At 41.1% G+C, this 51961-nt stretch carries 28 protein-coding genes and 1 pseudogene (1 of these 29 running past the window's edge); 14 read left to right on the plus strand and 15 right to left on the minus strand.

Translation table 11 applies throughout. From position 1 onward, the window contains the following. The 7 genes and pseudogenes from RMX98_RS18150 to RMX98_RS18180 form a co-directional block, all read right to left on the minus strand. A pseudogene (locus RMX98_RS18150) lies at positions 1 to 589 on the minus strand (type I polyketide synthase); its annotated part reaches 2114 nt to the left of the window's first position; the annotation flags it as partial. A 41-nt stretch (positions 590 to 630) separates the two neighbouring features. Then, a complete protein-coding gene (locus RMX98_RS18155; protein ID WP_322680057.1) occupies positions 631 to 3831 on the minus strand; it encodes an amino acid adenylation domain-containing protein in 3201 nt (1066 codons plus the stop codon). A gap of 50 nt (positions 3832 to 3881) precedes the next feature. Further along, a complete protein-coding gene (locus tag RMX98_RS18160) occupies positions 3882 to 4640 on the minus strand; it encodes a class I SAM-dependent methyltransferase (RefSeq protein WP_322680058.1) in 759 nt (252 codons plus the stop codon). A gap of 167 nt (positions 4641 to 4807) precedes the next feature. Further along, positions 4808 to 13822: a non-ribosomal peptide synthetase gene (locus RMX98_RS18165; protein WP_322680059.1), complete on the minus strand. Its 9015-nt coding sequence runs from the start codon at positions 13820 to 13822 to the stop codon at positions 4808 to 4810. Positions 13823 to 13844: 22 nt separating this feature from the next. Next, positions 13845 to 14894 (minus strand): TauD/TfdA family dioxygenase, encoded by a 1050-nt coding sequence (locus RMX98_RS18170; RefSeq protein WP_322680060.1) that lies wholly within the window; start codon positions 14892 to 14894, stop codon positions 13845 to 13847. A gap of 9 nt (positions 14895 to 14903) precedes the next feature. Beyond that, complete coding sequence (locus tag RMX98_RS18175) at positions 14904 to 15824, minus strand: hypothetical protein (protein ID WP_322680061.1); 921 nt, start codon at positions 15822 to 15824, stop codon at positions 14904 to 14906. A gap of 96 nt (positions 15825 to 15920) precedes the next feature. After that, on the minus strand, positions 15921 to 19346 hold the full coding sequence (locus RMX98_RS18180; RefSeq protein ID WP_322680062.1) for a condensation domain-containing protein: 3426 nt from the start codon (positions 19344 to 19346) through the stop codon (positions 15921 to 15923). A gap of 427 nt (positions 19347 to 19773) precedes the next feature. Here RMX98_RS18180 and RMX98_RS18185 point away from each other — a divergent pair, with 427 nt between their 5' ends. From RMX98_RS18185 to RMX98_RS18225, 9 genes are all read left to right on the plus strand, one after another. Then, positions 19774 to 22779, plus strand: coding sequence for a TonB-dependent siderophore receptor (locus tag RMX98_RS18185; protein WP_322680063.1), 3006 nt, complete (start codon positions 19774 to 19776; stop codon positions 22777 to 22779). Positions 22780 to 23002: 223 nt separating this feature from the next. Further along, positions 23003 to 23959, plus strand: a complete 957-nt coding sequence (locus tag RMX98_RS18190) for a sucrase ferredoxin (protein ID WP_322680064.1) — start codon at positions 23003 to 23005, stop codon at positions 23957 to 23959. Positions 23960 to 23974: 15 nt separating this feature from the next. Beyond that, positions 23975 to 24958 carry an iron-siderophore ABC transporter substrate-binding protein gene (locus RMX98_RS18195; RefSeq protein ID WP_322680065.1) on the plus strand — a complete coding sequence of 328 codons (984 nt, stop codon included), beginning with the start codon at positions 23975 to 23977 and terminating at the stop codon, positions 24956 to 24958. Between the two features lie 37 nt (positions 24959 to 24995). Next, on the plus strand, positions 24996 to 26297 hold the full coding sequence (locus RMX98_RS18200; RefSeq protein ID WP_322680066.1) for an MFS transporter: 1302 nt from the start codon (positions 24996 to 24998) through the stop codon (positions 26295 to 26297). 34 nt (positions 26298 to 26331) lie between these two features. Beyond that, positions 26332 to 28458, plus strand: a complete 2127-nt coding sequence (locus RMX98_RS18205) for an acylase (protein ID WP_322680067.1) — start codon at positions 26332 to 26334, stop codon at positions 28456 to 28458. A 167-nt stretch (positions 28459 to 28625) separates the two neighbouring features. Beyond that, positions 28626 to 29657: an iron ABC transporter permease gene (locus RMX98_RS18210; RefSeq protein ID WP_322680068.1), complete on the plus strand. Its 1032-nt coding sequence runs from the start codon at positions 28626 to 28628 to the stop codon at positions 29655 to 29657. Then, positions 29654 to 30706 (plus strand): iron ABC transporter permease, encoded by a 1053-nt coding sequence (locus tag RMX98_RS18215; protein WP_322680069.1) that lies wholly within the window; start codon positions 29654 to 29656, stop codon positions 30704 to 30706. The genes RMX98_RS18210 and RMX98_RS18215 overlap by 4 nt, the downstream gene beginning before the upstream one ends. 115 nt (positions 30707 to 30821) lie before the next feature. Beyond that, entirely contained in the window at positions 30822 to 31643 is an 822-nt protein-coding gene (locus tag RMX98_RS18220; RefSeq protein ID WP_322680070.1) for an ABC transporter ATP-binding protein, read from the plus strand. Positions 31644 to 31823: 180 nt separating this feature from the next. Beyond that, a complete protein-coding gene (locus RMX98_RS18225; RefSeq protein WP_322680071.1) occupies positions 31824 to 34088 on the plus strand; it encodes a cation:proton antiporter in 2265 nt (754 codons plus the stop codon). Positions 34089 to 34297: 209 nt separating this feature from the next. Here the strand turns inward: RMX98_RS18225 and RMX98_RS18230 are convergent, their stop codons facing one another. From RMX98_RS18230 to RMX98_RS18250, 5 genes are all read right to left on the minus strand, one after another. Further along, the gene (locus tag RMX98_RS18230; RefSeq protein ID WP_322680139.1) at positions 34298 to 35734 is read right to left on the minus strand and encodes a TolC family protein; all 1437 of its coding nucleotides are present in this window, start codon (positions 35732 to 35734) and stop codon (positions 34298 to 34300) included. A gap of 118 nt (positions 35735 to 35852) precedes the next feature. After that, positions 35853 to 36524: an ABC transporter ATP-binding protein gene (locus RMX98_RS18235; protein ID WP_322680072.1), complete on the minus strand. Its 672-nt coding sequence runs from the start codon at positions 36522 to 36524 to the stop codon at positions 35853 to 35855. A 23-nt stretch (positions 36525 to 36547) separates the two neighbouring features. Next, positions 36548 to 37828 carry an ABC transporter permease gene (locus RMX98_RS18240; RefSeq protein WP_409881341.1) on the minus strand — a complete coding sequence of 427 codons (1281 nt, stop codon included), beginning with the start codon at positions 37826 to 37828 and terminating at the stop codon, positions 36548 to 36550. A gap of 247 nt (positions 37829 to 38075) precedes the next feature. Further along, positions 38076 to 39653 (minus strand): efflux RND transporter periplasmic adaptor subunit, encoded by a 1578-nt coding sequence (locus tag RMX98_RS18245; protein ID WP_322680073.1) that lies wholly within the window; start codon positions 39651 to 39653, stop codon positions 38076 to 38078. 362 nt (positions 39654 to 40015) lie between these two features. Further along, positions 40016 to 40573: a hypothetical protein gene (locus RMX98_RS18250; RefSeq protein WP_322680074.1), complete on the minus strand. Its 558-nt coding sequence runs from the start codon at positions 40571 to 40573 to the stop codon at positions 40016 to 40018. A 480-nt stretch (positions 40574 to 41053) separates the two neighbouring features. On the opposite strand from RMX98_RS18250, the gene RMX98_RS18255 reads away from it, so the two are divergent. Next, complete coding sequence (locus tag RMX98_RS18255; RefSeq protein WP_322680075.1) at positions 41054 to 41947, plus strand: tetratricopeptide repeat protein; 894 nt, start codon at positions 41054 to 41056, stop codon at positions 41945 to 41947. Between the two features lie 213 nt (positions 41948 to 42160). Here RMX98_RS18255 and RMX98_RS18260 read toward each other — a convergent pair whose 3' ends face one another. Beyond that, complete coding sequence (locus RMX98_RS18260) at positions 42161 to 42559, minus strand: response regulator (protein ID WP_069073372.1); 399 nt, start codon at positions 42557 to 42559, stop codon at positions 42161 to 42163. A 454-nt stretch (positions 42560 to 43013) separates the two neighbouring features. Between RMX98_RS18260 and gyrA the strand changes: the two genes are divergently transcribed. From gyrA to RMX98_RS18275, 3 genes are all read left to right on the plus strand, one after another. Next, positions 43014 to 45587 (plus strand): DNA topoisomerase (ATP-hydrolyzing) subunit A, encoded by a 2574-nt coding sequence (gene gyrA / locus RMX98_RS18265; protein ID WP_322680076.1) that lies wholly within the window; start codon positions 43014 to 43016, stop codon positions 45585 to 45587. 9 nt (positions 45588 to 45596) lie between these two features. Beyond that, positions 45597 to 46061 carry a GNAT family N-acetyltransferase gene (locus tag RMX98_RS18270; RefSeq protein WP_322680077.1) on the plus strand — a complete coding sequence of 155 codons (465 nt, stop codon included), beginning with the start codon at positions 45597 to 45599 and terminating at the stop codon, positions 46059 to 46061. 511 nt (positions 46062 to 46572) lie between these two features. Continuing rightward, complete coding sequence (locus RMX98_RS18275) at positions 46573 to 46758, plus strand: chlorophyll a/b-binding protein (RefSeq protein ID WP_322680078.1); 186 nt, start codon at positions 46573 to 46575, stop codon at positions 46756 to 46758. A 140-nt stretch (positions 46759 to 46898) separates the two neighbouring features. On the opposite strand, the gene rpoD is transcribed toward RMX98_RS18275, so the two are convergent. Beyond that, a complete protein-coding gene (rpoD, locus tag RMX98_RS18280) occupies positions 46899 to 48068 on the minus strand; it encodes an RNA polymerase sigma factor RpoD (RefSeq protein ID WP_069073375.1) in 1170 nt (389 codons plus the stop codon). A gap of 1689 nt (positions 48069 to 49757) precedes the next feature. Next, positions 49758 to 51695, minus strand: a complete 1938-nt coding sequence (gyrB, locus tag RMX98_RS18285) for a DNA topoisomerase (ATP-hydrolyzing) subunit B (RefSeq protein WP_322680079.1) — start codon at positions 51693 to 51695, stop codon at positions 49758 to 49760. Between the two features lie 82 nt (positions 51696 to 51777). Here gyrB and RMX98_RS18290 point away from each other — a divergent pair. Then, positions 51778 to 51961 (plus strand): hypothetical protein (locus RMX98_RS18290; RefSeq protein WP_409881343.1); only part of this gene is annotated, 184 nt, incomplete at its 3' end.

Below are 51961 nucleotides of genomic sequence, written 5' to 3' on the forward strand. Positions count from 1 at the left end.
CTAAATGAACAGCCACTAATGAACTAGAGCATCCAGTTTGGACAGTGATAGCTGAACCTTTTAAGTCTAATTTATAAGCAACTCGTGTAGTCAGATTATCTGTACGATTATTATGTCTAATTTGGTCAAGACCAACTAATTTTATTAATTCAGGATTGGAAAAAAGATTGAATAAAAAGTAACTACTAATACTGGCACTACCGTAAACACCAATTCGACCTTGATAAGTTTTAGAATCATAGCCAGCACTTTCTAAAGCTTCCCAAGCTGTCTCCAAAAAAAGGCGATGCTGTGGATCTATTATTTCTGCTGTTTTGGGAGAGTAATCAAAAAATGCAGCATCAAATAATTCTATATCTTCCAATACAGCTTTTGCTTTGACATAATTTGGCTCATTTAATGTAGTTTTGTCTACCCCAATTGATTCTAGCTCTTGGTCTGAAAAAAATGAAATTGCCTCCAAACCATCTTTGAGATTTTGCCAAAACTTATCCAAATTACTAGCTTTAGGGAACCGTCCAGACATCCCGATGATAGCTATGTCTAAATCGCTTATTTGATTTTCCTTAAATTCATTATTATATGCCATGTGTAAATTGTTGTTAATAAAGGTAAGTTGTCCAGATAATTTTACCTAGATTGCGCTCTGGATTGCCTGGAAGCGGCACGACTCTGGGCGCGTTGAGTGCTTTCCTCAAAAGAAGGTATTTCGGTCTGTTTTTGCGTTAAATATTTAGTTAATGAGTTGATGGTTGGATGTTCAAATAAATTAATTACAGATAGATTTGTGGGGTAAATTTCTCGTAGTTTGGCGTGAATTTGAACAAGCAGTAATGAATGACCACCGATATCAAAGAAATTATCATGAATGCCCACTTTCTCAACATGAAGCATCTTTTGCCAAATATTAGCGATCGCTTGCTCTACTTCAGTTTGTGGTGGCTCATAAGTTGTTGCCAATTCTGGGCGATCGCCATTTGATTCTGGGAGCGCATTATAGTTAATTTTACCATTGGATGTTAGTGGCAGAGCCTTTAACATGATGAAAGTTGAGGGCATCATATATTCCGGTAGTTGCTCTCTCAAAAATCTTTGTAGTTCGCTAACACTGAGTGTTTGTTTAGGAACAATGTAGGCTATTAAAGATTTGTTGCCATCATCTTCTCGAACAGAAACTACAGCTTGTTGCACTTGCAAATGTTGACACAATACGCTTTCAATTTCTCCAAGTTCAATACGGAAACCCCTAATTTTTACCTGGCGATCGACTCGCCCAATGAATTCAATATTGCCGTCAGGTAAGTAACGAGCCATATCACCACTTTTGTACAAACGCGAACCCGTTTCTGCAAAAGGATTAGGAATAAATTTTTCTGCTGTTATATCGGAGCGATTCAGATAACCCCTAGCTAATCCTGCACCGCCAATGTATAGTTCACCTGGTACGCCAATGGGTACTGGTTGCAGTTGTTCATCCAATAAATAAATCTGCGTATTGGCAAGTGGACGACCAAGAGGTACTGTCTGGGTAGTAATTTGTTGATTTTCAACTGTAAAGGTAGTAACCCCCACGGTGGCTTCTGTAGGGCCGTAGTGATTGAAGATTAAGCTGGATGGTGCTTGCTGCCGAATCTGTTCAATAAGTTGCCAACTTGCAGCCTCACCACCCAGAATTAGCTGCTGGCGAGGCAAGATGGAATCGGATGGTGCAGAGGCGAGAAGAGTAGCCAGGTGGGAGGGAACTATTTTGAGACAGTCGATGGGATGAGTGCGGCAGTATTTTGCCAAAGTGGCTGAGTCTGTAGCACACTCGATGGATAATATATGCAGACATCCGCCAGTACAAAGAGCAGCAAAGATTCCAGTGTTACCCAAGTCGGCAGCTAAGGTGGAAACAGTGGCGAAGTTAGTTGTTGTTGATAAGTCTAACCTCTGTGTAATTCCGTGAAGGTAATTCAGCAGTTGTCGGTGTTCGATCGCAACTCCCTTCGGTTTACCAGTAGAGCCAGAGGTGAACAAGACGTAAACTAAATTCTGGGCTGTCACTGCACTGATGGGATTATCATCTTTGCGATCGCCAATGATATCCCAATCTGTATCTAAGCAGATTATCTGGGCTACATCCGTTGGCAGGCTATCGACTAATCGCTGTTGTGTCAAAATCACTGGTATTTCGATATCCTGCAATCGGCTAGCAAAACCTTCCTTGGGTAAGGTTGGATCTAGCGGTAGATAAGCTCCACCAGCTTTCAGAATACCCAAAAGTCCAATAATCATCAACAGCGATCGCTCTGTGCAAAGTCCCACTAAAACTTCTGGCTTGACTCCTCGCTGCTGCAAGTAGTTAGCAAGTTGATTGGCTTTGCTGTTCAACTGTGCATAAGTTAGTTGCTGATCTTCAAAAACAACGGCAATTTTATCAGGTGTTTTTTGTGCTTGTGCTTCAAATAGTTGGTGAATACATTTATCTTGGATATTGTCAAGATGTGTTTGATTAAATTCTACTAGTAATTGTTGGCGATCGCTAAAGCTGAGAATTTCTAATTGGCTGATTTTCTCTTCGGAATTAGTAGTTACACTCGTTAATAAAGTTTGAAATTCTCTAGCTAGACGTTCAATAGTATCGGCTGAAAAATAATTGATATCGTAGTAGAATTCTGTCGTTAAAGAATGCTCGCGTTGAGTACAAGTAAGTTTTATTTTAAATTGTTCAATACAACTGTAATATTGCTCAAGAGAAAATGATACGTCGCCAGCAACAAGTTTTTCTGGTAGTTGCTCAAACTCGAAACCGATGGGAAAAGCTAGTTGTTCGTGATTTTCTATCGGTTCTGGTACAAAATAATCTTGCCATTCTGCACCAGCTTCTATAGTTTGATTAGCTAGTTCTAAAACTTCCCTAAAGCGTAAATTTGGTGTCAAATGGCTGTGAATTGGCAACCAAGTACCAACAAGTCCTAATAAGTTGTATAGTTCTTCATAGTCTCTGCGATCGCTAGCCATACCAATAACGATATTTGGCTCTTTTGTAAGTCGCCAAATCAGTGTTTGCCAGCAAGCTAGTAAAACGACAGCAGTGGAAGTATCATACTTTTTAGCTAAGTTGGCAATCTTGACTGTCATATCAGAGTTAATATCTAATCGACAGCAGTTTATCTCAAATTTTGATGGCTGTAATGGCTGACTATCAAAAGGTAACTTCAATGAAACGAGTGTAGAAAGCTGTTGTTCATGCCAGTATTTTTTAGCTGTTTCTGCATCTTCATCTGTGAGTAATTGATTCTGCCATTCTGAGAATTGCAGATATTGGACAACTTCTTCTGATAGTCTCTCACCTTGTAAGCAAGCAGAATATGAATTGCTGATTTCAGTTACCAGATTTTTGAGTGTCCGGGTATCGGCACAAAGTGAAGGTAAACTGATAATTAAACTGTACTTCTGCACATCAAGTTTCAGTAGAGACACATCTAAAAGTGGCCCTTGTTCAAACTCGAATTTAAAACTACGTGCTTCCTGATGAAAATATGCAATTTTGTTTGAAAGTTCTTTCGGTTCCCAATGACTGAGATCAATTTCACGCCACGACAAAATACTGTTATTTCCTAAAACCATTATAGGAATTTTCATTCCAGGTAAGCAATGAAAAGTTGTACTCAAAATTCCGTGTCGAATAGCAACTTGCTCTAGAGCAGTTTTTAATATCTCTGGTTTGAGATTGCCTTCTAGAAGAAAAGTACATTGAGCCAAATAAGCTGAACTAGACTGCTGTAATAACCAAAGACGCTTTTGTTGAGTGGAAAGCTGAAAACCCTGAGTTATTTGATTTGACATATATTTCTGATTACTCTTGAGCAAGAAAACACAATTTACCTGAGTGATGCTTACTCATTTAGCGGTTTCCGACAAACAAAACAGGCAGTTTCAGAGACTTTATTTACTTCTAAATCGCGGTTAACGTCATAGATGTTTATTTCTGTAAATCCTACTTTTTCCAAAGTAATTTTTACATCTTTTGCTGAATAAGCTTTTAAAAAAAAGCTTTCATCTAAACGTTGCCAGTTACCATTTATCAATTGAAATCTTGTAGTGTCTTTTTGACATATTTTGTTTTCTAAATCGTAGTTCCAAATATCAACCCAGACATTATCATCTTTAACACCTCCACCAGAATTATGATTTTTCCAATCTGATTCACACAATTCTTCTAAATACAATTCAAAGACAAAAATACCGTTTTCCAGCAAGGCATTAAAAACATTTTGCAATACATCATGTAGTTCTTGAGGCTTGAGAAAATAATTCAAAACACCATCTGTAGAAATAGCTGCATGAAAAGTTGGCAGTAATTTAAAAAACCGAGCATCATCAAGAATAAATTTAGCATTTGGCGCATTCTCTCGCGCCACATTAAGCATTCCTTCAGAGCTATCAAGCCCAGTTACTTGATAACCTCTTTTTAGTAGCCGTTGGGCAATTTGCCCAGTACCACAACCGAGGTCAAAAATATGCGCTCCTTCTGGAATATTTTTGAGGATTAATTTATCTAGACAATTTAATACAATGTCGTGGCGCTCTATGCCTTTCAAGTCATACATAGAAGCGATCGCATCATGATTAGTGTTGCGTTGTTTTAAAGACATGATAATCTTAATCCCGATTTTATAGTGGTTAGTAATTTCAAATTTATTGAACAGAATTTAGGAGTCAAAATTCTGTTGGGTATTCTGTATGACTGGCGGTAAGCGAGTATTCGAGCGTCACGATCGTCTTGATTCTGACTCCTGAATTCTGGCTTCTGAATTCTTCTTCAATGAATCATTTCTGCCATTGCTACAACAACTTTGCGATAGCCTAAATATGGATTTCTTCCGTGTGCAGTGAGCATATTATCTAACATCAAAATATCGCTCTTTTGCCAAAGGAAGCTAGTCTGAGACTGCTGATACACTTCATTTATTTCTGCAATAGCCGAGTCTTCTATAGGAGTACCGTCTCCGTAATAAACATTACGCGGTAGCTTTTCATCTCCAAATGTAGACAATAAAGATTCTCGAACTTCTGGATCTAAATACGCTATATGGTGTAACTGAATTTGATTGAAAAATACAGGCTCACTCGTTTTTGGATGTACTGCTAACGCTGGACGAATTTGGCGCGTAATTAGACTGTTATTATCATACCATTCAAAATCAATTTTAGCATGGCGGCAATAATTTTCTACGGTGGATTTGTCATGAGTACGGAAGAAATTTTGCCAGCTTACATCCAGACCATTAGTGTAGTGACGCACATACATTAATTGCTTTCTATCTAACCTTTCTCGCAGCTTAGGATTGATGATTTTGTAAGCTTGGCGGCAGTCTATAATTGGCGTTTCTCCACCTTGTTGTGCTGGTTGCACGCAGAAAAACCAAATTTTCAGAGGCCACTGATGTAAATGAGAGCTTTCATTATGAAAAAGGATGGCTTTCTCAGCTGGATAAGGAGTAGAACCATAAACTTTACCACTTTCCCCAGTCCGAGGTAAATCACCATATTCACCGAACAATTCTGGAGAAATTGCCTGAGCGAAACTTTCAAATTCTGAGATTGACTCTACATTGAAACCTCGAAACAATATTGCGCCATGTTTTAATAATTCTGTTTGGATAAACTCCTGGTTAGTTTTAGCCCAAGCGACCAAATCAATATCGTTTGTAGCTGGCTGAATTACCAGAGGAAATGTTTGCTGTGGTTGGAGATAATTAGTTTTTACTAATCTTTCTGGTAATAAGCTGACAGCTTTGGGAGTAATGCCAATCAATTTTTTCTGATTAAAAGCTTTCCGCTCTTTTTTTTGCATAGCTTGTTGTTTTTTTTCAGCTTCGGTAAGCATTTCTAAGTTACTAATCCGAGCATCAGGTTGTGAAATTATACTGTTAAGAAGTGTCTGGAAGTGACCAGTCATCCGAGTAATAGTGGCGCTATCAAATAACTCAGAGTTATATTGCCACTTACCTGAAATTCCTTGGTCTGTTTCTGTAATAAATAGTGCTAAATCAAACCTAGCTACTTTGTGTTCAACTTCCAACAAACTTAAGGTTAGTCCTGGTAATTCCAGAGGTGGCATCGGCGCATTTTGCAGGACAAACAATACCTGAAATAGTGGAGACGTGTTACTCAAATTCCGCTCAGGTTGTAAAGCTTTGACTAATTCCTCAAAAGGCAAGTCTTGATGAGCATAAGCTCCTAATGCGACTTGACGTACTCGTTTTAGCAAATCCTGGAAACTGGGGTTTCCGCTAAGGTCGATGCGTAAGACAAGAAGATTGACAAAAAAGCCAATTAATTGTTCAGTTTCTGCTCGATTCCGATTAGCGACATCAGTACCAACAACGATGTCATCTTGATTGGTGTAGCGTTGTAGCAATATCTGAAAACCTGCCAGCAAGGTCATAAATAAAGTGACACCCTGTTGGCGCGAGATTGCTTGTAGTGCTATGGACAGATGGGAAGGAATGATGAAGGTTTGAGTAGCACCGTGATTGGTTTTTACTTCTTGGCGCGGACGTGCTGTAGGTAATTGCAGTACAGGGAGATTGTTGCCCAATTGCTGCTTCCAGTAGGCGAGTTGGGCTTGGAGTACCTCACCCTGCAACCATTGTCTTTGCCATACAGCAAAGTCTACATACTGGATGGGCAGTTCTGGAAGTGGTGAGGGTTGCCCATTACAAAAAGCTTGGTAAAGTGCTGTCACCTCACGCACTAACACGCCAATTGACCAACCATCAGAGGCAATGTGGTGCATGGTAACAAGCACTATATATTCTTGTTCGCTAAGGCGGAGTAATTTCACCCGCAGGAGAACGTCACTTTGAAGATCGAAGGTTTGTTGCGCCTCGACTAATGCCAGTTGTTTGGTAGTAGCATCTTGTTGCACAAAAGGTAACTCACTCAAGTCGATTACTGACAATGGCAGTGCTGTCACTGGTGCGATGATTGCCACAGGTCGCCCTTCTACTGTCTGAAAATTAGTTCGCAAAGCTTCGTGGCGGCATAGAATTTCGTTAAAACTATTTTGCAGTGCTGTTAAGTTTAACTGTCCTTCTAAACGAATAGCGGCAGGCATGTTGTATGAAGGGCTTTTTGGCTCTAACTGAGTCAGAAACCATAGTCGCTGTTGGGCAAAAGATAGAGGTAACTCGTGTGAGCGGGAAATGCGCTCAATGGTTGCTGCTTCAAATACCAAGTCTGCTCTACTGGCTTTCTCAATTTCGGTAGCTAACTTGGCGACTGTCGGCTTCTCAAACAACCGATGCAAAGGAAGCTTTATTTCAAAAACTTTTTGGATTTGGGAAATAACACGAGTAGCGACCAGAGAGTGCCCACCTAATTCAAAGAAGTTATCGTGAATGCCTACTTTCTCAAGAGCGAGAACCTCTGCCCAGATTCCGGCTAGCATCTCCTCTACAGGCGTAGAAGGAGCTACAAAGGTTTCTTCAGATTCAACCTGAAGACTAGATGCTGAAAGCGATCGCCTGTCCACTTTACCATTAGGTGTTAGTGGCAGTGCCTCTAGTGTTACAAAAGCCGAGGGAACCATATACTTAGGCAGTTTTTCTTGTAGAAAACGGCGTAGCTGTGGCACTAAATCGCTAGTCCATTTTGGCTTTAAAGGATTACTGGCATAAAAATTCCCAGGTTTCGGTGTTCCCGATCCCAACTCATTTAGATTCTGGGATTGTAAATTTGGAACGATATATGCAATCAAACGCTTGTTGTCTGGTTGGCTTTCTTGCATCAAAACTACAGCTTGTTGCACCTCTGGGTTTTGGCTCAACAAAGTTTCAATCTCTCCGAGTTCAATGCGGAAACCCCGAATCTTGACTTGATGATCGATCCGCCCTAAGTATTCAATAGTCCCGTCTAGTCGATAGCGAACTAAGTCCCCAGTTTTGTATAACCGAGAAGTTGAAAAAGAGGCAAGGGAGCAGGGAGCAGGCTTGCCGTGAGCGTAGCCGAACGGGAGCAGGGGAGAAGGTTCAGATAGAGATTCGATCCCACCTGTTGCGCTAGCTTCTTGTAGGGTACGAGAACCACTTAACAGAAGTCGCTCCGCTCCACCGCAGGAGTCAGGGGTCATTTCCCCCTGCCTCTTCGTTGAAGTGTTATTAAAGGGGTTAGGGATAAATTTCTGTACTGTGAGTTCTGGTTGATTGAGATAACCAAGAGCTAGTCCGACACCACCAATGTGTAGTTCACCCGGAACTCCTACGGGAACTGGTTGCAGGTTTTCGTCTAAAATATAAAATTCTGTGTTGGCAATCGGACGGCCAATAGAAATGATGCCATCTCGACCCTCTACGTTATTTGTAGCCTCTACCTGATGGGCAGCCGACCAGATAGTAGTTTCTGTTGGCCCGTATAAATTCCAGAGTTCAGTACCCCGTTCAAGCAACTGATTGGCTAGTTGGCGATCGAGAGCTTCACCGCCACAGAGGATTTTTAGTGACCAACGACCCTGCCACCCAGCTGCTAGAAGCAATCGCCAAGTAGCTGGCGTGGCTTGGATGACAGTAGTACCAGAAGATACCAGCTTTTCTAATAATTGAGTGCCGTCAATAGCGACTTCACGGCTAACCACTATCAAACGAGCGCCTACAATCAGTGGCAGGTAAATTTCTAGTGCTGCAATATCAAACGATAATGTTGTGACTGATAGGAGAATATCTTCTTGAGTCAGCCTGATGTTAAGGCGCATGGCACTTAAGAAGTTAACCAACGCTCGGTGTGGAATTTGCACTCCTTTGGGCTTGCCAGTTGAGCCAGAGGTGTAAATCACATAGGCTAAATCTTTAATAGTTACCTGGCTAATAGGATGACAATTGTGTTCGCTAATCTTCTGCCAGTCTGTATCAAGGTATACGACTTTTCCTTGATATTTCGGTAAAATTGCCATCAACTTTTGTTGAGTGAGTAGCACCGAGACTTGAGCATCTTCTAACATGAATGCCAAGCGCTCGTGCGGATAGGCTGGATCGAGAGGGACATAAGCACCACCTGCTTTCAGGATGCCTAACAATCCGACCACCATATCGAGCGATCGCTCCACGCAAATACCTACCAACATGAATGGTACAACACCCAACTCTTGTAAGTACTGTGCTAGCTGATTGGCACGAATATTCAATTCCTGATAGGTAAGTTGTTGATCTTCAAAAACAACCGCGATGGAATTTGGTGTTTGTTCTACTTGAGCTTCAAATAATTGATGAATACAACTAGAGGGATAATCAGCCGATGTTTGATTCCAATCTACTAGCAGTTGCTGTTGTTCTGTTGCAGTCAAGATTGGCAAGTCAGATAAATGGCGATCGGGATTAGCCACAATTCCTTCTAGTAGTATCTGGAAATGTCCCTGCATCCGGCTAATTGTCGCAGCATCAAACAAATCGCTGTTGTACTCGAACACGCCCATCAACCCTTGTTCAGTTTCCGTTAAAAACAGGGTTATATCAAACATGGCTGTTTCGGTTTCTACTTCCATCGGACTCAGGATTACTCCTGGAAGCTTCAAAACCTCCATTGGGGCATTTTGCAAAATTAACATCACCTGAAACAGTGGTGTATGGCTTAAATCCCGCTCTGGCTGTAGCTCTTCTACAAGCTGCTCGAAGGGTAAATCTTGATGAGCATAAGCATCTAATGTCACCTCCCGAACCCGTCGCAGTAATTCTTTGAAGCTGGGATTTGACGACAGGTCGGTACGCAGTACAAGAGTATTGACAAAACAGCCGATTAATGGTTCTATTTCACTGCGATTGCGGTTAGCAATGGGAGAGCCAATCAAAATATCTGCTTGATTTGTGTAGCGATACAGCAATGTTTTGAACGCTGCTAGCAGAGTCATAAACAAAGTAACTGCTTCTTGCCGTGAAAGAGACTTGAGTGCCTCAGTCAGAACTTTAGGAATTTGCCACGATTGTTTTCTGCCCCTAAAGGTTTGAATGGCTGGTCGAGGTCGGTCGGTAGGAAGTTGCAGCACGGGCAATTTTTTGCCTAACTGCTGTTTCCAGTAAGCCATTTGGGATAAGTGTACTTCTGTTTGTAGCCACTGCCGTTGCCAAATAGCAAAGTCTGCATATTGAATAGTCAAATCGGGGAGTGACGAGGGCTTGCCGCTAGAGAATGATTCGTAAAGTGCAGCTACTTCGCGAACAATCACACCTGCCGACCAGCCATCGGCGACAATATGATGTATTGTGAACACCAACACATGTTCTTCCTCCTGCAACCGCAACAGAGAAGTTCGTAGCAATGCATCTTCAGTCAAGTTAAAAGCCTGTCGTGCTTGTGAGCTAGCCAGCCGCCGAATTTCAACTTGTTGTTCTTCTGGTGATAATTTTTCTAAATCTATAACCAGTAGTTTTATATTTAGCGCCGCAGCAATTTCTTGGACGGCTTGCCCATCTACATCTCTAAAGCTCGTCCGCAAGACCTCATGGCGGCGCACAATTTCATTGATGCTTTGCTCCAGTGCTGCTACGTTGAGCGAACCTTTTAATAGTACAGCTCGGGAAATGTTGTAAAAAGGATTATCTGGTTCCATCTGATTGAGAAACCATAGTCGCTGTTGAGCAAACGACAGTGGCAACTCGTCCTCTCGTTTCACCTGATTGATTAGCATAGTTGCTGAGTTCTGTCCGCTCCTCATTGCCGTTTCAATCAGTTCTGCAAGCCCAGCTATTGTAGGTGTTTCAAACAAACTACGTAACCGCAACTCTACTTGGAAGGCTTCGCGCACTTGGGAAGCAACTTGCGTAGCTAGCAAAGAGTGTCCTCCCAAATCAAAAAAGCTATCGTGGATACCTACTTGCTTAATACCTAGAATCTCGCTCCAAATTCCTCCTAGTACTTCTTCAATCGGTGTGCGAGGAGCCACGAATTTTGCTGTCTCTGGTCGTACTTGGTCAAGTGCTGGCAGAGCTTGACGGTCTATTTTGCCACTAGGAGTTAGCGGCAGTGCCTTTAACATAATAAAGGTGGAAGGCAGCATATAATCAGGCAACTTTGTTCGCAGATAACTACGCAGTTCATCAACTTGGTAGGAGGATTCCTGGGACGGCACTACATAGGCTGCCAAATACTTCTGACCTAGCTCTAAATCTGGTGCTACGATTACAGCTTCTTTTACACTTGGATGCTGCCTCAACACAGCTTCAATTTCTGTTAGTTCAATGCGAAAGCCCCGAATTTTTACTTGGTAATCGCTACGTCCAATAAATTCGATTGTGCCATCTGGTAAATAACGCCCTAAATCACCTGTTTTATAAAGTCTTGCTCCTGGTTGGGGGCTAAAATAATTAGGAATGAATTTATCAGCAGTTAGTTCGGGATGCTGCATATAGCATCGGGCTAAACCTGCGCCACCAATATATATTTCACCTTTGATTCCAATCGGAGTCAAGTGTAAGTTATTGTCTAGAATATAAACTTGTGTATTAGCAATTGATTTACCAAGAGGAACTGTTTTAGTTGTTAAATTGACTTCTGTAATTAAATGAGTGAGTACACCAACAGTGCTTTCTGTAGGGCCATAATGGTTAAATATCTGGCAATTGGGTACTAACTGGCGAATTTGCTCAACTAACTGCCAATTAGTAGCTTCACCACCTAAAATTAGTCGTTGACGAGGCAGGATAGATTGGGGTGTAGGAGATAGCAGCAGGGAACTAAGGTGAGAAGGAACAATTTTGAGACAATCTATAGGATGTTTGTGGCAATATTCTGTTAAAGCAACTGGATCGGTGGCGCGATCGTAGGAGATGATATGTAGACATCCTCCTGTACAAAGTGCAGGGAAGAGAACGGTGTTACCTAAGTCTGCGGCTAGAGTGGAAACTAATGCAAAGTTGCAGGTGGAATTAGTAGGTAGTTTTAAACTATCAATGATGGCATAGACATAATTAAGAATTTGCTGATGTTCAATGGCAACTCCTTTGGGTTTGCCTGTAGAACCAGAGGTAAATAATATATAAGCTAGATGATTATTGTTTGTCTGACAGTGAGGATTAATATCAGTTTCATGAGTAATTGTTTGCCATTGTGCAGCCAAATTAATGACTTGCAGTTGTTCGATATTAGCTACTTCTGATAATCTATTTGCTACGCAAGTATTAGTAATCAAAAAGGAGGCTTGGATATCTTTTAAACGGGATGCTAAACCCTTGGGTGGAATCCCTGGATCTAAGGCGATGTATGCTCCACCAGCCTTGAGAATGCCTAAAATACTCACAATCATGTCAATCGAACGTTCTAGGCAAATTCCCACTAATATTTCTGCTCCTACTCCTTGTTTTTGCAAGTAGTGAGCTAATTGATTTGCCTTTTGATTGAGTTGTTGATATGTAAGTTTTTCCTCTTCAAAAACTACAGCAATCCGATCGGGAGTTTTTTGTACTTGTACCTCAAATATTTTGTGAATTAACAGATTTTTCGGATAATCTTTGTTGTGATTGTATAGTAGCTGTGTTCTTTCAATATCGCTGATAATTTCTAACTGACTGATTGGTAACTCTGGATGAGCGATCGCACTAGCTACTATCTTGTTAAATTGCCCAGCTAAAACTTTAATGTAATCGGAATTAAATAAGTTTGAATTATAGTGAAATTCTGCGGTTAATTGGTGATTATCAATACATGTCAGCTTAAGATTAAATTTTTCAATACACGAGTATTGCTGATAAATCGAAAAGACACTATCAGCATTTGCGTACTTAGGCGATTGTTCTAAAAATTCAAAGCATAACGGTGAAAAACGTGAATTATTTGGCGCTAAATCTGCTATGTTTCCCCAGTTAAAATAAGGATGATATTGGAAAATATCAGTCAAATTATTTTTAGATATAATCTCAATCAATGTACTTTCTTTGTCTAGCTCAATATTAATAGGTAAAAATTTAGCAAATAAACCTATAGCATCTTGCAATTCTTGGTAATTACGCCCATCACAACCAATTCCAATAATTACATTTGATTGTTGGGTAATCCGCCAGATCAAAATCTGCCAGCAAGCTAATAAAACATGAGAGACAGTAGTATTATATCGCTGAACTAATATTTCTATTTGTGCGACTAATTCAGGAGTAATGTTGATAGATTGTATTTGCGGCTGAAATGTTGATTTTAAAGCGGTTTGTTGTTCCCAAGGTAACTTTAAGGTTGTCAACGCAGTAATATTTTGTTTACGCCAATAATCTCTCCCCGCTTCTGTATCTTCTCCCTCTAACAATTCATTTTGCCATTCAGCTAAATCTGCATATTGTAGCGGTTCATTATCTAACTCTTTTCCTTGAAAACAAGCTGCATAAGCTTGACTGATTTCTCGCACCAAAATATTTAGTGATGCTGCGTCTGCACAAAGGGCAGGTAAGCAGATCAGTAGAATATACTTTTCTGAAGATAAAGTAACTAAAGATAAGCGCAACAAAGAACCATGTTGTAGATCAAATACTTCTTGGTTAAATTGCTCAAATAAGCTTGATAATTCTTCTTGTTGTTGATGGCTGCAACTACTGAAGTTGTAGTTTTCCCCCCAAGTAATATTTTTATTTGTAATTACTTGCAATGGGATAGACATCCCTGGTAAGCAATGAAAGTTAGTGCGAAGTATTTCATGGCGATTAACAACCTGTTCTAAGGCTTGCTTCAAGATGTTGATATCGATAACGCCTTCAATTAAAACAGCACATTGAGAACGATAGGGAAGGCTATTAATTTCTTGCAATTGCCACAAATGTTTTTGCTGAGGAGAGAGGCGAAAACCTTGCATTTCTTCTAACATTACTAATTCTCCGTACTTGGCACTAAATCTCTTGACTGCTGAATACTTCTGACATCCCAACTACCACTTTTCTTTCCCCGACAAATGGCTGTCTTCCATGTGCTGTCAGCATATTATCCAGCATTAAAATATCTCCAGCCTGCCAGGGAAAAATCACAGTTTCTTGTTGATACACGGTACGAATTGCATCCAAAACTTCTGCTTCAATTGGTGAACCATCGCCGTAATAAGTATTATGTGGCAAATCCTCTTCTGAAAATTCTGCTAACAATGCAGTGCGAATCTTTGCATTCAAAGTGGTGACATGAAAAAAAGCGGCATGATTAAACCAAACAGTTTCACCCGTTTTAGGATGTGTAGCGATCGCTTGTCTATGAGTACGGGTTCGTAAGCGATTTCCTGGCTTCCACTCGAATTCAATATGATTGCTACGGCAAAATTCTTCTACTTCGGCTGGGTTTGTAGTTTGAAACACTGTTTCCCAAGGTAAGCCAAAACCATCACCGAAGTTACGCACATACATCACGCCTGTTTCGATGAAGCGATCGCGAATTTTTGGGTTAATCTGTTGTAATAATCTCCGCGTATCAGCAATCGGAGTTTCCCCGCCTTGCTGTGCTGGTGTGACGCAGTGAAAGAAAATTTTTAAAGGCCAGCTAGCGGCATAGGAATTCTCGCTATGCAGAAAGATACTTTGGTCGGCAGGATAGTCAGTAGATGTGTAAATTTTACCTTGAATTGCACTCCGAGGTGAAGAGCGATCGACATACTCCAACAGTTCCCCAGAAACTGTCTGAATAAATTTCTCAAACTCAACCAAGTCTAAAAAATGAAAGTTACGGAATAGAATACCTCCATGTTTGAGCAAATAACTTTCGATTAACTCTCGATTACTTGCTGCCCAAGAGATTAAATTTATCCCCTCTCTGGCAGGTTGAATCAGCAGAGGTAAAAAACTGTCTGATACTAAAGCTGTTGCTTTAATTAATTCTGCTTGAGAAAGATTGACAGCTTTTCGTTTGACAGACTGAAATTGGTTGAGGCTGAGTTTTGGTGACTGGGGAACTGCCATATATGAAAATTAATTTGATTTTTGCAAAAATTCAAGTGCCTGATATTCAGGCTTGACAATATTGTTTTTAGGGAATTCTAGCCCTAGTTCATCCAAGGTTGTAACACCAAATAATTCTAGAATTTCTGGAGATAAATTATTGTTATCAATGAAATTGCTACCTTCATTATTTTGCCCTTTATACAAAATTACTAGATTGTGATAAAAATGCATAGAGACGATATTTTTATCAAAGTAACTAGGAGTATAACCTGGGCACAAAAATTCTTCATGATTGAGTCCATCAACCATTGTTTTAAACATATTCATTACAGTTTTTGGGTCATTTAAGTCTAGGCTACCCCCAACGCTAATACAGTTTTGCAAAAAAACACTATCTTGAGCAAACTCTTTCCATCTTTCACCAGTCAGACTAGGCCAATAAGAGTGGTGAATATTTTCTGCTGCATAAATACCGCCATCTTTCAGTGCCGGAAAGAAAGTATGAAAGGCTTTTATATGGTGTTCATTGGCAGCACTGCCATCTTCAATAACGATATCTAATTCACCAATTTCATCTAAAACAGTCTTAATGAAAGCTTCGTCGTTTTGATCCCCATGAAATATTTTAATTCGGTCTTCTTCTAAATATTTTTTATCTACAATATCAAGACCATAAACCATACTATTAGGAAAATATTTTTTCCAAGTTTTTAAAGCTTCTCCGCCAAAGGTGTGGTCTTCGTAACCGCCGATCCCAATTGCCAAAATTTTGATTTTTTTATTCTTTAATGGTGCAAAATGGCTTTGATAACGATGAGCAAACCGCAGTTTAGGCCATCTATCATGGGCATAAAGAGTTGAGACTTTTGTTAAATCATGAGGATTTAGAAACACCATTAATTGTTTCTGTAATTTCTGCCAGACTTCATTTAATAAAACCATTGTCATGTCTCCTATGAGAATAATGTTTTGAAGGTTTACGCAGAGGCGCACAAGAAATATTTCATTTAAATCAAAAGTACTATAGCAGTTTAAGTCAGAGGTCTAAAGATTATGGATAGACTTACGCTTGGTTAGTTTTAACTTTTGCAGAGAAGTAGATTCTAGTTCTTTAGCTTGGACTAACTGTTGCTTCCTATCATTTTTGTTAAGTATCTTACCTAACTCGCTAACTTGTATATTAGGGTTATCAACAACAAGCTTAAGAAGGATTTCAAAATGATTGTTCATGCTCGCAATAGTTACAGCATTAAACAAATCCACTTTATACTCCATTGAACCCTGAAAACCTGCTTTACTTTCCCAAATGCTAAATTTCAAATCAAATTTAGAAGTACCGATATCTACTTCTTGAGGATGCATATTCAAGTTGTTAATTTCGATAGCTGGTATCGGTGCATTTTGCAAAATAAACATTACCTGAAACAAAGGGTTATAACTCAGGTTGCGTTCTGGTTGTAACTCTTCTACCAGTTTCTCAAAAGGTAAGTCTTGATGGGCGTAAGCATCTAATGCACAAGCACGTAAACGTTGTAGGACTTCTCGAAAACTGGGATTTCCACTAAAATCTGTGCGGAAGACTAAGGTATTGATAAAGAAGCCAATTAAGTTTTCCGTTTCTCGCCAGTTCCGACCTAATACGGGTGAACCAACTAAAATATCCTCTTGTTTATTATAACAGTAAAGCAATGTTTTAAACACTGCTAAAAGTGTCATAAATAAAGTTACACCTTCTTGTTTATTTAAGTTTTTTACTGCTTCTTTAATTTCTCCTGCAATGCTGAAAAACTCTTTTTTACCTTTGAATGTTTGAATTGCTGGTCTAGGTCTATCGGTGGGAAGTTGAAGTAAAGGTGCGCTACCATTTAGCTGCTGTTTCCAATAATCTAATTGAGGTTGGAGAACATCTGTTTGTAACCATTGTCTTTGCCAATAAGCATAATCGGCATATTGGATGCTCAGTTCAGGTAAAGGTGAAGGTTTACCAAGAGAGAACGCAGCATAAATTGTTGCTAGTTCTTGAATAAGCACACCAATTGACCAACCATCAGAGATAATGTGATGGGTACTAATTAGCAACAGATGCTTATCTTCTTTGAGATGTAGAAGTGTTGCTCTTAATAGCGGTAGTTGGTCAAGGTCAAATGGTTTTTGGCTTTCTTCTAGAATTAAACTTTGAATATCAGAGTCGAAATTTTGCAGAATTGATAATTTTAATTCTAGAGTCTCATGGATAACCTGAATAGGTCTTCCGTCTATAGTAGGAAAGGTTGTCCGTAAACTTTCGTGACGCTTGATGATTTCATTGAGGCTTTGTTCGAGAATCACTGGATTAAGTTTACCAGTTAATCGAATAGCGATCGCAACATTATAAAAAGGATTTCCCGGTTCTAACTGGTCAAGAAACCATAAACGCTCTTGTGCTAAACACAGAGGTAATTCACAATCGCGAGAAACAGGTTGAAGTTGTTGGTTTATAGAGTTTATCTCTGTAGACAATACGAGTTTAACTATCTCAGCAATACTCGCTTCAAACAAATCTACAGCCGAAATACATACCCCTACGTCTTCCTGAATGCGATTTTTCAACTCAAACGCTTGTAAGGAATCTATACCCAAATTGCTCAAAGGTTGTTGAATATTTATCTGCTCTAAAGGTACTGATAATACTTGAGCTACCAACTGTTGTAAGTAAGTTTCTATATTTGTCGGTTGTTTTTTGGTTAAATTCACCTCAAAACTATCCAAAATACTACTTTGGACAACATTGAGAGTCCCTGCTAAAAATTCTGCTTTGGTAGCGCGACGTTGTATTTTCCCACTAGAAGTTTTAGGAATAGTACCAGGTTTAATTAACACCACTGCATAAACTTGCATCTCAAATTCTTGAGAAACCGCCTGACGAATAGCAGCAGTAACTTCCTCTAAATTTGGTTTGGCGCGGAATTCCAACTCCTGCACTACTACCAACTTCTCTTCGTTTTCTACCTCAACTGCAAATGCAGCACTACTACCCAAACGCAAAGCCGGATGAGAGCGTTCTGCGGTGAGTTCGATATCTTGTGGGTAAAGGTTGCGGCCGCGAATAATAATTAAATCTTTGGCTCTACCGGTAATAAAGACTTCGCCACTATCCAAAAAGCCTAAGTCACCGGTACGTAAAAAAGGCCCTGATGCTTCGCTAATTTCTATATCTTGCAAAAAGGCATGAAAAGTTTGTTCTGTCTCTGTTTGACGATTCCAATAGCCTTTGCCAACACTGGGGCCAGATACCCAAATTTCCCCTACTTCTTTATCCTGACAGCGAGTGAAAGTTTCTGCATTAACAATTACAATCTGTTGTTGTGGCACACTCCGGCCACAACTGACTAATACTATTGAATTATCGTCGTTAGTAACCGCATCAATTACATAATTACGTTCTAAAGCGCTCTTATTTACGTTTTTGCATCTGACTAACGCAGACTTGACGCTACCAGATACCATCAAAGTGGCCTCTGCCATGCCGTAACAAGGATAAAAAGCTTCTGGACGAAAACCACACTCAGCAAAGGTAGCTGCAAAACGCTCCAAAGTTTGCTGGCGAATTGGTTCCGCGCCGTTAAAAGCTACACTCCAACTGCTTAAATCTAAGGTTGAACGTTGCTCAGGAGTAATTTTTTCAATACAAAGTTCATAAGCAAAGTTGGGAGCGCCACTGGTGGTTCCTCTATAACGAGAAATCGCTTGTAACCAACGGTAAGGACGCTGGAGAAAAGCTGCTGGCGGCATCATCATACAAGGAAAACCCCCATACAAAGGTTGTAGTACGCCGCCAATCAGTCCCATATCATGATAAACAGGCAGCCAACTAACAAATTTACTATTGGCGGAATGTTCCATATACTGGCGCGTGACCACAGCATTGTGCAGTAGGTTGCCATGACTGAGCATCACACCTTTGGGTATACCAGTAGAACCAGAAGTGTATTGCAAAAAGGCCAGAGTATCTATATCAATCAAAGGCTCTTGCCAAGCCTCTTCTATACCAGGTGCGAGGTTATCGGTAGTCAGCCAGCGAATACTATCTAGATCAAATTTATCAGCAAGTAAAGATTTCAACTGAGACAAGATGGCTGTTGTTGTCAGAATTACCGCCGTTTGTGCATCTTTTAAAATCGCCAAGATTCTGGGGGTGTTGCGCTGATTGCGTGGTGGATAAGCGGGGACTGCTACCACCCCAGCATATAGACACCCAAAGAAGGCCGGTAAGTAATCTATGCCAGGTGGGTAAAGTAGTAACGCCCGTCCAGTTAATTTTAAAATTTGAAGTTGAGATGCGATCGCTCTACTATATCGATCTAACTCTCGATAATTTAGAGTCGCTGCTTGTGCTTCTCCATCGTGCAGAAAGGTAAAAGCCTCAGTGTTTCCTTGCTCTACCGACCTGTAACGCAGTAGCTCCACAACTGTAGAAAACTTACAGACCATTTCTTCTAATCGAGCATTATTGCTACTAATTTGCAATTACTTTTATGACTTTAAAGCAACTTTGCTAAGATAGCAAGCAAATTTTTATTAAAAACTATTATTACCTTTTATTCAAAAAATAATTTATCAAACTATCTCTTCAGATAGATGTAAAAAGCTTAAGTTAGAGATTTCTAACTTTATATAGACTATAGCAATGTCTTAAAAAGACTTATATATAAGGGTTTTTTACCCGACGCTAGTCAGATTCATAAAATCCAGAAGTTTTGATAAATGCTTGCTCAGATGTAACCTTTATGATAATGTCTCCTAATAGCACTAGAGTTAGATGCAAATTAGTCGCAGATAGCTTTTGAGGATTTCCAGAGCTAGTGTCAAACATTATTGATAATATATCGCGTCATTAATATCAGACGTGACATTTTTCATGAGCTGTGAGAATGAGTATCAATATGCAACTAGAGCTTTACTTAAAAGCCTGTTAATTACAGGTTCAGTTCAAGGAGAAACAAGAATGAAGGGTGGGTTAATGAGTGAGATACGTTCGGTGGCATTAGCATTAGCGGTAATTAGCAGCTTAGTACAACCAGCCCATGCAGGAACACACACAGCCGAACTATCTAGTCAGAAATCTCACTCTACCAGAGCGGCACAATTGCTTGTGCAAAGCAGCGATAACGTTAATAAAGTTACAGGCGTTAAAATAAATTCTACTGATAAAGGCATTGAAATTATTTTAGAAAGTGCCAACGCCGAAGCACTCAAACCAGTCAATAACAATCAAGGCAACAGTTATATAGCAGATATACCCAATGCAGTGCTAGCACTGCCCGAAGGTGGAAACTTTACCCAAAATAATCCTGCACCAGGCATTGCATCAGTCAGCGTCACTCAAGCTAACACCAATAGTTTGAGAGTAACGGTAATCGGTGAGGGAAGTTTACCTAATACAGAGTTATTTGATAGTGACCAAGGTTTGATTTTTGCAGTTACACCAGTTGCATCAGCCACTAAACCACAGCAGCCAACACAAGCCGTGGCAGAAGTTACAGAAGTCAAACTTAATCCCACCAATAACGGTTTAGAAATCATCTTGACAACTCCAGATGGTGAAAAATTACCAGTATTGCCTAAGACTGAAGGCAACACATATATTATCGAAATTAACTCGGCTCAACTACGCTTACCCAGTGGTGGCACATTCCGCCAAGAAAAACCCATTGCTGGAGTTAGTGAAGTCACAGTGACTAACTCCGATGCCAACACTATCAGAATGGCTGTAATTGGAGTAGACAGTATTCCGAAAGTAGAGTTATTTGATAGTGACCAAGGTTTGATTTTTGGTATAGCCTCAGCTGCATCTTCTACCCAAGCACAGACACAACCCCAAACACCAACACAACCAACCCAGCCAGAACAGCCATCGGCCTCTGACGAGCCAATTGAGTTAACAGTCACAGGTGAGAAAGACGGGTATCGCGTACAAGATTCATCAACTGCAACAAAAATAGATGTTCCCTTACGTGATATACCTGCATCTGTACAGGTAATACCCAAAGAAATCATTCAAGACCGACAAGTAGTCAAACTCAACGAGCTAGCAGACAATGTTAGTGGTGTACGTAGTCAAGAGACTTATGGTGGACTTGCATCTCAAGGCTACTTTATTCGTGGTTTTGCGACAGAATTTCAGACTCTGCGTAATGGCTTTAAAGATTTTGGCTTTATTAGTCCGCGTGATATTTCTAGTATCGAACGTGTAGAATTTCTCAAAGGGCCAGCATCAATTCTGTATGGTAGTATTAGCAGCCCTGGTGGTGTCGTCAACACAATTACTAAACAACCACTATCAGACCCGTTTTATCAAATCAATGGCACTATTGGCAGCTACGACTTTTACCGCACATCAGTTGATTTGACCGGGCCACTTCTAGAAAATCGTTCTGCTCTTTACCGTCTGAATGTAGCTTACGAAAACGCTGATAGCTTCCGTGACTTCGTTAATAATGAAAGTACTTATGTTGGGCCAATGATTACTGTAAAAGCAGGAGAGAATACAGATATTACCTTTGGTTATGAATACCAAAAGTATGACTACACTTTTGACCGAGGTTTTCCAAATAATAATTGGGTAGTTTTCGACCTTCCCATCAGCCGATTTTTAGGTGAACCCAATCTCAATAGAGGTGAATTTACATCTAATAATTTCACTTATATTCTAGAAAGTAAATTTGGCTACAACAATAATTGGAAATTTCGCCAAGGCTTCAACGTCATTAACATTAGCGGTAGTGCGGGAGGCGTTCAAGCAAATTCTATAAACGATGATGGTTTAACTGTGGCGCGGGGATATCGAGTTAGTAATGATGAATCAAACAACATTTCATTTCAAAATGAAATAAGTGGCAAATTTAATACTGGCTCAATTCGTCATAATATTCTTGTGGGGCTAGAGTTATCCAATTACAGTTTCCAGTACGACTATTATCAAGGAGATATTGCAGATTTAAATATTTTTAATCCTGTTTATGGCGCACAGCCAGAATCCGTAGAACGAGCATTTTTTGAGAAGTATGGTGGAAGTAACATTGCAATATATTTGCAGAACTTAGTTGAGATCACACCAAATCTTAAATTGCTAGCTGGTGGACGTTTTGACTGGGCTGATTCATTTTATAGAAACTTGGAAGCAGGTACAACTATCAATGAAACTTCAGATTCTAAATTTTCACCACGAGTTGGGATAGTTTATCAACCTACTGATTCCACTTCAATTTATGGAAGTTGGACAAATTCCTTCAATCCGCAAATATTCGGAAGAAGTATTAATAACGAAGCATTTCAACCAGAGACAGCAGAACAATTTGAAGTTGGTATTAAGCAGGAGTTTCTTGACAAGCGTATCTCAGCAACTTTAGCTTATTTCGACATCACAAAGAAAAATGTTTTGACTACAGACCCTACCAATTCTGACTTCCAAATCCAAACAGGTGAACAAAAAAGTAGCGGTGTTGAACTCGATATAGTTGGAGAGATTCTTCCTGGCTGGAAAATAATTGGCACATATACTTATACAGATGCCTTTGTCAGCGAAGATAATGATCCAACATTAGTTAATAATAGATTAGCTGGCGTACCCTACAACAGCGCTAGTTTATGGACTACATATCAATTACAAAAAGGTAATTTACAAGGTTTAGGACTAGGATTTGGTCTAGTTTATGTAGGTCAACGGGAATCTGGTATACCCAATAATGTCAAAATTCCTTCTTATTTGAGAACAGATGCCAGTGTTTTCTATAAACGGGATAATTGGCGGGTTGGTGTCAATATTAAAAACTTATTTGATACTAAATATTATGAGTCTCAAGGATTTTACATTGTTCCGGCTGCACCATTTACTGTTCTGGGAACTGTTTCTTTCGAGTTTTAATTTGGGAGTAGTTGTAAAATGTGATACTTTAACTGAAAACTTCACTAAACGGACGGGGTTTCCCTGCTCAAAATTTGCTTTATTGTTCATACATAATATTGGTTCACCAATAACTGAATTGTTTTTGTTACGCAAATAATATGGTTGAGGTTCACAGATATCTACCCTAAAAAACTAGGGTGACAGTGAAAAGTTTAATCCTTTATTACCCAATTATTTCATCATGGCTAATTCTTTTTGTGCGCTAGAGTCTCTTGATGTTGGAGAAGATCCAATTGCCAATGCTTACAATTTTGACTTTTTTGTGATGGTTGAATGTCCAACTCCTTGGACAAATGAGGCGTTTAATTCTAAACCAGTTCCTGAGAATCTGCGAAATATAGTCAAGGAATTTGCAAAATCTGAGATAACTGTAGAGTTTTTATTAATTTATAACAAGGAATTGAAGCAGCCAAACTCAACAAGAGTTTTGATATATCATAAACCTACTGGTTTAGCTCAAGGATATAGCAAATATGAATTGTTCTTATCTGATATTGCTGAAGTAGCGCCTATGATTAAAAAATGCTTGCTTGAGAAAAATTTAGATAATTATATTAGCGAATCTCACACAAGAGATATTTTTATATGTACTCATGGTAGCCATGATAAATGCTGTGCTAAATTTGGTAATCCCTTTTATCGTCAGGCAAAAAATATCGTTAAAGATTTAGGGATGAATAATGTTAGAGTATGGCAATCTAGCCATTTTGGTGGTCATCGGTTTGCACCTACTGCTATCGATTTTCCAGAGGCTAGATACTATGCTAGGTTAGATTCTGAATCATTCTCTTCGATTTTGACCCGCACTGGAAATATTGAATTTATTAAGCATATTTATCGTGGGTGGGCAATATTACCAGAAGCTGCACAGGTTTTAGAAAGAGAAATGATTCTTATCTATGGTTGGCAATGGTTGACTTACAAAGTTGATTATCAGATTATCCAACAAAGTGAGAATGGGGAATTTAACTGTATAAAACTAAATTTTCTTAGGCTAGATGGGAACTTGGTTAGTGTAAAAGCTGATGTGTTGCTTGATAAAAATAAGACTCTATATCTAAGCGATTGTCAGGGTGAGTTTGTCGAAACAATTCCCCAGTTTTATGTACAAAATTTGTTGACAGAGGTGCATGAATAATATATGTATATTTTTATGAAAAAAAGATACATATATTATTGCAATTTATGTATTTTGATGGCTATTTCGTTATTATTTTTTGCCGCTTGCCACAGTGGTTTTGATCAAAATCCGGGTGAATCTAAATCACAGTTATCAATACCAGAATGTCGCTTATTTAAGCATGAATTAGGTGAAAGTTGTGTGCCTATCAATCCGCAGCGCATTGTTGTTGCGGAGCAAATTACATTAGAACCTTTGATAGCATTAGGATTGAAACCAATAGGTGTACCTGAACATGCTTTTGTAGCTAGTAAAACTAGTTTTCTCAAGAAGCAAATGGCTGGTATAACTTATGTAGGCAAAGAGGGGCAGTTGAATTTAGAAAAAATATTGAAATTGCATCCAGATTTAATTATTAGCTTATATGATATTGACTCAGAAAGCTATCAATTATTTTCACAAATAGCTCCAACAGTTAAATTTAAATATGTTCATGATAAATGGCAAGAATCTTTTCGGAGTGTTGGTGAAGTATTAAACAGGGCTGGAGAAGCTGAAAAATTACTCAATCAATACGAACAGCGATTAACAAAATTACGGGCTGCTTTAGATAATCATCTAAATAAACTAGAAGTTTCTGTCGGACGGTTTCATGGAGGAGTACAACTACCTGAGTTTCGTTCTCAATTTTCATTTCCTGTCAGTATTTTGGAAGCCGCCGGGATTGCTATGCCAAATGCTCAACGTCAGTTAGTTAAAAATCCTGACGAGAATTTGGTAATACTGAACTTAGAACGTATAGACTTACTTGATGCTGATGTTTTATTTGTAGCGGTAGATCCTGGAGCTAGAGAATTATTCCAAAAATATCAAAAAACTCGTCTTTGGCAAACCCTTAATGTAGTTCAAAATCAACGAGTTTATAGTGTTGATTCTAGTTACTGGATTTTTGGAAGTATTCTATCAGCAAATGCAATAATTGATGATTTATATAAGTATTTGCTCAAGGCAGCGTGACAGGGAATTAATTAGTCAATTATAAGGAACGCTGCTCATGAAAACAGAAATGAAATTTAGTAGTTTTCGTAATTTTATTATTGTCTGGATTGGTCAGTTTGTTTCGGCTATGGGCAGTAGTATGACCAGCTTTGCGCTAGAGATTTGGGTCTGGGAATTTACAGATCAGGTAACAACACTAACGCTTGTAGGTTTCTATACGTTACTTCCCAGTATTGTGATTACTCCAATTAGTGGAGTGATTGTAGATCGGTGGAATCGCAAGTTACTGATGATTGTAGGAGATAGCGTAGCTGTAGGAATAACAATAGCGATCGCACTACTATATCTGACCAATCATTTGCAAGTTTGGCACTTATATATCACAGGCGCAATTACAGGAATTTTTAATCAATTACAGTCTCTAGCCTATTCTGCATCTGTGGGATTAATGATACCTCCAAAGCATTATTCTCGCGCTAGTAGTATGGAATTTTTATCAACTTATGGTGCAAAAATTATGGCACCAGCTTTTGCTGGCTATTTATACCATGTAGTCGGTTTGGTGGGAATTTCGCTGATTGATATCCTGACTTTTAGTTTTGCAATTATTAGTGTGCTTTTAATACACATCCCACAACCACCATCTACAGAAGTTCACAGTCAACATCCAGAAAATATTTGGCAGGAATTGGGATTTGGTTGGCGTTATATCCAAACACACAAGAGCCTTCTAGCTTTGTTAATGACCGGAATGCTGTTTTGGTTTTTTCACGATGTAGGTGGTGCTGTTTACACACCGATGATTCTGGCACGTTCGGGTAATAATACTCTTTTGTTGGGCAGTTTAGCCTCAGCAGCAGGTATAGGTGGTGTGATGGGAGCATTAATCATGAGTGCTTGGGGTGGATCTAAGCATCGAGTGAAGGGCTTTTTATGGGGAATGGTCGGTGCAGGTTTGAGTAAAACTATTTTTGGGTTGGGAAATACAGCCTTCGTTTGGATTGGCGCTCAATTTTGTTCTTCGCTCAATTTCCCTTTAAATGGAAGTTCAGAAAATGCCATCTGGCTATCAAAGGTTACTCCTGAAGTACAAGGTCGAGTTTTTGCAGTGCGATCGCTACTTTTTCAGATATTCTCAGCTATAGCTTATTTAATTGCCGGGCCTCTGGCGGATAAAGTTTTTGAACCAGCAATGAAAGCAAATGGTCAGCTAGCATGGCTGTTTGGCAATATATTTGGCATCAACAAAGGTGCTGGGATGGCACTGTTATACGTTCTATGTGCTTTATGTATGTTGCTGGTAGGTGCGTTTGGATTTAATGTCCGTTTGCTACGGAATATAGACGAAAATCACTAAATTTTTCTAGTTAAATTAATTTAATCAAACCATCATGTTGAATCTTAGGGTGTATTTGTGGCTATTTGACCAGCCAATACTGAAAAGAAAATTATCTCGATTTTTAGCTTTTATCTTCAGTGCCATTTTAGTTGTAGTTTTGGCAAATAACAGTTTTGCGACTGCACCCAAAACTACAGAGATATTATGGGATACTTACGGTATACCGCATATATATGGTAAAGATGCTCCAAGCGCTTTCCAGGCATTTGGTTGGGCCCAGATGCAAAGTCACGCTAACTTGCTGTTGCGCCTCTACGGTCAAGCTAGAGGAAAAGCAGCCGAATATTGGGGAGAAGAGTATTTAGAATCTGATAAATGGGTGCTGACGATGGGAGTGCCCAATCGGGCAAATTCTTGGTATCGGGCACAAAGTCCAGCTTTTCGTAGTTATATAAATGCCTTTGCCACTGGAATAAATACTTATGCCAAAGACCATCCTGATTTAATTGATGAGCAAGTAAAAATAGTATTACCTGTGAAGCCAGAGGATGTCTTGGCACATTTGCAAAGAGTGCTGTATTTTACTTTTATTGTCAATCAAGAACAGGTAGCAGATATTACTCATACTCCATCGGAAGCTGGTTCTAACGGTTGGGCGATCGCACCCAAACATTCTGCCAGTGGCAAGGCAATGTTGTTGGCAAACCCCCACACGTTATGGTCGGATTTATTTGTCTGGTATGAAGCCCAAATTACTGCCCCAGGGATGAATGCTTCGGGAGCAGCATTGGTAGGAATTCCGGTTTTAGCGATCGCCTTTAACGATTATTTGGGTTGGACTCATACCGTCAATACCTATGATGGTTGGGATATATACAAGTTGAAATTGGCTGATAATGGTTATCTTTTTGATGGCAAAGTTCGTTCTTTTACAACATCAAAGTTTCTGTTAAAAGTCAAGCAAAAAAATGGCTCCTTAGTCGAACAACCATTATTAGTCAAAAGTTCCGTCCACGGTGCAGTCGTTCAAGAAAAAGATGGGTTTGCTGTGGCATTGCGGGTTGTCGGTGCAGACCGTCCCGGTGTGTTGGAGCAGTGGTGGGATATGGCACGTTCCCAAAACTTAACCCAATTTCAAAAAGTATTGAAACGCTTGCAACTACCGATGTTTACCGTCATGTATGCAGACCGAGAAGGACATATCATGCACTTATTCAACGGTCTGGTGCCGATTCGTCAACAAGGAGACTTTCAATACTGGGAAGGTTTAATTCCTGGCGACACATCTAAGACTTTGTGGACAAAAATGCACCCATACAAAGATTTACCGCGTGTAATTGACCCGCCTAGCGGTTGGTTGCAAAATGCTAATGATGCACCTTGGACAACTACTTTCCCTGCTGTCATCAAAGCAGATGATTACCCTGCTTATATGGCTCCACGAGGAGAAATGTCTTTCCGGGCACAAAGTTCTGCCAAAATGCTGGCTGAAGATCCAAAAATCTCTTTTGAGAAAATGATTGAGTACAAACATTCCACCAAAATGGAGCTTGCAGAACGTATCCTCGATGACCTAATTGCTGCGGCTCAAAAATATGGCGATGAATCAGCTCGTCGTGCTGCTGATATTTTGGCTGCTTGGGATCGGAATGCTGATGCTGATAGTCGAGGCGCGGTGTTGTTTTCCTTTTGGTGGGAAGAAATGGCTGAAAAGCAAATCTTCAGTATTCCTTGGAGTGAGAACTCTCCACGCACCACACCCAATGGTTTAAAAGACCCAGAAAGTGCGGCGAAAGCGCTACAAATAGCAGCAACAAAAGTCGAAAAAGCTTATGGAAAGCTAGATGTTGCTTGGGGTGAAGTCTTCCGAGTGCGTAGCGGAAACTTAGATTTACCTGCCAATGGTGGCGTTGGGGATCTAGGAATATTCCGCGTCCTCCATTTTGCTCCAGCTAACGATGAACGCTTTCAAGCCGTATTGGGTGATAGTTATGTTGCAGCCGTTGAGTTTTCGCAACCCGTAAAGGCAATGGCTCTCATCAGCTACGGTAACGCGACTCAACCCGGTTCGCCCCATATTACCGACCAACTACCACTGTTTACTCGCAAGCAATTGCGTCCTGTTTGGCGAACTCGTACAGAAGTATTAGCACATTTAGAAGAACGCAAAATTTTTTGACAGCTATGAATTATGAATCAATTGTCTGTCTGTATATAGGACTTATATTTGATTTCTGAAAAAACTCAGTACAACTAAAAAGCCTATTGCCTATTCCCTGTCTACGCAAATAAATATTGTCACAAAACAAACAACAATTACACTGCTTGAAGCCAGTAATTTGAACAATGAGTAGATCGGTTCCCTCACCAACCAGAAGATTTTTATCATCCCTAACATTTCCCATTGCGGGTTTAATTGTGGGATTGCTAATTCTTCTGGTTTGTCTAATTTTCAGCGTTTCATTTGGCGCAGCAGATATTCCCCTGCATCAGATCCTTACTGCGTTTATTCAGTTTGACGGTTCTAGACAACATTTAATTATTCAAACTGTTCGCTTACCGCGATCGCTTTTGGCAATATTGGTGGGTGCAGCAATGTCTACTGCTGGCGCAATTATGCAGGGTGTGACTCGCAACCCGTTAGCCGATCCTGGGATTTTGGGGGTGAATGCAGGTGCAGCTTTTGCTGTAGTCATTAGTATTTTTCTATTTGGCACATCTGCACCAAGTGTTTATATTTGGTGTGCGTTTATTGGTGCAGGTGTCACCGTTGTCAGTGTCTATATTTTTGCTTCTCTAGGACGTAACGGTATAACTCCCTTAAATCTGACAATTGCGGGTGCGGCTATTAGTAGCTTACTCTCTTCACTAACAACGGGAATTTTAATAGTCAGTCAGCAAACTTTGGAAAAAATGCGCTTTTGGTTGGCTGGTTCTTTAGCAGGTGTTGATGAAGACATTATTTTTCAAGTATTGCCTTACATTTGTCTTGGCATGATTTTGGCATTTGGTTTAGCAAGACAAATCACGATTTTAAGTCTGGGAGAAGATATTGCCAAAGGTTTGGGTCAGCAAACTTTATCGATAAAAATTGCCGCCGCCGTTAGTGTTTTACTTTTAGAAGGTAGTTCCGTTGCTGCTGCGGGTTCAATTGGATTTATTGGTTTAATAATTCCCCATCTGGTTAGGTTTGTAGTTGGGGTAGATTATCGTTGGATATTACCTTATAGTGCAATTTTTGGGGGAATATTGCTATTAGTTTCTGATATATTAGCGCGATTATTAATTCGACCGCAAGAAATACCCGTGGGAATTATGACAGCTTTACTTGGTGCGCCCTTCTTTATATATTTAGCCAAATATCAGATAAAAAAATGAAGAAAAACTCACTTAGTTTTCGTTCTGCCAAACTAGGATTTTCCTTTCGGATTCAAAATCAAGTTCCGAGGATTTTATTTATCCTGACCATTCTCACATTAGCTGCGATGGTAATTAACACTTCTATGGGAGAATACCCAACACCGCTATTAGTAGTAATTAAAACTGTACTGGGAATAGATACAGGAAATCCCGATTATGCTTTTGTAATTAATACTCTACGTTTACCAAGAATCTTAACTGCTTGTTTCGTAGGGATAGCTTTAGCTATTTCTGGCACAATCATGCAAAGTTTAACTCGAAATTCCTTAGCTGATCCTGCAATTATTGGAATTAATTCAGGCGCCAGCTTTGTGGCTGTGAGTGTAATTGTATTATTACCAAATCTTCCAATAGGAATTTTACCTTTATCAGCTTTCGTGGGTGCGTTAGCTGCATCTTTATTAATTTACCTTTTAGCATGGGATCGGGGTATTCATCCCGTCCGCTTAATTTTAATTGGTGTGGGAATTTCAGCAGTAGCCAGTGCTTTTACTAGTTTGATAGTAACATTTGGTCAAATTGATGATGTTAATGAGGCTTTAGTTTGGTTGGCTGGTAGCGTCTACGGGAGAACTTGGAAACAGGTTTTTGCTTTTTTACCTTGGCTAGTTATATTTGTACCTTTGGCTTTAATCAAAGCACCAGAATTAAATACTTTAAATTTAGGAGATGATATTGCCAAAGGTTTAGGTAGTAAGGTTGAATGGCAACGCAGTTTTTTATTATTAATTAGTGCAGCCCTTTCCGGTGCAGCAGTTGCTACTGCGGGAACAATTGCATTTGTGGGATTAATTGCTCCCCATATTGCCCGCCAGTTGGTAGGTGGAAATCATCAAGGTTTGATTCCAGTAGCGGGAATGACAGGAGCAATGATGGTGGTTTTATCTGATTTTATTGGTAGAATTATTTTTGCTCCTATCGAAATTCCCTGTGGTCTGGTTACTGCTATAATTGGCGCACCATATTTTATTTATTTATTAACTCATAATCAACACACCAAAACATAATTTCATCAATTGTATACTAAGTAATTCCAGCCACATCCTGACTGAAATAATAATTAACGTGATTTTATTTGGTTACATACTTACAAAAAGATTTAAATTTAGTTAAATTTTAATTATGCTAACTTCATTATTTACTGAAAATCTACATTGCCAACTTTCAGCTAATAATTTGACTTTAGGTTATGACAAAAAAAATATTATTAATAACTTAAATTTAAATATACCTTCAGGTAAAATCACTGTCTTAGTAGGTGCAAATGGCTGTGGTAAATCTACTTTATTGCAAGGTTTAGCAAGGTTAATAAAACCTAATATTGGCACAGTTTATTTAGATACAGCAGATATATTTAACCTGTCAACAAAAGAGGTTGCTAAAAAGTTAGGAATTCTTACTCAGAGTCCCATTGCACCAGAAGGATTAACCGTCAGAGATTTAGTAGCTTGTGGAAGATTTCCTTATCAAAATTGGTTGCAGCAGTGGACAAAAGAAGATGAAAGATTGGTAGAACTAGCCTTAGAAATTACTGGAATTAAAGACTTGGGTGAACGCGAGTTAGATACGCTTTCGGGTGGACAGCGACAGCGTGCTTGGATTGCAATGGCATTAGCTCAAAATACAGATATTTTATTGTTAGATGAACCAACTACTTTTTTAGATTTGGCACATCAAATAGAAGTTTTAGATTTGTTATACGATTTGAATCAAAACCAGCGAAGAACGATTGTTATGGTGTTACATGATTTGAATCATGCTTGTCGTTATGCTGATTATTTAGTAGCAGTGAAAGAAGGGCAAATTTTTGCTGTTGGTGAACCTAATTTAGTAATGACTGAGAAGATGGTAAGGGAGGTTTTTGGGTTGGAATGTCGGATTATACCTGACCCAGTTTCAGGGACACCGATGTGTATACCAGTAGGAAGGAAGGGGAGAAGATAGAAACGAGTAAAACTCTACTATTAGTAAAGAGCGATCGCAGCTTCGGGCGATCGCACCCGCTCGTGTTGCCCTTAATAATGACAATAACACTTTCAGCTCCTAGACCGATGTGGAAGCAAACACTTACAGGATTTACTTGAATAGCCACTTTAAAAACTTGTAATCCAACCTTTGGACACTATGCAAAACCTGCCCCTGATGTTAGTACCTGTACTCGCTGCACAGAAAGTAGCAGGTGACGGTTTAATTAAACCTCTCGGCCATCATGAATTGCTGTTAGTGCTGGTACAACTGTCACTATTGCTGCTGGTAGCGCGGGGATTAGGTGAGTTAATGCGCCGAATTAACTTCCCACCTGTTGTTGGAGAATTACTGGCAGGTGTCTTGCTTGGCCCTTCTCTGTTTGGTTTGTTGCTTCCAGACTTACAGGGACACATCTTTCCCAAAAGTCAAGAACAATCTGATTTACTTTCGGTAATTTCTTGGTTAGGCGTGTTATTTTTGCTGATTGTGACTGGGTTGGAGACGGATCTAAAGCTGATTCTGCGTAAGGGGAAAACGGCTCTATTGATTTCACTGGGGGGAATTATTGTCCCCTTTATCACCGGATTTGGACTGGGGTGGCTATTACCAAATAGTTTTTTAGCCGATCCCGGAAAGCGACTAGTATTTAGTCTGTTCATCGCCACAGCAATGAGTATTTCAGCAGTACCAGTAATTGCGAAAGTGTTGATGGACTTAAACCTGATTCGCCGTGACATTGGTCAAGTCACCTTAGCTGCTGGGATGACTGACGACACCATCGGCTGGATTTTACTTTCTGTGGTTTCAGGTTTAGCTAGTAGCGGCAAATTTGACTTTGGGACAATTTTTCATTCTGTAAGCGCGGCTATATTATTTTTAGCGATCGCCTTCACAATTGGGCGTACTATTATAGACCAGATTTTACGCTGGGTTGATGACTACGTTGGCGGCATCTCCGCGAGTATATCGGTTGTGCTGATTCTTGCGCTCTCAGCAGCAGCATTTACCCACGCATTAGGTTTAGAAGCAGCATTAGGTGCTTTCGTGCTGGGGATTCTCGCAGGCCAATCCCGGCGTTTTAGCAATGAAGCCGGACAGATGCTAGAAGTATTCACCGCAGCCTTTCTCGCGCCAATTTTCTTTGCTTCAGCAGGGTTAAAAGTTAACTTGCTAACCCTGCTAGTTCCTCAAACCTTGATATTTGGCTTGATTGTTCTCGCTGTCGCCTGTGTTGGCAAATTTACAGGTGCTTACATTGGTTCTCGCGTAGGCGGCTTGAGTCATTGGGAAGGTTTGGCGATGGGTTCCGGGATGAATGCTCGCGGGGCGATGGAAATTGTTGTTGCTACCATTGGTTTATCTTTGGGAGTGCTGAATCCCCAGATGTACTCAATTATTGTTATGGTGGCGATCGTCACTTCCCTAATGGCTCCACCACTTTTGCGCTGGTGTTTGTCAAAGGTGGTTATGGGTGAAGAAGAAGCTAAACGTTTAGAACAAGAAGAACAGGATAGCCAGAGCTTTATCAAGCAGATTCATCGTGTTTTAATACCTACTAGTGGTGGCCCCAACATCCAACTGGCGGCGCAATTAGTCGGTTACATGGCTCACCAAAACTCGATAGAAGTTACATCTCTATATGCTCTGAGTGATAAGAAACCTCAAAACAAAGCCCGTCGGATAGAGGCAACCCAGGTTAAAGATACTGCCGCAGACCTTGCTCTGGCCACTGTAACTGAGGAAATGCAGCTACCTAGTGACACCACTCTGCAAACAAAAACTGAGTCTGGGCGTAATAAAGCGGAGGTAATTCTGAATGAAGCGAACAAAAACTATGACTTGATTGTACTAGGAGCTTCGGAAAAAATACGCCCCCAAAAAGCATTATTTAATTTGCTTGTAGACCGGGTAGTACAAGAAGCGCCTTGTGCAACGATGGTGGTAAAGTCGCAGCTACCCCAACCTAAAGGCGAGATATGCAAAATCCCTCAACAACAGTTGAAAAAGATTCTAGTGCCAACCGTGGGGACAGAATACAGCAAAAATGCTGTAGAGATGGCAAGTACGATCGCAGCTCAAACCGGGGCATTAGTGATGATCGTTAATGTGATTAATTTGCCACAGGTTGAGTATATTCTTTACGAACAGCGATCGCTAGCTCCAGTCAAAGAAATTGCCCACGATATGCTCGAACAGCAAGCAGCAATTGGCCGCAATTTGGGTGCTGATGTCAAAACTTATATTCTTCAAGGAACCAGCCCAGAAAGAGAAATCCTCAAGTTTGCCAAAACCCAAGAAGTTGACTTAATTATTCTAGGGAGTAATATCCGAATGGTTACGGGTCGCGTTTTCTTCGGTCACAGAGTAGATGCAATTCTAAGTAAAGCTCATTGCCCAGTAGCGATAATTACTACGCCATAAGCATTTTCAGCTAAAGCTTAGATTACGACTGAGATGGGGAGTAGGAAGTAGTGTAGTTCAATTACTTAAAAAGCGCTGTAATTCTGTAGCGAATTCTTTACGTACCTCTGCGCTTACCTCTGCACCCCTCTACGTTTAAATTTCAACTCTCAATTGCCACGATTTTAGGCAAAGCAGTACTAAGCAAACTTTTCTTTAATGATTTGACCTTAGCGTGAACCTCTGGAAGTGACTGATCTTTGCAAATTAGCTAAAGCGCGATTGTAATCCAAAATAGCTGTGACTCGATTACCTTCTGCTCTTGTCAGATCATTTTCAGCAGCAATCACCTCTGTTTGAGTACCCACACCAGCTTGGAACCTCAATCTTGCTAAATTCAGAGCTTCTCTGGCTTGATTTAAAGCCACACTAGAAGTCTGCACATTATTTAAATTTGATTGTAATTGAGAATAGTACTGTTCTACATCAAAGCGAATTAGGTCGCGCTGGCTAGCAAATTGAGTCTCTGCGATCGCAATATTCGCTCTCGACTGAGCAGCACGCGCTCTTGCTGCTCCGGCATCAAATAAAGTTAGATTTCCGTTAAGTGCCACTGAATAGCCATCAGTAATGCTGGCACCATCATTATACCGATCTAACAGATTGTAGTTGGCTGCCAAACTAACTTGCGGCCCTAGCTGTGAAAGTGCCTGTCGTCGTTGTTGCTCGGAAATATTACGTTGTGCTAATTGCTGTTGCAATTCTGGGCGATTTTGAAACGCTTGGACAATACTTTGTTCTACCGTCTGCGGCCAAAGACCGGCTATTTGTACAGGATCGGCGGCAGTAATATCAACTGACTCTGATAAACTTAACAACGTGGCAAGCTGACGACGGGCAATTTGCTGCTGCGAGATCGCATTAGTCAGTTCTTGTTGAGCGTTTGCTAAATTTACCTGAGCTTGCAACACATCAAACCGCGTACCCACTCCAGCCTGTTCTCTGGCTAGAGTATCCCGCAAACTAGCCTGGGCATTTTCCACAGCAGCTCGATTAATTCTTACCTCTTCATCTGCTTGTTGCAAATTGTAGTATTGAGTCGTGGCATTCAATGCAATTGTCGAAGATTGATTTTCAACATTCAATTGATCCACACGTAGTTGTTCTTCGGCAGCTTGGATTGTTGCTTGGCGATTACCGGAGGTATAAACGTCATAATTCAGTTGGGCTGAACCATTAAAAGAGGTGCTGGCTTGAGATGAATTATTAGTAAAACCATTACCACTATTAGTCACACTACTGTTAATATCCAGAGTAGGAAACAAGGCAGCTTGAGACTCGCGTAGCGCCGAACGACTGCGTTCTAGCTGTAATAGGGCTACTTGTAAATCTCGATTGTTGCGTCGTGCTAGTTCCAAAGTTTGTGCTAAAGTGATTGCCACAGTTTCCCGAATCCTTACTTCCTCTGGTTTGGTAGGAAATTGGAGAGGATTGGCACTAGGGTTCAGGTAATTTGGAACCGATACGCTGCTTGAGGGATTCTGTGGTTTTGGGGGAGTTGCGGCACTTGCTGAATTTGGAAAAAGAATAGCGATGCTTGATGGCAAGGCTACCGCCAACGTGACGCTAACCCAGGTAGAATGCACGAAAAACAAGCTGAAATTCATCATCTAGATTTTAGTCATTAATTGAGTTTCTTTGAGGATACAATCAAAAATTTTCATCCTGATTGACCTACAGAGGTTTAAATTTTAAATTCCCCCTCAATTGGTTGATATTAACAAATTAGCCGACAATCAAACCATCCTGAACTCGAATAATTCTTCTGGTTTGAGCAGCGATATCTGGCTCATGAGTAACAATCACAATTGTGATCCCCTGGTCATTAAGTTCAGTTAGCAAACTCATCACCTCATGAGAGGTTTCAGTATCTAAAGCTCCTGTTGGCTCATCTGCCAAAACTAATGCAGGTCGGTTGACCAAAGCCCGAGCGATCGCTACCCGTTGTTGTTGTCCCCCAGATAGTTGACTGGGACGGTTAGATATGCGTCCTTGTAGTCCTACCTTTTCCAAAGCTTCTAATGCCCTTTCACGGCGTTTTGGTTTGGGCAAGTTAGCATAAACCATTGGTAACATAACATTTTCTAGTGCTGTCGCCCGCGCCAATAGGTTAAATTGTTGGAAAACAAAACCAATCCTTTGGTTACGGATATAGGCTAATTCATCATCATCAAAAGTCGTCAGGTTTCTGCCTTCAAAAATATAGTCTCCAGTTGTCGGACGATCCAGACATCCCAAAATATTCATCAGCGTAGATTTACCTGAACCTGACGCACCCATAATTGAGACATATTCCCCTTCCTCAATAGAGAGTTCAATTCCCTTGAGGATCGGAACACTAACTTCCCCTAAATAGTAGGTTTTAGTAATAGATTCCATCCAAATCATTGTTGGCATAATAGTTAGGAATTACGAATTATTTAGTCGCTTCTTAAAGCATTAATTGGATCTAATTTAGATGCATTCCGCGCTGGAATTACCCCAGCCACTAAGCCAACACTCAATGAGAGTCCAAAGCCAGCAACGATCGACCAGAAAGAAATTACAAAGGGAAATTTGAAACTGTTTGCAGCGATAAAGGCTAAAAAAATGCCAGTCACCATCCCAATACCTCCACCAGCAATGGAAATCACGATCGCTTCGGCCAAAAATTGATTAAGGATTGCCGAATTGGTGGCTCCTACGGCTTTGCGAATCCCAATTTCTCGCGTCCGCTCAACCACAGAAACTAGCATAATGTTGGCAATACCGATTCCACCTACCACTAAGGAAATTCCAGCGATCGCTACCACCATTACTGTAAATAAACCCACAATACTAGTGAAGGTACTAACAATATCAGCTTGATTGGTCAGTCGAAAATCATCAGCTTGTGGCGGATAAATGTTGTGACGCAGCCGTAAAAGATTGGTGACTTGAAACTGAGCGGCTTCTAACTGCTCCTGATTAGCGCCTTTAACTAAAATTCCATTTACAGAAACGCCTACCAAGGCATTGTTACCAACCAGTCTCTTGGACATAGTAGTTAGAGGAATGAAAACTTGGTCATCTCGATCCATCGGCCCTTGAGCGCCTTTAGGTTCCATCACCCCAATTACTTCATAAGCCTCTCCCTGAATGCGAATTTTCTCGCCGATCGGATTTACACCCTGTCCAAACAGTGTTTTTTGGACTGTGGGGCCAAGAATGGCAAACTGTGCGGCACTATCTAATTCTTCTTGAGTAAAATATCGCCCTTGTTGGGGGTGAGTATTTCTGACTTCTGGGTAGTTCAAATCTGTGCCATAAATGGTTGTTGAGGTATTCTGTCCGGCATATACAACTTGGGCAGTTCGTTGGAGATAAGCAGAAACCATCTGTGCTGATGGCGCTTGTGTAGCGATCGCCTTTGCATCTTCCCAAGTCAACGTGCTGCTAGAACCGACTCCTTGACGGACATTCCCGCTTCTTGCCGCACCCGCCAAGATTTGGATCACATCTGTACCTAATGCTTGTATCTGTTGCTCAACCCCCTTTTGCACTCCTTGACCGACAGAAGTAATGGCAATGACTGAGGAAATCCCAATAATCACGCCCAACATAGTTAGACCTGTGCGTAATTTGTTACTCCACAGAGTCTCTGCCGCCATTGTCAAGATTTCCAGCAAAGGTACTGTGCGAGTATTCTTAGTTTTGTAAAAGCCCTTAAATATCTTAAACATAAAGTTTTATTTGAAACTTACTCAACACAATTGAGTTAAGCATTTCTTTTTTCTCTTCCTTTGCGTCCTTTGCGTCCAACTCTTACGAGACGCTGCGCGTTGGCGGAAGCCTCTCGTAGAGATGGCAGTTCGTTAAAAAAGTTGAACCTTTTTACTCGACAGTTGAGCCTTTTTACTCCCTTTTCAGTTCCATCCCCCCTGCTCCCTTGTCTCTTTTTAACTAAACTGTATTGATTTAAAACTAACTTTAAGGGGAACCACCGCCTGAACGACCTCCGCCGCCACCGGCTCCTCTTCCGCCGCCACCTGCTCCACCACCACCTAAACCAGGGAAAACTCCTCCTCGTGGTGTTGATTGCGGACGCGATCCTGGTGGGAAACTGAGTAATACCCTTTCGTTTCCTGTCAATCCAGACTTAACTTCAGTAAAGTTATTCGCGGTGACACCAGTCTCGATGGGAGTAAACACAGGTCTATTATTCTTTCCTGCCACAAACACACCTGTGGCATTTTCTTGGCGCACCACTGAAGCTGTTGGCACTACTAAAACATTTTCAACTTGACCGACTTGAAAATCTACTTCTGCATTCATCCCAGATCGGAGTAGCCTTTGAGGGTCTGAAAGTGATACTCTCACTTCAAAACTGGTAACGTTTTGCTCTACTATTGCTTGGGCAGCAATTTGGCTCACTTTACCTTCAAAGGTTTTTCCTGGGTAAGCATCTGCTTTAATCGAGACTTTTTGACCAAGGCTGATTTTGGAAATATTTGTTTCCGCTAAATTGGCGACAACTTCATTGGTTGAAGCTAGAGACAAGATTGAAGAAGAAGAAGAAGAAGCGACTTCACTACTGGCAGTTGTAGGTGTCACGAAAGCGCCTGGATCGGCATACTTCTTTGTCACCACACCATCAAAAGGTGCACGAATGATCGTGTCATTGATTTCGGCTTGGATGTTTTGCAGCGAACCGCGAGCCGATGTTACCTGGGCGCGGGCAGCGTTAATATCTTCTTGGCGCGTTCCGGCTTTTACAAGTGCCAGAGCTTGCTGTCTCTGCTTCACCACAGCTCGTGCTTGCTCAACGTCTTCTGGACGTGACCCGGCTTTTTGCAGAGCCAATGCTTGCTGTGCTTCATTTACATTAGCTTGGGCGCTGTCACGATTGGAACGGTTTTGATTAAGAGTCTGAAGGGAAATACCGCCTGCATTGTAAAGTTGCTGATTACGAATAAAATCATCTTCTGCTTGGCGAAGGGCGGCTTGAGCGCTTTGCAAACGCGCCTGTGCTTGGCCAATATCTTGAGAGCGATTGCCTGTTTGTACCTTTTGCAGATTTGCCTCGGCTTCGTCTAATGCTCCCTGTGCTTGAGCAATATCTTGAGGACGATTACCTGCGATCGCCTTTTGCAAATTCGCCTCGGCTTGTGCCAATTGTCCTTGAGCAGAGGTGAGTTGCCCCCGAAGGTTGGAATCATCCATGTAAGCGACAATCTGTCCTTGTTTGACGATATCTCCTTCCTTTACTAGCAGTGTTTTCAAGATGCCGGAATTTTTCGGGCTGAGGTTGATTGACCGCTCAGGCTTTATCGTTCCGTTCGCTGAAACTGTGATTGTTAAACTCTGTCTTTCTACAGGCTTTGTCAGCACCCGGCGTCTGGCTTCTTGACGGGGAGCAACTGTTACTTGGTAATAAACTGCATAGCCAATTCCACCCAAAAGGCAAAGAGCTATTAGCCAAGAGAGCCAATTACGTCTTTCCTTTTTTTTCTTTACCTCTGGAACCAAAACTGATGAATCTACGGTATTTGGTGTATCAATTTTCATATCCATTTTGTCTATAAAGAACGGCTACCGAGCGGGTTATTCACGGCTAATATAGCCTGGTAGCCCTATACCGACAATGATTTAGTAAGAATTCAGTCCTTCTAAATTCAGAATTCAAAATAGTTAAAGAATCAAAAGAACATTTGATAAATAAATATACCAATCATTCTAGATTCCTGATAAATTCTGACTGCTGACTCACCTCGGCTACGCCCTTTTCTACGAGAGGCTACTTCGGCTTACCTCGACTTCTCTACGAGACGCTACGCGAACGCTCGGCACAAGTCGCTCAGTACAAGTGCGCCAACGGCTACGCTCAGGACAGGCTCGGCGACCACCTGGGTGCTGAATTCTTACGTGTTTTAAAGGTTTATTTGCAGTACCAATCCACTAGGAAGTCTGAAGTAATCATCATGCACTCTCACTAATCTCCCAGCCGGCACAATTTCCTGATTAGGAAGAAGAATATCCCCGTTGGGAAGTCGGAAGTAACCTTGATTACGCAATCTGGCTATGGATCTAGCAGGAATAATTTGCCCATTGGGATATCTGATGTCACCATTGCCAAGTCTGACTACTCTGTTATTGAATTGGTTGTCACGGTTCCAATTATCCCGATCTCTAGGGTTTCTGACTTCTACAGGATAGGGTCTGCCGTCGCGGTTCCAATTATCCCGATCTCTAGGGTTTCTGATTTCTACAGTATTGTTGGATCTGTGATCGCGGTTCCAATTGCCCCTGTCTCCAACGTTTCTGTCGTCTCTATAGTTGGATCTGCCGTCGCGGTTCCAATCTCGATCGCTTTGAGCAACAACGTGGGCTTTCGTCTCGGCATTTGCAGGCGCAGTCAAGAGTGTGGGAACAACGAACAGGGCAGCAGTAGCAGCTAAAACTATCGATAAACGGTTTGATTTCAACATGGAATGGATTCCTTATTTAGATTAAAGTTCTATTATGATTAGCTTCAAATTCAGCAATTTGGAGAGTTGCTTTTGTTTTGGCATCAAGATGTCTAATATTTCCCTCTTCGTATAAATTCATACATTACAATTATTGCTCAAAAGCTCTGAACCGATGTATGACCAAAGTCATTAGTAATTCCAAACTGATGTATGACCAAAGTCATCAATTATTGGGTATAGGGCATGGGGCATGGGGAAAGGGAAAGGGGTAAGGGGAAAAGGGTAAGGGAAAAGGGGTAAAGATTAAATTTATTCCTTTTCCCTTTAACCTGGTTGGTGAGCTTGCCGAACCATAACCTTTTCCCCTGCCCCCCTGCCTCCCCTGCTCCCCTGCTTCCCTGCTTCCTGCCTTTCTTTGTCAGATTTTGCTACCGTCAACAGCTGAGATCGTTTAAGCTAGCTGAAAGATTCTTTGATTAGTGGCTTAAAGGCGGTAGTGTGCCTAAACATGTTCGTTTGATTTCTCTTCTAATGGTTTGTAGTTTGTGGAGTATGCCAAAAGCCGCTAACGCGCAGGCATTAATACCCCATACACTGCAACTAGATGCGACAAAGTTAGAAAAGCAGGGGTTGAGCTTGGCGCAAGAGGCGGCTCAACTGGCTCAGTTTCAACAGGTTGATTTAGCTTTGCCACGAGCGCGGCTGGCTAGTCAACTGGCTCCGGGGAATGATAAAGTGTGGTTACTTTTAGGTGGATTGCAGTTGCAAACGAAAGAGTTTGATGGAGCGATCGCTAGTCTGAAAAAAGCACAATCTCTCAACCCTAAAAATGGTGATATTTTATTTGCTTTGGGTTCAGCGAATTTTCAGCAGAAAAATTACCAGGCTGCTGTTGTCAATTATCAAGATGGTTTGAAGTTAAAACCCAACGATCCAGAGGGTTTATTTGATTTGGGTAATGCTTACTATTTGCTGGGTCGATTACCAGATGCGATCGCGCAGTACGATAAAGCCGTCTCTCAAGATAAAAAATTCTGGCCAGCGCTCAACAATATTGGCTTAATCAACTACGAACAGGGTAATATCCCCGAAGCGATTAAGCGCTGGCAATCTGCTGTAACCCTTGATAAACAAGCCGCAGAACCTTTATTGGCTTTAGCAGTGGCACTGTATACTAAAGGCGATCACCAACAAGGACTAACCTTGGGAGAAGCTGCACTCCGTATCGATTCGCGCTATGCTAATTTGAATTTCCTCAAAGAAAATCTCTGGGGCGATCGTTTACTGTCTGATACGAAAAAATTCCTAGAATTACCGCGTATTCAAGCAGCTCTACAGCAACGAGAAAACTCATCATCAGCGCCTACGCCTAGACAACAGCCTACTCAATAGGAGCAGGGGAGGCAGGGGAAGCAGGGGAGGCAGGGGGAGCAGAATTAAATTATTAATTAATTCCCAATGCCCCATTCCCCATTCCCTATTTCTATCACCACTTGCCTAACAGTACCTTTTCGTAGTACATATATACTAACAAAATACAGGAAGTAGTCGCCCAAAAATATTGGCGGGTGACTACTTCCTGAAATAAATCGTTAATTCCCAGTGTTAGTCTGTGGGTAGAAGTGCGATGATTTGGTCAACAAACTGCTGATGGTCAACAACTGGCTTAGAGATGTAGCCATCAGCACCGCTTTGCTTGAGAAAGTTCTCGCGATCGCCTTCCATAGCATGTGCCGTCACCAAAATAACAGGCAAATTTGCTGTTTTTGGATCGGATTTTAACATTTGTGTAATTTTGATGCCATCAACAGACTTGCCTTGATAAACACTTCTGGAGAGAGAAACATCCATCAAAATCAGGTCGGCTTCTCCTGATTGGGCAATTTTTATGACTTCTTCGACATTTTCAGTGTGTTTTACACCCAAGCCGCCACGCTTGGACAAAATTTTGGAAAAAACACGAGCATTAATTAGATCGTCTTCGACAATTAAAACAGTTTTCATGAGAATTTTAGTTATAGAGGTGAGGAAATTCAGGAATTCCAGAATTCAAAATTAAAGATTTGCAATCATGGTAAGTATCATGGCTACTAAGTTTATGTAGATTATACTCGTGTGCATCCTGTTTAACTGGTTGCGGCGATCGCGAGTATTCGAGCGTCGGAGTCTTCTGCGATACCTTTATGTTAGTGGCAGGAGAAACGTGGCTCTGTTACTGGGGACTGAGAAAACATTCCCAAATTTGGGAGGAGTCAGAGCAAATTCCATAATTTTTCTGCTGATTACCCAGTTCCTTTTAATAGTCAATTACATTCTCGTCATCAAGGATGATACTACTGCTTTTTCTTCTGTGAGTATCAAAATTTTGTTATGAATCTCATTTCATCCGTTATGCTGTGGTTGCCGCAGTGTTGAGTTCCATCAGCTTTTGTATAGTTAAATTTCAGGGAAAAAACTCATGGCAAAACAGTTAAACCTTCTCTCAACGGGACAGGTAATTACAACAGCCCTGCACACCGAGATGCAACGGTCTTATCTAGAATATGCCATGAGCGTGATTGTCGGGCGAGCGCTACCAGACGTGCGTGATGGCTTAAAACCAGTGCATCGGCGCATTTTGTATGCAATGCACGAACTCGGTTTGATCCCAGATAGACCTTATCGAAAATGTGCCCGTGTAGTGGGTGATGTGTTGGGTAAATACCATCCCCACGGCGACCAATCAGTTTACGATGCTTTAGTCAGGCTGGTACAGGATTTTTCTAGTCGCTATCCTTTACTCGCAGGACACGGGAACTTTGGTAGCGTTGATAATGATCCGCCAGCAGCGATGCGCTACACAGAAACGCGCCTCGCACCAATCAGCCATGAGGGAATGCTGACAGAAATTGGTGAAGAAACTGTGGAATTTGTCGGGAACTTCGATAATTCCCAGCAAGAACCAACGGTGCTACCTGCTCAGTTGCCGTTTCTGTTGCTCAATGGCTGTTCTGGTATTGCCGTGGGAATGGCGACAAATGTCCCACCGCACAACTTGGGGGAAGTTGTCGATGGGTTAATTGCCTTAATCGACAACCCAGATTTGCCAGATGAAAAATTATTTGAGCTAATTCCAGGGCCAGACTTTCCCACTGGTGGGGAAATAGTTGGTGAAGCGGGAATTCGGGAAGCGTACACCACAGGTAAAGGTGGAATTCTGCTGCGGGGAGTTGCGACTCTGGAGGAAATTCCCGCCGCGAGGGGAAGCAAGCGACGGACGGCAATTATTATTACAGAATTGCCTTATCAAGTGAATAAAGCTGCCTGGATTGAGAAGGTAGCGGACTTAGTAAATCAAGGACGCTTGCAAGGAATTTCCGATCTTCGGGATGAGAGCGATCGCGAAGGGATGCGAGTGGTAATTGAACTCAAACGCGACACCAATCCCCAAGAAGTTCTCCAGAATTTATATCACCAAACTGCTTTGCAAATGACTTTTGGGGCAATTCTCCTCGCAATAGTGGATGGACAACCCCGCCAGTTAAGTTTACGTCAACTCTTGCAGGAGTTTTTGAGATTCCGAGAAGAGACGCTGAACCGTCGCTACAATTACGAGTTGGGTAAAGCCCAAAATCGTGTGCATTTGGTAGAAGGTTTGCTCAAAGCTCTGTCAAATTTGGATGAGGTAATTCAAATTTTGCGCCAAGCTCCCGATGGTAGTACGGCAAAAATTAACCTTTGTAGCCGACTGGATTTGAGTGAGGTACAAGGAGATGCAATTCTCGCTATGCCGTTGCGCCGCCTCACTAGTTTAGAACAGCAAAATTTGCAGCAGGAATTTGATCAAATCAGCGAACAAATTAGGTTATTGGAGCAATTACTGAGCGATCGCCGCGAATTGCTCAAAGCGCTGAAAAAAGATTTGCGATCGCTCAAGCGCAAGTACAACGATCCCCGGCGGACGAAAATTGGAGAGGAGCAGAAGTCTAAGACAGAGGAGCAGAAGGGCACAGGAGCAGAGGGGCACAGGAGCAGAGGGGCACAGGAGGAGGAACTTAAATCTTCTGAACCAGTAGAAGAGGCAGTTTTAGAATTTACCCAACGAGGTTATGTCCGCCGCACCCAGCCATCTGGGAAAAAGTCAAAAGCTGAAAATGGTTTACACGATAACGACTTCATTATCCAAACTGTTTTAACTGACACAGGGAAAGACTTGCTAATCCTAACTGGTGGGGGCAAAGTGTATCCGGTGAATGTGGGAGAAATTCCCCCAACTACTGGACGTTCTCCACGGGGAAAACCTTTGATTACGATGCTCAGTAGTACTGCTCAAGGCGCTCAAGAAGCCGTAGTTAGCCGCTTTTTGCTGCCAGAAAATCTCGCAACTAAGCAGATGATTCTTCTAACAAAACAAGGAAGAATTAAGCGTCTGTCTCTGGAAGAATTTACTAACCTGACTCGGCGCGGAATCACAATTTTGAAGCTCAAAGACGATGATGAATTGTCATTTACCCAATTCACAGCTCCAGGGGAGCATCTGATTTTGGCTAGTTCCGGTGGGCGGATGTTGCGCTTTGCAGTCAATGATGAACAATTACCGATTATGGGGCGCACTGCAATGGGTTTACAAGCATTTCGGTTATTGAGAAATCAGCAAATGGTTGGCTGTGTCACTGTCGGTAAAGATGACCAATTACTGCTAGTTACTCAAGAAGGATATGCCAAGCGGATGGCTGCGAGTCAGTTGAGAGCGGCTAATCGCGGTGATTTAGGCACACAAGCGCTGAAATTTGCTAGCAAAACTGATAACTTAGCTGGGATGGTGATGGCGATGCCAACTCTTGGAGACGCTACGCGTAGCTTGCTTCCACGAAGTGGTACGGCGGGCTACGCCAACGCATCTGGCGAAGTGGCTTTAGTGACGAATAAGGAGCGGGTAGTGCGGATACCTGTGGAAACAGTGCCGCTCTTAGGTAGAGATGTCAAAGGTGAAAGCATTCTCCAACTCAACCGCGATGAAAAAATCATTACTGTTGCTGAAGTGCGATCGTAAATCAGGGTGATGTTTAACTTACGACAAGCCAACTTGCAGGATTTAGAGGCGCTGATCCAACTGCGTCTCGAACTCCTGCGGGAGATTGGCGATATTAAAGGTGACTCTTACACCACAAAACTAGCAGAAGCAACTCGAAAATATCTTGGCGAAAAAATGCCATCAGGTGTGTTTTTAGCTTGGGTAGCTGAGGTGAATAGTCAAATTGTTGCCACTAGCGGCTTGGTATTTTTTCAACGACCCCCTTACAACGGCAATCTTTCAGGCTTGGAAGCCTACATTATGAACGTATACACAATTCCGATGTGGCGAGGACAGGGAATTGCAACAGCTTTATTAAAGGAAATTATCAGCTTTGTGAGAGCAACTGAGGCAAAACGCCTCTGGCTTCATACTACTGAGGATGGTAAACGTATCTACGAGAAGGTTGGTTTTGTCTCGACTTCAAAAGAAATGGAAATTCTCTGGTACTGACCTATATTTTCAATAAATTTTTATTTTTTAAATACTAAAGCTCACGTCAATCAAGCAATGTAAATAAATTATTTGATAATTACTTTTAATAAGACGATATTTTTTATCAAGATTTGTAGGTTGGGTTGCAATACTGCTCGGGTTTTGGATTTTTAACTCGGAGTTGGGTTTGGGGAAAAGGTTAAAGGGTAAAGGTTAAAGGTTTTTTCTTTCCCCTTTTCCCCTTAACCGACAAGTATTGGGTTGGGTTGAACTTTAGTGTTACTCAACAAAGCCCTGAAAATGTTAGGTTTCGTTCCTCAAACGTTAAGCGAGTGGTATTGACTTAACACTTCTTTTATCTCAGTAAATCTGACTGAAGACCGATGTTTTAATCTGTATAAATAGCTATTTCTATTTATGTCAAGCTATGGAAACAAAAGTACAAAAAATGTTGCTTTTATGAAAATATTTGTTATATTAGTTTACATAAGGCAATAAACCTTTAAGAATTAAGTTTGGAGTTTCAACCATGACAAATGCAAGCACAACAAAAGTCACTACTCCTGTAATTGAAGATCGCAACGCTTGGCGTTGGGGCTTTACCCCACAAGCAGAAATTTGGAACGGTCGGTTGGCAATGATTGGCTTTTTGGCAGCCATTTTGGTTGAAGCTTTTTCTGGTCAAGGCTTCCTACATTTTTGGGGCATCCTATAAGTTTTAATATCCAAGATGACCTATAAATAAAAAAACCTGGAGTGCTAATTCACTACCAGGTTTTTTATTGTTTTGTCATTTCTCAAATGTCATTTGTCATTTGTTTATTTACTAATGACCAATGACTATTGACTAATTGACTACCGAATATATTCTTTGAGAACACTGTTACGATTTGGGTGGCGTAACTTGCGGAGTGCTTTTGCCTCAATTTGACGAATCCGTTCGCGAGTAACGTTGAAAATCTGTCCAATTTCCTCAAGGGTTTTCATCCGACCATCATCCAAGCCGTAACGCAATCTGAGAACATCGCGTTCACGAGGACTGAGACTGTCGAGGACTTTTTCAAGGTCTTCGCGCAGAAGATTTTTAGAAACTTGGTCTTCTGGTGTTTCACCATCAGATTCAATAAAATCGCCCAACCGAGAATCTTCTTCTTTACCAATAGGCGTTTCTAGTGAAATAGGCAACTGAGCGGATTTAGCAATGAAGCGCAACTTCTCAATGGTCATTTCCATCCGAGTCGCGATTTCTTCTTCGGTGGGTTTGCGACCCATTTCTTGAGATAGTAACTTGGTAGTTTTCTTAATCCGAGAAATGGTTTCGTAAAGGTGAACTGGAAGCCGAATTGTGCGGGATTGGTCTGCGATCGCACGGGTAATTGCTTGACGAATCCACCATGTAGCATAGGTGGAGAACTTATAACCTTTTTCGTGGTCAAACTTTTCAGCGGCACGAATCAAACCGAGACTGCCTTCCTGAATTAAGTCCTGGAACGACAAACCACGATTCATGTACTTCTTAGCAATTGAAACTACAAGACGGAGGTTAGATTGCACCATCTTGTCTTTCGCTCTGCGACCAACATGGAGGCGATAACGAAAGGCTGGTAGTGGCAGTTGTACTGCTTCTGCCCATTCACTATCTCGAGGATCGCGATCTAACTGTTCACAGAGTCTTTCGCGTACCCTTTCTAATTCCAGCAAATCGGCTATTTTCCGCGCCAATTCGATTTCTTCGTCTGCCCGCAACAGACGAATTCTACCAATTTCTTGCAAGTAAAGCCGAATTGAATCTTCTGTGTAATGCTTTTTCTTGCTTTGTGTCCGACGACGCGATTTAGCGGCTTTTCCAGACTTTGCGTCGTCCTCATCAGACTGAGGCTCTAAAAATTCCTCGTCACCTTCATCGATGATCAGCAAGTCCTCTTCATCGTCTATTAAGAGTTCTTCTAACTCGAGCTCAGGCTGATTTATTATTTCTAGGTCAGGCTGATATATGCTTTCGAGTACGTTGTTAGCCTGGTTCATGCCGCGTTCCTCATGCTCCTTGCAGAATCAATTACTCAAGATGTGTTTACTGCTCTTTTAAACGAGCCAATTACCAACCGAAAATAAGCTTTTTGGCAGATTTGCCAGAAATATTTTCGGACGTTTTACACCTCCGGTTGGAGGGGTTTTACTTTAGTTTAAGCAATTACTAAAGGTGACTTGCTCACTTTAGTAAATGTTATATGTGTTGCTATCACATATTGCTTTCAACTAACTGGTCAAATAAAGACTTGCCTTTATCAAAAAATTTGCCACTCTATACAAATAAGTTCAGACTGTTGGCAGATTTTCCTATAAAGACTCTTCCGATTGTAGCCTGTTTCACAGAAATTGCACTCTTTTTGTGTATTAATCATGAACTCATTAAGCAACTGTTAGCAACTTTCACCAAAAAGACATTAAAAACGGGAGTTAACCCTGAAATTTTTTCTTTACTTTTCGGAATTGCAGTGACGCTCTTATTACATTACGAAGTAAGTACGCTTGCTTTTGCCGAATTTCATGTGTTTTACACAACATTAATTACTGAGGAAGAGTGCATTTTATGTTAACTCAGAGAAGAAGTCTTAACCTACCCATTTTTACATTTCCTTCATAAATTACGCATCCCTTAGACTCAGGCGAGTGTTGACCTTGGGTAAATACAACAACTGTGCTGGTGCTTGCCTTGAAGCAGTTACCTTCTGCGTACTAACTACCTTAACTGAGGAGTTGAGGCTGTGGCAGAATCGACCTGATCGGAGATCAATTTAGGTTTAACTAATTTGGTCTTATTCACACGTTAGCGCACTGTGGCGATTTCAGCCCTATGAAACTTGACAAACTCTTTTTATTGTATACAAGGATATTTTAATCAATTAAAAAACAATTTGTCCTGCGAATTCGCCAATATAGTCCTATCTTAGGCAAAAGTACATTAGATACATACGATACAATAGCGATCGCCGCAGCACTACATGAAGATATTAACAAGTTTTCAGCTTTCTGGTGTGTGCTTCCACCAACTATCACCGTGAACACAGATAATCCAGAAGATTACCTGATGATTTGGTTACAAAGCTTTTTTGCGTAACCTAATTGTAAATTTAAATACTTTTATTTCGGTGAGTTTCTGTCATCTTATGATGATAAATCCTCAAAATACTTATTAATTGCGGTTTGATAGATGATATTCAGTTATTTTCTTAGAGCATAACAAATGTCTTTCCATCTGGTGGGCAAAATTAATCAACAAGTCAGAGCAAAGAGTATTACCAGGACTAGATTTCCAAGAAAGTTGGTAGTTTTGCTAACACTTGAATATTAATTGCTTTAAAAATATTGACAATAAGTGCATTATGTGAATTTGCTAACTGAGAATTTGAGAATTTTTGTAATTATGTAGTGCTGACCTACCACTTGTGTGACAAGTCTAGCTAATTTTTTTAATTAATTGTTGGATTGTTGTGTCTAGTTCTAAGTCAGGGTGGCTTTCAAACCTACGCTAACGAAAAAGAGTTGGTATAGAGCAATACAGTTTAGTTCAGTCCAAAACCCGATGTAGAGACGCGATTTATCGCGTCTTGAAAGACCAATTATCTACATCAATAACCCTTAACCCAAAAGATCCCCGACTTCTTAAAGAAGTCGGGGATCTTGTTTTTTACGAATGATTTCGGATTACTGGTATTAGATATCTAGATCGGTGAAGTTGAGCTTAGAACCATAGGTTTCGATGAATTCTCGTCTGGGCGCAACCCGATCGCCCATTAAAATTGTAAAGATGCGATCGGCTTCGGCGGCATCCTCAATTTCGACTTGCTTCATTTTACGAGTTTCTGGGTTCATGGTGGTGTCCCAGAGTTGTTGTGGCATCATTTCACCCAAACCTTTGAAGCGTTGGATGGTGTAGTTGGCATTAGCAGGGAATTTGGCGATCGCTTGATTTTTTTCGCGATCGCTATAGCAGTACTCATGATTACGTCCCCGTTCTACTTTATACAGTGGGGGACAAGCAATATAAATAAAGCCTTGTTCGATGAGCGATCGCTGATATCGATAGAAGAATGTTAACAACAAAGTCCGAATGTGCGCTCCATCTACGTCAGCATCCGTCATGATGACTATGCGGTGATAGCGCAGTTGAGTAGAATCGAATTCATCACCTTTGACACCTAAACCGAGTGCTGTAATTAACGCTTGAACTTCGTTGTTTTTATAAATTTTCGCGTCGTCGGTTTTTTCAATGTTAAGAATTTTACCACGTAGAGGCAAGATAGCTTGAGTACGGCGATCGCGTCCTTGTTTTGCACTACCACCTGCTGAGTCCCCTTCTACGATGAATATCTCGGATTCACCAGGGTCACGAGAACTACAATCTGCCAATTTGCCAGGTAATGGTGAAGATTCCAGTACAGATTTGCGTCGAACTAATTCCCGCGCATGACGCGCTGCTTCTGCGGCTTTGAAAGCTTGGATAGCTTTATCTAAAATCGCATCGGCAACACTAGGGTGAAATTCTAAGTACTCAGTGAGGACTTCTCCCACCAAGGAATCCACAATACCGCGAACTTCGGTGTTACCGAGTTTAGTCTTAGTTTGTCCTTCAAATTCGGGATCGGGAACTTTAACGGAAATTACGGCTGTCAAACCTTCGCGGACGTGTTCGCCACTGAGGTTAGGTTCATTCTCTTTAATTTTATTGCGCTTACGAGCGATCGCATTTAATGTCCGAGTCAGAACCGCCTTCAACCCTTCTAAGTGCGTACCACCATCCACCGTGCGAATATTGTTAGCAAAACCCAGTACATTATCCGTGTAAGCATCAGTACACCATTGTAAGGAAACTTCCACTTGTACGTTGTTGCGTTCCCCCTGCACATAGATAATTTCTTCATGCAGTGGCTGCTTCTCGCGGTTCATGTAAGCAATGTACTCTTTGATCCCACCCTTGTACTCGTAGGTTTCTACCTTAGATGTATCGCTTTTTAGTAGTTCTAAACGGTGGTCACTAAAAGTAATTTTGACACCTGCATTCAGATACGCCAATTCCCGTAGGCGACCTGATAAAGTTATGTAATCAAACTCAATGCTAGTAGTGAATATTTGGACATCTGGCTTAAAAGTAACAGAAGTTCCAGTTCTAGCTTCTTTGTAAGGCTTGACTTGCAGCTCACTAACTGGGACACCACGTTCGTAGCGTTGGATATGAACCTTTTTATCTCGCCAAACTGTAACTTCTACAACCTCAGATAGGGCATTAACAACAGAAATACCAACCCCGTGCAATCCTCCAGAAACTTTGTAACCACCGCCACCAAACTTTCCACCAGCGTGTAGTACCGTCATTACGGTTTCCAAAGCCGATTTTCCGGTGCGCGAGTGAGTATCGACGGGAATACCGCGACCATCATCTGTTACAGTCACCGAACCATCAGCGTTGATATCTACTTCTATATGAGTGCAATGACCCGCCAAAGCCTCATCAATTGAATTGTCCACCACCTCGTAAACTAAATGGTGGAGTCCTCGCGGCCCAGTGGTACCGATGTACATTCCTGGTCTTTTGCGGACGGCTTCCAGACCTTCCAGAACTTGAATCTGATCGGCACTGTAACTGCTCGTCATGTAAACTCTCCTGATGCGTGGGGTTGAAATCGCCTAAAGGCAAATAAAAGTAAAAACACTCCAAAATTGTAACACAAAAGCCTTGCTGGCGTCTGTAGGGCATTTTCAAGAGAAGTTTATACTGGGGTTGCAGTACCGTGCAAGAGGGGCAGAGGAGGCAGAGGGGCAGGGGGAGCAGGGGAGGCAGGGGGAGCTGGGGAAAAGGTTATGGTTCGGCAAGCTCACCAACCAGGTTAAAGGGAAAAGGAATAAATTTAATCTTTCCC

Origin of the sequence: Nostoc sp. DedQUE02, from assembly GCF_034531035.1 — a bacterium.
Lineage (GTDB): Bacteria > Cyanobacteriota > Cyanobacteriia > Cyanobacteriales > Nostocaceae > Nostoc.

Bases quoted from the DNA above. Each gene is read 5' to 3' on its own strand.
- RMX98_RS18155 (WP_322680057.1), bottom strand. From the start codon at position 3,831: ATGTCAAATCAAATAACTCAGGGTTTTCAGCTTTCCACTCAACAAAAG.
- RMX98_RS18160 (WP_322680058.1), bottom strand. From the start codon at position 4,640: ATGTCTTTAAAACAACGCAACACTAATCATGATGCGATCGCTTCTATG.
- RMX98_RS18165 (WP_322680059.1), bottom strand. From the start codon at position 13,822: ATGTTAGAAGAAATGCAAGGTTTTCGCCTCTCTCCTCAGCAAAAACAT.
- RMX98_RS18170 (WP_322680060.1), bottom strand. From the start codon at position 14,894: ATGGCAGTTCCCCAGTCACCAAAACTCAGCCTCAACCAATTTCAGTCT.
- RMX98_RS18175 (WP_322680061.1), bottom strand. From the start codon at position 15,824: ATGACAATGGTTTTATTAAATGAAGTCTGGCAGAAATTACAGAAACAA.
- RMX98_RS18180 (WP_322680062.1), bottom strand. From the start codon at position 19,346: ATGGTCTGTAAGTTTTCTACAGTTGTGGAGCTACTGCGTTACAGGTCG.
- RMX98_RS18185 (WP_322680063.1), top strand. From the start codon at position 19,774: ATGAGCTGTGAGAATGAGTATCAATATGCAACTAGAGCTTTACTTAAA.
- RMX98_RS18190 (WP_322680064.1), top strand. From the start codon at position 23,003: ATGGCTAATTCTTTTTGTGCGCTAGAGTCTCTTGATGTTGGAGAAGAT.
- RMX98_RS18195 (WP_322680065.1), top strand. From the start codon at position 23,975: ATGAAAAAAAGATACATATATTATTGCAATTTATGTATTTTGATGGCT.
- RMX98_RS18200 (WP_322680066.1), top strand. From the start codon at position 24,996: ATGAAAACAGAAATGAAATTTAGTAGTTTTCGTAATTTTATTATTGTC.
- RMX98_RS18205 (WP_322680067.1), top strand. From the start codon at position 26,332: ATGTTGAATCTTAGGGTGTATTTGTGGCTATTTGACCAGCCAATACTG.
- RMX98_RS18210 (WP_322680068.1), top strand. From the start codon at position 28,626: ATGAGTAGATCGGTTCCCTCACCAACCAGAAGATTTTTATCATCCCTA.
- RMX98_RS18215 (WP_322680069.1), top strand. From the start codon at position 29,654: ATGAAGAAAAACTCACTTAGTTTTCGTTCTGCCAAACTAGGATTTTCC.
- RMX98_RS18220 (WP_322680070.1), top strand. From the start codon at position 30,822: ATGCTAACTTCATTATTTACTGAAAATCTACATTGCCAACTTTCAGCT.
- RMX98_RS18225 (WP_322680071.1), top strand. From the start codon at position 31,824: ATGCAAAACCTGCCCCTGATGTTAGTACCTGTACTCGCTGCACAGAAA.
- RMX98_RS18230 (WP_322680139.1), bottom strand. From the start codon at position 35,734: ATGAATTTCAGCTTGTTTTTCGTGCATTCTACCTGGGTTAGCGTCACG.
- RMX98_RS18235 (WP_322680072.1), bottom strand. From the start codon at position 36,524: ATGCCAACAATGATTTGGATGGAATCTATTACTAAAACCTACTATTTA.
- RMX98_RS18240 (WP_409881341.1), bottom strand. From the start codon at position 37,828: ATGTTTAAGATATTTAAGGGCTTTTACAAAACTAAGAATACTCGCACA.
- RMX98_RS18245 (WP_322680073.1), bottom strand. From the start codon at position 39,653: ATGAAAATTGATACACCAAATACCGTAGATTCATCAGTTTTGGTTCCA.
- RMX98_RS18250 (WP_322680074.1), bottom strand. From the start codon at position 40,573: ATGTTGAAATCAAACCGTTTATCGATAGTTTTAGCTGCTACTGCTGCC.
- RMX98_RS18260 (WP_069073372.1), bottom strand. From the start codon at position 42,559: ATGAAAACTGTTTTAATTGTCGAAGACGATCTAATTAATGCTCGTGTT.
- gyrA (WP_322680076.1), top strand. From the start codon at position 43,014: ATGGCAAAACAGTTAAACCTTCTCTCAACGGGACAGGTAATTACAACA.
- RMX98_RS18270 (WP_322680077.1), top strand. From the start codon at position 45,597: ATGTTTAACTTACGACAAGCCAACTTGCAGGATTTAGAGGCGCTGATC.
- RMX98_RS18275 (WP_322680078.1), top strand. From the start codon at position 46,573: ATGACAAATGCAAGCACAACAAAAGTCACTACTCCTGTAATTGAAGAT.
- rpoD (WP_069073375.1), bottom strand. From the start codon at position 48,068: ATGAACCAGGCTAACAACGTACTCGAAAGCATATATCAGCCTGACCTA.
- gyrB (WP_322680079.1), bottom strand. From the start codon at position 51,695: ATGACGAGCAGTTACAGTGCCGATCAGATTCAAGTTCTGGAAGGTCTG.